Genomic DNA, 57,671 nt, shown 5'->3' with positions numbered 1-57,671 from the left:
GGCCTGCGCGGCCGCAGCGATCCCGGTGGCGCTCGCCTGCTCGTCCACGAAAAGAACGACGGCCCCGCTGTTGTCGAGCGTGAACGCCACCTCGCCGACACTCAGCCGGAAGTTGATCGGCACGGCGATAGCGCCGATCCGGTTGGCGGCGATCATGATCTCGATGTACTCGGCCTGGTTGCCCATCAGCAAAGCAACGCGGTCCCCGTGCGCCACGCCGCGCTCGGCGAGGGCGGCGGAGACGGAATCCACTCGCTGCTGAAGATCTGCCCAGGTAATCCGGCGGTCGCCGAAGACGACGGCCGTCTGTTCACCGCGCTCAAATGCATGCCGCGCAACCTGACTGACCCAGTGCTGCTGGCGGGCACGCGTCAGGTCGTCCATGTCCACGCTCGTATTCACCACTGCGCCTTGGGGAAACGGTCCGCAATCCACTCGCACATCACATCGGCAACGGCGGCGCGGGCCCCGGGCTCCTGGAAATAGTGATCACCGGGCAGGTCCTTGCGCGACTTGTCCTCGCTCGCGAGGGCATTGAACAGCGCGTCCGCGTCGCTCGGGAACACACCCGAGTCCCCGTCAGGGTTGATGACAAGCGAAGGCACCGTGATTTTCTCCATGTGCATTTCCGCACGGCACTGCGATTCTTCGAGACTCCACATGTGTAGCCAATTCCGCAGCGTGCTCCCGGCACCGATGCCGCGGTCCTCGCGGTTGGCCACCGAAGTCGGGCCGCGGTAGCACTCGCCTGCCGGCCGACTGCTGGGCTCGAGCGTCGCGTCCACCATCCGGGGGTCAGCCCACGTACGCGGGACTCCGAAGTGCCGGTCGTTGTAACCCGCGGCGGTAATCCGGGCCAGCTCTTCCTGCGCCCATGCGGTGATCCGGTGGTTGCGGGCAACCTGCGCGGCGCGGTACCGCTCGATGAACTCCGCGGAGTACGGCGGACCGTTCTCGGGGTTGAACAGATCAAGTTCGGGGTCGGTCAGAGTCGGGTCGTTTTCGTCGACGACTGCTGCGTCCAGCCACGCGGTCAGCACGTCGGGCCGACCGCCGTGCGCGGCGAGGGAGATGTAGGCAGCTCCGGGGATGAGGTCGTTGATTCCCACTGCGGGTTCCATGTCGCGGGCGGGACGGATGCACGGCGAGGTCGCTTGCGCCTGGTAGGCCGCCATCAGCGAGCCGCCTCCGGAATTGCCGAGCAGGATAACCTGATCCACACCTGCGTGCTCCTCGAGCCAGCGCACGCCCACCCCGATGTCGACCAAAGCCTGGTCGAGATTGAACAGTTCCTCGTAACCGCGGTAGCGAGTATTCCAACCCAGGAATCCAATACCTCGCGCAGCCATGAACTCGGCGATGTAGTGCTCCGAGAAATCGATCTGGTAATGCGTAGCGATCATTGCGATGCGCGGCTTCTTACCGGCCGGCGTGTAATAAATGCCCTGACACGGGTAGCCGCCGGCACCCGCGCGCTTAGCGCCTGGTGACTCGCTGCTGACAAATTCCTTGTGGACGGTCGGGCTGGTGGTGCCGGTCATGGTTAGACAACCTCGTATTCGTTGAGACTTGCGTATTTCTTCAGGTGCGTGAACATCAACTCGACCCGCTCGAGGACGATGGGATCCGTCAATCTGCCTTGCTCGTCAAAGTGATTGGGGGCAAAGCTGAGGAGAATCTCCGGCCCGGGCAACACTGGGGACCGGGAGAAGACGAAGGTGTGACGCAGTTCGAATTGGCTGCGCGCTGTGCCGAGGCGGCCAGGCGTCGCGCCCATCAGCGCCACCGGCTTACGCTCGAGCACCGAGCGTCCGAGTGGAAGTGAGAGCCAGTCGAGTGCGTTCTTCAGAACACCAGGGATGCCGCCGTTGTATTCGGGTGTCGCGATGAGCAGGGCATCAGCGGCTTCGACCTCGGCGCGCAGCGCATGGACGCTGTTCGCTTCGTTACCGAAATCGTCTTCGTTGAGCATCGGGATCTCGCCCAGCAGCTTCGTGATCCGCACCTCGACGTCGTCCGGCGCCATTGCCGCCGTCGCCTCGAGAAGTTTGCGATTCCACGAGTCTGCGCGGAGACTGCCTGCAATCGCGCAGATTACAAATTTTCCGTCTTTCATCATGCAGCTCCCAGATAGGCCGCGACGACAGCGTCGTCGCGGATAACGTCGGCGGGCTTGCCGAGGGCGATTCGTTGACCGAAGTTGAGAACACAGACGCGGTTCGAGATGCCCATGACCATCTTCATGTCGTGCTCGACGAGCAAAATGGCAACGCCGAGATCTCGGTTCACCTGCACAATGGTTTCCGTCATCTCGGCGGACTCGTCGTGATTCATGCCGGCGACGGGCTCGTCGAGCATGATCAGCCGCGGTTCCATCGCAAGTGCCCGCGCCAACTCGATGCGCTTCTGCGTGCCGTGCGGTAGTGATCCGACAGGGGTGTCTGCCAGGTGCTCGATGTTCATCAGCGCAGCGACCTCACGAACCTTTTCCACCGCGGCCTTCTCCTCCCGCGCTGCGCGGCCCAGCCACAGCATGTTCTCCAAGGCTCCCGCGCGCATCGCGTTGTGCCGCGAAAGCAAGAGGTTGTCCAGCACCGTCATCGCGGGAAAGACCTCCACGTTCTGGAAGGTCCGGGCGATGCCCTTTTTCGCGATCTTGTGAGCCTGCAAGCCCAGGATTTCGGCTCCCGCGAAGCGCACGGAACCGGACTGTGGTGCGTAGACACCGGAGATGCAGTTGAACAGCGAGGACTTGCCCGCACCGTTCGGGCCGATGACGGAGAACAGCTCGCCCTCGGCGATCGAAAAGCTTACGCCGTCAATGGCTTTTACCCCGGCGAAGCTCAGGGACAGATCGTTGATCTCCAACAGATCGGCACGCGGATCAGACATGCTGGATCACCCCTTCGGTATCGATTCCCGTGGCCTGTGCCGGCGGCTCAGCTGCGCCCACTGCCGAAGCACCCAGGTACAGCTCTGCGATTTCTGCGTCGCCGCGCAGGTCCTCCGCCTTGCCCTCCTTGACGACGCGGCCACCTTCGAGGACATATCCGTACTGCGCAATTGCCATCGCCATTGCCGCGTTCTGTTCCACCAACAGGATGGAGGTCCCTTCCTTGTTGATGTCGACGATCACGTCTCGGACATCAGCAACGATTTTCGGTGCCAGGCCGAGGCTCGGCTCGTCGAGCAGAAGCACCTTCGGCTGGGACATCATCGCCCGACCGATCGCGAGCATCTGCTGCTCTCCGCCCGAGAGGTAACCGGCTTTGCGCTGCATCAGGTCACCCAGACGCGGGAAGTGGTGCAGCACCCGCTCACGCGCTTCGAGTTCCTGGGCCTTGCGATAGCGACGGACGAAAGCGCCGCTCGCGAGATTCTCGGCAACGGTGAGTCCAGGGAACACCTGTCGACCCTCGAGGGCCTGCGCGAGGCCGAGTTTCACGCGCTTCGACGAGCGCTCGTTGGTGACGTCGTTGCCCAGCAGTTCGACCCTGCCCGAGGCAACGGTGCCGCCGTGCACGCCGAGCAGACCCGACACCGCCCGCATCAGCGTCGACTTGCCCGCACCGTTCGGCCCGAGGAGGCTGACGATCTGGCCTTGGGGAACCGTCAGGCTCACATCCTCGAGGGCCAGCGAGGCTGCGCCGTAGCGGACACTGAGGCTGTCGATGACCAGCGAGTTCATTTGCTACCTCCGGAGATTCGGGCTCGGATCCAGTCGATGGGCCGCTTGAAGAGCGCGAGCAATCCTTTGGGCTCGAAGATGAGGACCAGCACGATCACAAGGCCGTACAAGAACTGTGAGAGCAGAGGCGCGGTAACGCCGCCGTCGGCGCTCGCGTCCTTCGAGACAAACGGAAGGTACGGCGACAGCACATTCACCATCTCAGGCATCGCCTTGATGAAGAATGCGCCGAGGATCGCGCCCGCGACCGTGCCCATACCACCGATGACAACCATCGCGATGAAGTCGACGGAGACCATCATCGTCCACTGACTCGGCGTGAAGTAGCCCATGTAGGACACGAGCAGCGCACCGGAGACACCGGCGAACGCCGAAGAGATGACAAAGGCCACGACCTTGGTTCTGGTCACAGGTATGCCGGCAACGCCCGCCGCGATGTCCCGGTCACGGACCGCCATGAAGGCGCGACCTAGGCGCGAACGCTTGAGGTTCCACGTCAGCACAGTGACGATGAGCAGCACTGCCAGGGCGAAATACCACCACGCCTGGAACGAGGTCAGGATCTCCTCGCCTCCCGACGACCAGTAGCCGTCCAGCAGGTCCTGCCCGTTGATCTCCACCGCAGGGGCCGTCCGACCATTGACTCCGCCGCTCAGGCTGGTCCAGGTTTCCCAGACATAGGTGCCGATGAAAATCAGGGCCAACGTCGCAACCGCCAGGTAGAGCCCGCGGATTCGGACTGCCGCCGGAGCGACCACCCCACCGGCGAGTCCGGCAACTACAGCGGCTGCGGGCAACCACACCCAGACTGGGAGTCCCTCGTCGACTCCGAGCCAGGCCGAGGTGTAAGCGCCGATCGCCATGAATACCGCGTGGCCCATCGAGATCTGACCGGCAAATCCGGTGATGACCTGCATGCCGAGTGCGCCGACCGCCGCGATCAGCGCAAAGATTCCCACGCCCATCCAGAGATCGGACTGCACCACCCACGGCACAACGAGCATCGCCACGACCCACACGGCAACCCACACCCGCGTGCTTCGCTTCTTGGTCCGCACGACTTCGGCGGGAACACCTGCGGTGTCGTCGTCGATGGGTGCGGGTTCGAGAGTTGTTGTCATCGGTCAGACCCTTTCAATGCTTTTACTGCCGAAGAGTCCGTAGGGCCGGACCACCAGCACGGCAAACATGACGATGTAGGGCAAGACCTCATGGAGTCGGCCGCCCCCGATGTCCGACAGGTAGTAAGAACCCATCACCTGAATCAGTCCGACGATCAGGCCGCCGACAATCGCACCTACCAGCGAGTCCATGCCGCCGATCACGATCGCGGGAATAGCAAGCAGCGCAACGATACCCAATGCCGGAGACACAACCCGAGGGAACGACGCCAAGAAGACACCGGCCACCACGGCAAGGAACGCCGCAAGTCCCCACGAGAGTGCGAACATCCGTCGCACATCGATTCCCTGCGCCAGTGCCGCTTCCTGGTGACTGGCGGTCGCACGAAGCGCCAGACCGTACGGTGTCTTCTGGAAAAAATAGGCCAGCCCCGCGAGAACCACCACGGAGGTGCCGATTGTCGCAATGCCACTCCACGGCAGCACTACCGAGCCGACAGTCACCGTGCCTGAACCGACAGGACCGGCCGAGCCATGTGTGCCGACGCCCCAGATCATCAAGATCGCCTGGTGAAGCATGATCGAGATACCCAGCGTCGCGAGAACCACGGTGGTAACAGATTTTCCGACCATGCGGCGCAAGAAGACCGCCTCGATCAGGACCGCGAGAACCACCATGATGACGACCGCGAAGAGGAACGCCAGCCCCCAGGGCATGAAGGCCATCAAGGCCAGCACCGTGTAGGCGCCTAGCGCCACGATCTCTCCGTGGGCAAAGTTGAATGTGTGTGAGCCCTTGTACATGATCACGAACCCGAGGGCGATCAGTCCGTAGACCATTCCTAGGGCTATCCCCTGGAAGCCGAGCTGCAAGAAGAGCGCCATAGCCCCTTCTACTCCTTTAGTCGAACAATAATTGTCCTGATGCGCCGCCAAGGCGCCCGCCGCCGCCCTGTAACGGGCGCCGAAGTGCGTCGATCAGAAACCGTTTGCCTCGCCCCAGGCGCGAGCCTGATCGGTCTCGGCCCAGTCAGTGGTGGGGATCAGCAGACCATCGGCATTTACGGTGTTCATCCGGCTCTGGTAGCTGACGATCGAGTCGCCGGTACCGAGGTTGACTGTCGGCAGGATGCCACCGAAGTCGATGTCGAGATCCTGCATCGCGGCCAGAACACCTTCACGGGTGAGATCCTTGTTCGCGCAGGCCTTTTCCAGCACAGCCGCGGTGGCAGTGCCGCTCAACCAACCGGCAACCTGGAAGTTGCTCGGCTTCTCGTTCGGCGCGTACTGCGCCAGAGCGGCATTCATGTCCTTGATGCCCTGAACGTCATCGTTCAGCGCTCCGTAGCTCGCCGAAACGTAGAAGTTGTCGGTCAAGCCGGCCAGCGGCTTTGCCAGCGCGGCGTTCCAGGCGCCCGAGTAACCGATCCACTGCGGCGAATAACCGAGCTGGGCGGACTGTCCCACCAGCCCCGCGGTCTGGGCCATGGTGTTGGCCAGGATCACGACCGTGGCGCCGGAGTTCTTCAACTCGGTGGCCTGAGCGGTGAAGTCGTTGTCAGCGGGGCTGTACGTCGGGCTGGCGACGACCTCGACGCCGGGGATCTGTTCCGCGGCAAACTTGACGGAGTCTGCGTATCCCGTGCCGTACTCGTCCGCCGGTGCGACGACGGCGACCTTGAGCGGGTTGGTAGCGCTTGCACCCGCCTTCTGCGCGGCCCAGACCAGGCCGTTGATCAGCTCGACCTCGAAGGGCGGGGTGTAGATCGCGACATCCTCGAGCTTGAGCGCTGCTGTGTTGAGCGATGCCGAGAAGGTCGGCAGGTCATCTTTCGCGATGCTGTCCTTGACCGCCATCAGCGAGGACGTACCGATCAGCTGCGGGATCATCACAACCTTGTTCGCGATGGCGCGATACTGCTGAGTGGTGACCTGAGGGTCGTATTTGGTGTCCATCTTGTGCAGGACGAGTTGACGCCCGCAGATCCCGCCCGCGGCGTTGACCTGGTCCAGCTTGATTTCCAAGCCGATCGAACCCGAGGTTGCGGGCTGGGCAAGTGGCCCGGAGTAGTCGGTGAGGATCGCAAGATTGATCTCGCTGTCGCTGACGCCCTTTCCGGTCTTGACCCCATCCGCACTTGCGGAGTCTCCACTGGCCGACCCGCCGCAAGCAGTCAACGCGAGCATCGTGGCAATTGCGAGGGCTGGAGCAGCTTTCCTCAACATCTTCAGTACGTCCCTTCGGGGTTGTGACCTGACCCACATTGAAACTGTGGTCCTGAGCATTGAACAGGCATACATGGCGCCAAGTCAAGGGCAATCTATCGATCGCTAAGCTTAGAACGTAAATCTTTTAAGCAGCAGAAATAGAGTTTAATTTCTCTGTGCAGAGACTACTTCTGCCGAACAAGCAGATGAGGCACTCAGAATCCACGCGGCTGGATCAACGCCGAAGCCGAGCCGGTTCCAGCTACCCAGTCCGTGACACAGGCCATTTGCCGACCAGGATCAAAACAGGGTGCGCCAAGATCCAGCCCTGGCGGAATTGTACACAATCTTTCCCTATTGTTCGATATACCGCGCAATATGGCGCCCTTCTGCATACAAAAACTGTCGCTGCCTCAATGCGAGTAACAGCCTTGATCGAGGCTGCCCCTACATCGACGCCCCTCTGGCCAGTCGGTCGATACACAGTCAACTGCTGCCCGAATTCGAAACGCGCACCTCCCGGAGAGTGTTCCGCTCACGCTCGCCCGCGATCAGGTGAAGTCGGAAGCCTCCGATCACTCCCTCCGAAACCGGTTGTCATCGAGCATGATCGATGCCGCCACCCGCCAACGAGCGAGGCAGGCGACCTCCTTCCCATTCAGGGCCACGGATCGGAGCGCCGAATCGGGACTATCAACTTCCGGAGTTGAACTGATCTGCCGGATCTACGGCTATTGACTGTCCAGCCTCTTGTGACTTTGATATCGAGATTAGAAATAGACTTCACTGCAACATATTTCGATATCGCGTACCCCTCGAGAATTCAGTCGACAATTCGACGAACACAACCCAAGCTCGAAGCCAGGGCGGCGCGACTGGTCTGTTGCCGAACCACGACGACTCTGAGCGTGACGGCCCTACGTCGATGTCGGGGCAATAGGGGCTTTCGTGAGCATTCAGCCCATCCAAAGAAGCCCCCACCGGTGTGAACACCGGCGAGGGATCTTGGCGATTCTATTCGAGTCGGGACACCTCGTGGCGCCACGAGGCACCCAGATTGAGACTGGAGCCCAGGTTCGGCAGGTCGGCCAGGTCCTGCGCGCTGATCGGTTTCAACGTGCCGCCCGCCGAGACGATGGACAACGACAGTGACGCGATCGTGTCGACGGAGATTGCGCGAAGAACCGCCTCCTGCACCGAGGTGCCGGTGGACGTGAGTCCGTGTCCGCGCATGAGGACCACTGGCCGCTCGCCCAGGGAATCAGCGACATCGTCGCCAAGCGCAGAGTTGTGAATCAAAGCGGCCCTGGGGAATACAGGCACTCCCCCATGTGCCAGCACGGCCCCCGGGATGTCATAGGCGCCGACAATGGGCAGGATTGTCAGCCCGGCGAGATCGGCCGCCACTACGTTGGCGGGGTGCGCGTGCACCACCGACATGACATCGGGGCGACGCATGAGAACCCGGCTGTGAAGAGGCAGCTCGTACGGCACGGTATAGCCGTCGAGTTCGCCGGGAGCGCCTGGCTCACCGGTCAATTCGACCAACCGAATATCTTGTGGCGTCGTGTGCGCCAGCCCGCGCTCTTGGGCGCCGCGGCACCGAACCAGCAGCCTGGTCTCGTCGATCCGGTAGCTGATGTGCCCGAGAATGCCGGGCGCCAGTTGACGAGCCGCCAAAACTCGGCAGCCCTCCGCCACCAGATGCCGTAGTTCATCCAATTCCCCGGACATCATCGCTTCACCGCCGGAGTCGAAAGCTGCGCGTGCACCGCATCGGCGGGTCCGCCGGCAGCGATAGTCCGCCGCAGCTGGACCGACGCCTTGGGCCAGTTGACGGTAAAACCGCCGCTTGCCCGGCCCTCGGAGTCCTGCCAGATCGCTGCCAAACGCAGCGGGTCGGACTGTTCCACCACTAGCGGGTCTGCCGCAACGTCACGGGTTCCGAACAACTGAATCTTCCAGTCATACTGATCGCTCCACACATAGGCCACCGGGTCGTGCGCGAGCAGATCATCAGAGTGAACAATGTTGTGGGCCACCGTGTTTGCTTGCTCGACAGCGTTGGTCCAGTGTTCGACCCGCGCCGACGTGCCGAGCCGCGGTTGGTACCACTTCGAAATGTCACCGACAGCGTGGATGTTCGCAAAGTCGGGAGTGCGGCCGTATTCGTCACACACGACACCGTCGTCGAGCGTCAGGCCTGACGACTCCAACCACCCGAGTTCCAGAACCGCACCAATTCCCACCACGACAGCGTCGACGGGAAATTCTGAGCCGTCGGAAAGCGTCGCGCGCAGACTGTCGTCTACGCAGTCGAGTGCGCTGACGGTGGTGCCGAATTTGGCCTCCACACCATGCACCCGATGCAGGTCCGACAGGCGTTCTCCCAGTTCAGTGCCGACAATACGGGCCATCGGGACAGGCGCGGGATCGACAATCGTGACGTCGATGCCCTGCTTGCGCGCGAGTGACGCGACTTCCGCACCGATGAACCCGGCACCGACGATGAGGAGACGGTTCGCGCCGTGCAGACTCTCGCGCAGCGCGCGAGCGTCCGCAAGAGTGCGAAGTACATGGATACCAGGGCCGCTCCACGGCGAAGGCCGAGCCGCGGCACCGGTAGCGATCACCAGCTCGTCGTAGTCGAGAACTGTGCCGTCGGCGAGTGCCAGCTGGTTGGCCTGCGCCCGCACTTCGATTGCGACAGCGCCTAACCTGAGTTCGATGTCGAGCTCTCGTGCCTCCTCTGCGGTGAGCAGTGGCACGTGCGCGTCGCCGTCGAGCGGAACCTTCGACAGCGGCGGCTTGTCGTACGGCAAGTGCGGCTCGGCCTCGACGACTGTTACCGCCCCGGCGTAGCCCTCATTGCGCAACGCCCGGGCCGTACGGATACCGCCGACCGAGCCGCCGACGACAAGAACCCCGCCGCTCACTCTTCCTCCAGCCAGAGGGCGTTGGCGGGGCAGCTCTTCGCTGCGGTCTCGACGCGCTGGCGGTCGGACTCGTCCACCCGGGTTTTGAGCAGCACCACGAGGCCGTCGTCGTCCATGTCGTAGACGTCGTCCGCCGCGACCACGCAGTTTGCATAGCCCTGGCACAGTTCGAGGTTCGCTTTGAGGATTGCCATTTCCAAGTTCTTCTTTCGGTAGGTCGCGCGGTGCGACTCTTAAACTTTGATGCCCATGCCGCCATCCGAGTGGACGACGCGGCCGGAAATGCCGCGTGATCGGTCGGAGGCGAGGAAGACGTAGCTCCACGCGTGGTCGATGCCGGAGAGTGCGACTCCCAACGGGTTACGGCCGGCGAGTTCCTTCGCGCGGTCCGGACCGTCGAGTCGGTTCTCGGTCAGTCCCAGCGTCGTAAGCCCGCTCAGATCGGTCCCCAGGGTGCCGCCAGGGGCCACGCCGTTGACCCGGATGTCCGGTGCCAACTCGTACGCGAGGGTGGTGACCAATCCTCGTACGGCGAATTTGGAAGCGACATACAGGGTTCCGCCGCGGCCTGGGTAGTAGGCCGACGTCGACTCTGTGAGCACGATCGACCCACCCGACTCACGCAGCGCCGGCGTCGCGGCCTTGACGCTGTGCAGGTGCGACTTGACGTTGATCGCGAACATCTCGTCGAACGCCTGATCCAGCATGTCGGCGTCGATGCTCTCGAGCTTGCGGTAGAAGTCGAAGACGCCGACGCAGTTCACCAGAATATCCAGGCCGCCAAAGCGATCCACGACGGCAGCGACCGCAGTCTGGTTCGCGGCAGCCTTGGTGGCGTCGCCCTGCACAACTTCGACCTCGGGGTGCTCGGCCGCAAGTGCCTCACACTTGGCAGTGTCGAGTTCGAGGACGCCGACCTTGGCGCCCTCGGAGAGGAAGGCGTCGACCACACCGCGCCCGATGCCGGAGCCCGCCCCGACGACAAGCGCACGCTTACCGTCGAGCCAGCCGGTCACGAGGCGTCCTCGGTGCCGAGGAGCGACTGGAACGGTTTCCCGACCATCGCAGACAGCGTGGTTTCGTTCTGCCACGTCAGCGCTTCGAGCTCGAGAGCGTCGAGAGTGATCCACTGGCCGGACTTCGGCGATTCGATGAGCAGCCGAACGCCGTTGCGGGTGTGGACCTTCGAAATTCGCATGTCGGCGAACTCATTTGCGACGACGATGGTCTCACCGTCGCGCTGGTCCTGCAGCACACCGAGCCGGGAACTCGCCCGGGCTGCCGCTGCGGCGTCCTCGGCTTCACCCTCCCAGGCGAGCTTCACAGGAAGACCGCCAAGTTCTGCATGCGCAAAACCGACTCGTCGGCGGCGATGTGCCGACGGGCCAGGCGCCAGACGTCCTCCTCGAGACGCAGCAGGTCGACGCGACCAACCGAGAGCAGCGAGGGCTCCAGCACGTCACCGCGGCTGCGGAACAACAGGACTGCCGACTCGACGACGAGTTCGTTCTCGTTCTCCGTCGCGAAGGTGCGGACGTTGGACAGGTGGTGACGCAGTCGTGAGGGCGGATCCTCTGCCCACGCGTGGCCCGTGTCGAAACGCGCGACGCGACGGCTCAACGAGTACTTGTCCTCGTCGAAGTGCGCCATGTCCTTGGCCGTGTCATAGCCGGTTCCCAGCGCCGTGGTGACGCGGATCGGCATGAAGTAATGGATGTCCTCGGCGAGGATATCGAGCCAGGCGTCGTAGTCCTGTCGATCGAGAATGTAGGTCTCCTCCACGAGCCAGCGATTCGCGGTCAGGTGCCGCGGATCGTCGAATGCCAGTGAGGAGCCAACGGCGGTGGTCTTCGACGCGGCCTGACCCAGCGGGGAGCTGGCGGAGTCGATGGGGATGTAGGTGCTCATGAGTTATACCTCCGCCTTCTCGCTGCTGCACTGCGCTGCCGTGTCACTGCTGCACTCACCATCGACATTGGGAGCACCGACGTGAATGTTCTCCGTCACCGGCGCCGGCTTCTCCAGATAGTCGGCCCACTCGTTGAGAAGGTGCCGCTGGTTGTATTCGCCGTAGCCGACGTGCGCCACGCCGGGACCGCAGAACTCGTCCTCCGTCAATGGCTGCACTACCGGGCTGTCGTCGTGCAGCATGCCCATGCGGCCGTTGAGCAGCAGGCGGCGAGCCATCGACCCACCGGCAGTGTTGGTCAGAGAAACCCAGTTCTCGACGTCATCCTGCTCGAACATGCCGCTGGAGCCGAAGCACATCAGGTAGGCCTTGTAGGAGAGCTTCTTGAACTCCGCCGGGGCTTCCTTGTCTACGACGAACCAGGACAGGACCTCGGTCTCGTCGGCGCTGATCGGCTGCCACTGCCGGATGGAGATGAAGGGCAGGACGTCGTCGCCTTCAGCGACCTTCGGCCAGTTGTGAACCAGGCTGATGTTCGGGAAGACCGAAGCGGCCGAGATCATGAAACCGTCGCGTCCGATGACGTCGACCTGCTCCTGGGACCACTGCTCCTTCATGCGCTCGACCATTTCGTCGGGGTAGCCCACGTAGTTCATCTTCTCTTCGAAGGTTCCCGGGGGCAGCTTGTACGTGGTGCCGCCGCCTTTGCCCGCCCAGTATGTGTTGCCGTCCTTACGCTTTTCCGCCTTCGGCTCGCGAAACAGGCCGATCTCGACGACGCTCGTGTGGGTCTGCGGCGTGTGGTACATGTCGCCGGCGAAGTTCTCGGCACCGATCTTCCAGTTGGCCTTGACTCGCCAGCGCTGGGGTCCGCGAACCTCGACGCCGCTCGCGCTCTGCTTGGTGTAGTAGTCGAGGTAGAACTTGAAGTCGCCGAGGAAGTCCTCCAGCGGCTCGGCGTCCGGGTCCATCGACACGAAGATCAGCCCGTTGTAGATGCCCAGACTGGGCGCCGGCAGCAGTCGCTGTCCCTTACGCGCGAAGCCCTCCTCGCCGCCGTATGCCTCTTTGTGGAACGGCATACCGACGATGCGGCCGTCGTTCTTGTACGACCAGCCGTGGTAGGGGCAACGGAAGTGCGAGGCATTGCCCTGCTCGGCGCGGCATACCTGCATACCGCGGTGCAGGCACATGTTGAACATCGCGTGGATCTCGCCGGACTGGTCACGGCTGACGATGAACGAATTCTCCATGACGCGGCGCACAACGTAGTCGCCAACCTGCGGCAATTCCGACTCGTGCGCAACAAACATCCATGCACGGCTGAACAGCCGCTCCTTCTCAGCCTCGAAAACCTCTGCGTCGTTGTAGATGTGCGCAGGGAGCATGCCTCGTCGGACGTTCGCTATAACGCCATCCGCGTCACGCATGAGAAGCCTCATTTCGATAGTTTTTTCTGATGTACAGAAAGTTATTCTGCTTTCAGGAAGGAGCGATGTCAACCGTCGATTCACCGCACGGTTCGTTCAGCTTCGCGGACTCGAATCTCCGCAGAGAAGAATTATGGTCTGTTCACCAGAGGTATTGTGGTGCTCAAGCAGCACAAATGCACCGGCCAGGCCGGTTGAATGCGAAACCCGTCGCGTCACGTTGTGCAGGTGAGCCTGGACAACTTCAGCCGTGTCGGAAGTCGGAAACCGCGCCTGGCCCGGTCGGTCAATCCTGGATCGCGAGGGGAAGCTCGGCGTACACACGCCAGCTGCCGTCAGGGCGTCGACCGGTCTCGAGAGTTCCCTGCAGAACTGCGACGCGCTCACGCATTCCGACCAAGCCGTTGCCGGAACCACCTGTGAAAGCAGACGTCGCCATCCCCTTGTCGATGACTTCCACCAGGACTGCGGTGTCGGTGCGGCGCACGGTAACTCGCGCTTTCGGACTGTCACCACCGTGACGCAGCACGTTGGTCAGTGACTCCTGAACGATCCGGTGAATACCCAAACTCACGGACGGCGTGATGTCGTCGAGTTCGCCCGTCAACTCCAGTCGTACGTTCAAACCCGTCGCACGCATCATCTCCACAACCTTCGCGATGCCCGCAGAACCGTGTTGCGGCATCGCCTCGTTGTTGACTTCGGTGCGCAACAGCGAGACCGTGCGTCGTAGTTCTGCCAGCGCGTCTCGCCCTGTGCTCGAGATGTTGCCAAGCGCTTTCTTCGCTAGCGCCGGATTCGTGTCGACGGCATAGCTCGCCCCGTCGGCTTGGACGATCATCACGCTCACCGCGTGGGCAACGACGTCGTGCAATTCGCGCGCGATGCGGGTCCGCTCCGCGGCAACGGCTTCCTCGGCCCGGCGGTCGCGGTCGTATTCGGCCACCTCCAGACGTGCCGCCACTTCTTCGTCATACGCGCGTCTGGCACTGACAAATTCGGCGCTGATCCAAGCCAGGGCGAACAGCATTGCGGTAACGATGAGATCCAGGACGATGTCTGTTCGCACCACAAGTATCGCCAGAGTCGAGTCGATGAGGAGAAAGCCGAGGTAAATCGCGGCGGTGCGCCGGTCCACGTACACGACCAGCGTGTAGAGAGCTACGCCTAACGCCAGCAACCCGGGATGTTCGACTGATGCATTCCCGCTCATCCACATGAGAAAAGTACTGGTGAACGACATCAGGAGGATCGCCACCGCAGACACTCGCGGGTACTTACGACGCCAGAGGACGGGAAGGCAGATCAGGAATCCGAGCGCCAGCTGTTGCCAATGTTCCTCGCGCTCAGAGCCTATGTACGAGACGATCTCCAGGGCAAAGAACAGCAACGCCAACGCGCCGTCGGCGATCATCGGCTTGCCTCGCAGCCACAGGCTGAACCTCCTCATGCGATCAAGACTCCCACACCGTCACCGCATCACCGCTCACTCTGTGAGAGAGTCACCGCCGTGGATATTGCGGACTGGGGCCTGCTCATGACGGCGGCGACGGCGGCCGGATGGGTTGATGCCGTTGTCGGCGGCGGCGGGCTGATTCTGCTGCCGGCACTGTTCCTGGTTGCACCCCAGTTGACGCCGCAGGCCGCATTGGCTACCAACAAGCTCACCGCGTTCACCGGGACCAGCGCTGCGGTGTGGACGTTCTCACGCCGAATTCCGATGCAATGGCGACAGTTAATCCCGGCGGCGATCCTGGCCGCGATTACTGCAGCGTGTGGCGCGGCGGCAGTGTCGTTGATCGACAAAAAGTACTTCATTCCGATCGTGATGGTTGTCCTGGTGGCCGTCGCCGTGTTCGTCACGATGCGTCCGAGCCTGGGTACGACGCTCGCCACGCACCGCCCGACTCAACGCAAATCGGCTCTGGTGATCTTGCTGTCAGCGGGACTCATCGGGCTTTACGACGGTTTACTCGGCCCAGGCACGGGCACGTTCCTGATCATCAGCTTCGCGACGTTCCTCGGAACGGAGTTCGTCCGCAGCGCGGCGATGGCCAAGGTCATCAATCTCGGTTCCAATTTCGGCGCGTTGACGTACTTTGCCGTCACCGGCCATGTGTGGTGGAGCTTGGGATTGGCGATGGCCGTGTGCAATGTTCTCGGCGCGGTCGTCGGTTCGCGTATGGCACTGAGTAAAGGCTCCGGTTTTGTCCGGATCACACTGCTGGTTGTTGTGATTGCCATGGTGATTCGCCTGGGGTGGCAGCAGTTCGGCTAGCGTCATGACGGTGACCGTCACCCGAGATGTCGATGCAGATTTCCTCGCCCTCCCTCTGAAGGCAGTAGCGGACGCCGCGCTGTCCGCAGCGCGCGCCGCCGGAGCCGAGCACGCGGATGTACGTGTGCACCGGTTGCTCACTCAGTCGATCCGGTTGCGCGACGGCAAAGTTCAATCGGTTTCGGACAGCGACGAAGTGGGAGTGGCTGTCCGCGTGATCGTGGACGGAACCTGGGGGTTTGCCTCCCACGCCGAGGTGTCACCCGCTGTTGCGTCGTCGTTGGCACGACAAGCCGTCGAGGTGGCGAGGGCGTTGCGATCACTCAATCGCGATCCGGTGACTCTTGCCGACGAACCGATCTACGCCGACGCCACGTGGGTGTCTCCGTACGAGATAGATCCGTTCACCACTCCGACGTCCGACAAGGTCGATCTTCTCCTGGACTACTCGGGCCGACTTCAGGCGTCCGACGGCGTCGACCACGTCACCGCTGGGGTTCTCCAGGTCAAGGAGCAGACGTTCTACGCCGATATGGCGGGCTCGTCGATTACCCAGCAACGGGTGCGACTGCATCCCGAAATCGAGGCAACAGCCGTCGACAAATCAGCGGGCAGCTTCGAGTCGATGCGTACTTTGGCGCCGCCGGTCGCGCGGGGTTGGGAGTATCTCGGCACCGGTAGCACGTGGGACTGGGCTGAGGAGCTGGCGCAGATCCCGCAGTGGCTCACCGAGAAGGTCAAGGCGCCGTCGGTCACACCTGGCCCGACAGACCTGGTGATCGACCCGACCAACCTGTGGCTCACCATTCACGAATCCATCGGGCATGCAACCGAATACGATCGGGCAATCGGATACGAAGCCGCCTATGCCGGCACCTCCTTCGCGACCCCCGACAAGCTCGGCACACTGAAGTACGGCACCGACATCATGCACGTCACGGCTGACCGCAACGTCGCACACGGACTGGCCAGCGTCGGTTATGACGACGACGGCGTCGCCGCCCAGCGCTGGGACCTGGTCGCAGACGGCACGCTGGTCGGATATCAACTCGACCGCGCGTTTGCCCCGCGTCTGGGCCTTGAGCGCTCCAACGGGTGCTCGTACGCCGATTCGCCGCACCACGTTCCCATCCAGCGCATGGCCAACGTTTCCCTCTCCGCCGATCCGGAGACCGACACGTCGACGGCCGACTTGATCTCGAGAGTCGAGGACGGCATCTACATCGTCGGAGACAAGTCGTGGTCAATCGACATGCAGCGCTACAACTTCCAGTTCACGGGTCAGCGGTTCTTCAAAATCCGGGACGGCAAACTCGACGGCCAGGTCCGCGACGTCGCTTACCAGGCCACCACCACCGACTTCTGGGGCTCGATGGAAGCTGTCGGCGGAGCGTCGACGTGGAAACTCGGCGGCGCATTCAATTGCGGTAAAGCCCAACCTGGACAGGTCGCCGCCGTCAGTCACGGATGCCCGTCCGCTTTGTTCCGCGGTATCAATATCCTCAACACCCGTTCGGAGGCCCAGCAGTGATCACGGCGCAGCAGGTAGTGGAACGCGCGTTGGCTGCGCGCACTGTCGACGAGTCGATCGTCATCGTCACCGACGCCAGCGAAGCGTCGTTGCGGTGGGCCAACAACTCCATGACCACGAACGGTGTCTCACTGTCACGGACCTGGACCGTCATCTCGATCGTTCGGGACGGTGACGTCGCCCGTGTCGGGACGGTGAGTTCCAGCAGCGTCGATCCCGCGCAGATCGAGACCGTCGTGAAAGCAAGCGAGGACGCCGCCCGAAGTGCAACACCCGCCGACGACGCCTCCGACCTTGTACCGGCAGGTCCAGCAGATTCCGAATGGGAATCCGGCCCTGCGCTGACCGACATCGCTGTCTTCAGCCGCCTTGCTGCCGACCTCTCCGCCGGTTTCGACGGACAAGATCAACTGTTCGGCTTTGCGCATCATCAACTGCACACCACGTGGCTCGGAACCTCTACCGGCCTTCGCCGCCGCACCGTTCAGCCCACCGGCTCAGTCGAGATCAACGGCAAACGCGGCGACGCCAGCGCCTGGGTCGGATCCGGGACGGTCGACTTCAGCGACATCTCCATACCCGATCTCTTGTCCCAGTTGACTACTCGTCTCGATTGGGCAAAAAACTCGGTCGCGTTGCCGGCTGGACGGTACGAAACAATTCTTCCGCCGTCCGCGGTTGCAGACCTCATGATCTACCTGATGTGGACCATGGAAGGCCGCGGAGCCGAGGAGGGCCACACCGCACTGTCGAGGACAGGTGGCACGCGAATCGGCGAAACCCTCGGAACACTGGGATTGACACTGACCTCGAACCCGGACGCCGACGGCTTGAAATCCGCGCCGTTTGTGGTCACCACGTCGTCGAGTGAATCCATCTCGCTCTTCGACAACGGTATGGACATCGATCGTGTCGACTGGATCAAAGACGGCACGATCTCAGCCCTCGCGTATCCGCGTCATGCTGCCCGCGAATTCGACCGACCCGTTGCCGTGCCAGGTGACAACCTGATCCTCACCGGCGGCAATGACACCGGCATCGAGGACATGATCGCGAAAACCGAACGCGGTCTCCTCCTCACCACACTTTGGTACATCCGCGAGGTAGATCCGACAACGCTGCTGCTCACCGGGTTGACCCGCGACGGTGTGTACCTCATCGAGAACGGCACGATCGTCGGCGCGGTCAACAATTTCCGCTTCAACGAGAGCCCGCTGGATCTCCTGCGCCGTGTCACCGAAGCCGGACGCACCGAGATCACGCTCCCCCGCGAATGGAAAGACTGGTTCACCCGCACCGCCATGCCACCGTTGCGCATTCCCGACTTCCACATGTCGTCGGTCAGCGCGGCGCAATAGAAACGTTTCCCTCCCACCCACTCTGGGTAGGCCCTCGATAGGACTACACGAAGAAGTTTTGCAATGGAGAAGTACAAGATCACCCTCCCGGAAGGCACCTCGACAGTTGGGGAATTCGAATCCGACCGGGACGCTATTGCCCACGCAGTGAAGTTGAATCACGGTTGCAGCGACAGTGTTTCGGTATCGAGGATCGACAACACCGGAAAACTGATACCGACCATGCTGCATTGCGATTCCTCCCCTCAGGCAGAGAATCATCGAAGGTCATCGAATTCCGCGCAGCACGCGTGAGATTGCCTGATACTGGGTGCCGAGACGCCGGTTACAGATGCACGGCTGTGCGCTTGCCGATAGCGGTGCAGAGTGCGTCGAGGTCGGCGGGCTGTGTTTAGCCGCCGACTCGGATTACTCCAGTGATCGTCCCTTGAAGGTAGTCAGCACTCGAATTGATCAGCGCGGACATCTGCAAGGTGTCGTTGACGATGGTCCCGGGCAGATCGCGCGACGCAAGCACCTCCCCGGTGTTCGGATCGATCACCGTGAACGCAAAGCCGTCGAGTGGGGTGGTGCTGTCGGATGAAAGCGGAAGCCCTTGACGAACGACGGTGTACAAATTTCCGTCGGCAGTCGACAGATGCGGCACGGCAGAACTACGAGCGTCGTTGTCCCACACTGTGTGGCATCCGGTTCCAGCATTATCGACATCGACTCGCGTCATGCCGCCGACAAACGGTGCACTCGCGGGTACCGCGGGCCCGGCGCCTTCGGGCACCGTCGGGTAGGGGTAGCCGTAAGTGCCGGCCACGAACACCGAGTTGCCGATACCAATCGGCGAGTTCTCGCTGCCTGGCCCTGCGGTACTGAGAACCTTTTGACTGCAGACCATTTCACCGGTCGCAGCTCGGTAGACCAAGAGATGCACCTGAGTGTCGGCATTGTCGACGATCGTCACGTAGTCGTCTCCGTTTGGGCCGAAATAGGTTGGCGTGGAACCGGTTCCCCAGCTGAGTTGACCTGGCTTGCGGGCACTGCCACGGTCGTACGGTGCACGCCAATCTATTGTCGGGGTGCCGTCCTGCGCGGCGCTGAGCTGGTACAGCGCGTGAGTAGTCGCGACGGCGGTGCCGAACGCCGAGGTGGAGATGCTGTTCTGCACTTCCTCGCCGGCCGGCAATTGCAGTGTGCGGGCGACTCCTCCCCCGTCGACGCTACCGACGCGACCGGCACCAGTCGCAAACCACACGTTGCCTTGCCAGTCCGGTGCGAGGCCGGTGACATTGTCGCCGTCGGGAATTGACGAGGTCAGATCAACTGATTGGTCGACGAAGAGTCGCCAACCGCCGTTTGGCTTCTGTTCGTGCTGCACCCGCACCAGCGTGCGGTTACCATCCACCGCAACAAGCCGGTTGTCGTTGTCCAGGTACGCATAGACACCGCCGAGCAAGCTGCCTTTCGCAAGTTCAAGTTGCGCAACGGAAGCAGCAGGTGAGAATGATCCGACTGACGATGATCCGACTGACGAACCCGCCGATCCGGTGCCGAGCGCCGACGTGTCGATCAGGTGCACCGTCGGAGTCTGGCCGAGGATGCTGGTACACAGCGCAAGAACCAATCCATCGGATCCCTCGAGCAGTGTCGGGCATGCTGCAGCCAAGGGAAGCGGATCAACGGCTAATTTTCCGGTGCCCGGACCGCTGAGCGGTGTCGCATCGGAGGAACCGGCGTCACCGTGCATCGTCGAGGTACCCGCGGGTCCGAGGAACGGGTTGGGAGCGGCGAGTGGACCCCAGGATGTGGGCTGAGCGGATGCGTTGCCACCGCCTGCTGCAATCAGTACCGCGGTCAGAGCTGTCAGAACCAGTCGGCCCCTCGTCCCGCTCGGCACCTTCTGCATCGCATCTCCATTCCCCGTGGGAGTGTTTTTCGCGGACGACAGACAGAGACCCGCGCTATGTGCGGTTCGAGTCGACCACACATTTGTTTGCGGCCAGGCCTATTCCCGAAAAATTGCGACAATTACCCCAAAAGGGTGACGTTACGCATATCCGCCCCAACTGGGGGCTTGAGCGATCAGCGATTTCGAGGTCAACGGCCGTGGTTCGCTGCCGTCTGGGTTCATGACCCAGATACCCACCAGGGTGCGAGGTTCAGCTACCCCGTGCGTGTAGACGATTTTCGAGCCGTCTGGCGAATACACGGCTCCGACATCATGTTCCGTCGTAAGTGCGCGAATGTCCTTACCGTCGGCTGTCATCACATATGTCTCGGATTGATTCTTCCCGCCACGGTTGCTCGAGAAGACGATCGTCGACCCATCCGGCGAATAGGCGGGATCGGAGTTCCAGTACTGGTCACGCAGCACCTGGAACCATCCGGTGCCGTCAGCCGAAAACCCTGCAATGTAGCCATTTTCGTTGAAGATGATCTTCGTTCCGTCCGGGGAGAACGAAGGAAAAGACCTACTCGGGATGCTGCGATCGTCATTCACCTCCGGTGAGAGTTGTTGCCGATCGGAACCGTCAGCATTGATCAGGCAAATCCCGCCGACGCAGCCGAATACGATTTTCGAACCATCCGGCGAGAAATTGGGGGAACCGCCGCGGTCGGTCACGGTCGTCTGCTCGGTTCCGTCGACGTTCATCACCGCGATCCCAGATCCGCGGGTGTAAGCAATCTTGCTTCCATCCGGAGCGACAGCAGGGTCGGACGCGTATTCAGAGTAGTTGTCGTCAGTGATGGTGGTGGTGAGCTGGCGAAGGCCGCTCCCGTCCGGCTTCATCGTGTAAATCGAACCGTCGCCATCTGCAAAGGCAATGATTTCTGTCGCCACGTCATGTTCGGGTTCAGGGCTGCTACAAGCCGCGACGAAGAACATGGTAAGAGCCGCAACAACGAGGACTCTTGATTTGCTCGATCGAAGCCAACCGTAATTTCTGCGAACTCTCATCATCGACCTCAGCTCCCTAACCGTGAGGACCAGGAACCTGGCCAACTATTACTGCGAGTGTGCCAGGGCCGACGGGCCGTCAAGTCCCAGACCGCAATGACAACCCGACGATTTCTTGCCGCAGTCACGACGCGCGCAGGGCCAACTGCTCTAATCAACCAATGACGATCACGGGATTGATAGAGGTCGAGCACCACACGTTTCTCATCTCGGCGGCCGACGCCGATCCCACCGACACCTACACCACCGGCCAGGTTTTCGACGCCGGCAACCACCTCATCTCCGTTCACACCGGAATCGCCTACGGTCCCGTCAATGTCACACTTGAACTGTTGTCCGGTGAAGACCACATTTTCGAAAACGGTGGACCTTATATCGATCTCGACGCATGGGACAACATCGAAGAAGTCACCGTCGTGTGCCGCGAACCCATGCTTTTCATCACCTTGGCAAACGAGATCGTCGAAGAATTCGGGAAGCTCACCTCCCACCGAGGTGCTCGGCACTTCCGCATCGCCACCCGTGGACGAGCATCGCACTGGGACCTCGACGTCGACACCCCCACCGAGGACTACCTCATCCAGACCTGGCCCACAGGCGGACCTTCGATGATCCGCGAGATCAAAGCCACCGATGGCGTCTGGAAAGAATGAGCGCATGCAGATTCGATCGCGGTTCGGCTTGCGCGAACTGAGACCGCTCTATGTTGTTCCGTCGCTGTACACGTCGGACCTCAAACGCAGCACCCAGACCGCTCGCCCTACCGGCGACAGTTCGGAATCGAGCTGCTTCTTCTCTCTGCTCTGAGTGAGGCGTATACCCCCCATAGTGGGTTGTGACGTCGCCGAGTTCGCTCGCCGATTATGCACACGCGCGGATGATCCCGCCTGCGCGTGCACAATTGCCACGCGGCGGTCGACCGGGTGATCTGTACTTTCGAATCGCGCCGGAAAGCTGTATCCAACGGTGACGGCCTGGATGCTGGACTCGGACCCGGCGCTGCGCCGGTGTCGGTGCCGACAAGATATCCCGTAGTCGACCGGATAGACGGCGTGGGGAATACGCGGATGGGCATCGCTATCGTCTGGACTGAGGGCCGACAACGAGGTCAACGAGCTTCTCGATATCACACGCCGGTTCACTGTGTTGCGAAACTGCTGCAAGGCGAATTGGGGATACCAAGGCTGCAAGGACAGTGTCCGCCACCAGAGAGTTCCACCTACGCGAGATCGCCCCGGCTACCTATCTACTGACCTATCCACTCCAGCAAGACACCAAGCTCACACGCAGGGCAACTATTTGGCAACGGCGCGAACGTGATTGGACGGTCCTCTATCACCACGGAACTCTCGTCTCCGACCCAACACTGAACGTGGTGATTCATCACCCTCAGGTGGATCAATAGCTAGGCTCACGTTATGACACGACAAGTAAGTGCATGGGGTGGCGCGCTCTGGCTGAGTCCGCAACATCGCGAGGCAGCACTCGACGCAGCTCGCGAACTCGACGAGTTGGGTTACACGCGGTTGTGGACGTCAGGCGGTTTCGGAGAAGGCCTGCCTGCCGTGTACGGCGAAGTGCTATCTGCGACAACGCGAATCGGTGTCGCCAGCGGCATTGCCAGCATCTGGCATGCTGACCCCACCGAAACCGCCCAAGCCGTCAGCAACCTCGAGCGCGACTACCCTGGCCGCTTTCTCCTGGGAGTAGGAACCAGCCACGCACCGATCGTCGATGCGAAGGCGCAGCACACCTACACCAAGCCTTACACGCACATGGTCCAGTACCTGGACGCTTTGGACGCCGCACCGGAACCGGTCCCCGCCAGTCGCCGAGTCCTTGCAGCCCTCGGCCCTCGCATGCTCAAGCTGTCGGCTGCCAGATCGGCCGGAGCACACCCCTACTTTGTCCCGCCAGAACACACAGCGCTGGCCCGCGAGATTCTCGGAGCCGAGCCACTGCTCGCACCTGAAGTTGCCGTGGTCCTCGAAGAGGACGAAACCATTGCCCGTGGGATCGCCCGCGAATACATGCGCGGCTACCTGTCGTTGCCGAACTACTCGGACAACCTCCGCCGTCTGGGGTACACCGACAAGGATTTGTTGGACGGAGGTAGCGACGCTCTGATGGACACGCTGATTCCGTGGGGTGACCTCGAACGTGTCTGTGCCGGCATCGAAGCGCACTACGAAGCGGGCGCCGACGAAGTAGCAATCCAAGTGCTCACTGCAGACCCGACTTCCTTCCCAGCGGCAGAATATCGGGATCTTGCCACGGCACTGATCGCCTGACAGGCACCTAGAACACTTGCACGAACGTGTACCAATCACCGTCGAATTCCTGGTAGCCGATGTCGCCGTCATGTCTGGGAACGCCGAGATACGGCGCCCCGCCCGGCAGGTACGCCAGACCGATCGAATTGATCAGCCCGCCTTCGATGAAGAACAGACACCCGTGCTCAACTGACTCGATCCGCCTGACCTGATACACACCTATTCGACGGTCAGTCGCCGACGTCGAGCATTCCTGGGCCTCGGCAGCCAGTGAGTCCTTCGACGCCATGAACGCAATTCGCGACGGCACCGACAGCGCTACAAGTGCACATGTGAGGAGAACGAGCGCCGGTGCAATCAAACTCCAGCGCCAGGCTCGAAATTTGAACCACCCAATCAGGCTGAGTATCAACCACACTGCACCCAGGGCAGCGAGCACGGCCATGGCGAGCGCGAAGTACACATACGAAGCGAGTGGCACAGCACTCCACAGGGCAACACCACAAGCGCCGGCAACGAGCAGCGCTGTGATCCCGACGAGCACAGTCCACCAAGCCTCAGGGCCCACCGCTTCGCTCATCTGGCGACTCTGGCATACGACGATGCGCACGGTGCCGAAACAGGACACACCACTCGAGCGCCAGCGGTGTAAAAAGCAATTCCTCGTCACTAACGTGGAACTCGGAGCGATCACGGCTCGCTCCCCCAGCAGACGCAAAAGGAGGACCACGTGAGCACCATCGAAAGTCGACCCCACGCCACCCAACGACTGTCTGTCACCGACATAGACCCCGAGGCGTACAAAGGCATGCTGGCCATCGAGAAATATGTCCACGCCGGCGACCTCGAATCGAAAACACTCCATCTCCTGAAAATCCGTGCCTCGCAGATCAACGGCTGCGCCTACTGTCTGGACATGCACACAACCGAATCCCGAAAAGACGGCGAGGATCAACGCCGGCTGGACGTATTAGCGGCCTGGAGAGAAGCGTCGTCGTGGTTCAGCGAGGCCGAGCAGGCCGTGTTGGAATTGACGGAAGAAGTGACGCTCATCGGGAAAGGTGGCGTCTCGGATGAAGTCTGGGCGCGAGTGAAGGCGTCGTACTCCGAGAATCAGATCATTCGCCTGTTGATGGCAATCTCAGCGATCAACACTTGGAATCGGCTCGCCATCTCAACCCATCAGGAGCTCGCCCCGCTTTAACACTATGCGGACAAGGAATAGAACGGGACTGTATTCCGGGATGCAGATAATTTGATGAATAAATAGATTTCGTATTCAATCAGAGTCGAATACATGGTCGGCGCTGCACGCTCCGCAAACGACAGTTGGTGCTGCGTACGCACCCTAATAGGGCGTACGCAGCACCTTTCGTCACTTACATTATTCCACGGTCTCCGGCGAGTCCGATGAGAATGAATCCACGAATGCGATCAACTTTTGCAGCACTGCCGAGATATCGAAATCTTCCAAACTACCCATTTCAATCTTCCCTTCCGTGGTGAGGTTGAATCAATCCTTACAACACCGAATGTAGATCATGTTTTGTCATCGCGCACAGCATCTCCACCGAAGAGTCGAAAATACGACAATCAGCAAGACATGGGTTAATTTCGCGTATACAGCCTGCTCAACCGACTGTAATGCGCATATTAATCCCACCTGAAATGCTGGTGAAAAAATTCAAGCTAATCTTCGGAAAAGTTATCGGAACCCGCGTGGCGAAATACTTTGCAGACCAACACGCGATGGGCAAGCTGCGCATCGCCACTCTCTCCGGAATATCCGATACCGTGAAGGGAACCGCATTGCCGAAGGGAGCGAGATTGGTAATCCACGCAGGCACTTCTGCGTTCGACGCGAGCGAAGCCCTCCCTACCTCGATCCATTCGCCCAGATCGCCAGCGCTACTGCCATGACGATCTGGCGGGCAGATGAAACTCTTCGGGCGTCGATCGTCATCGACGGCAAGGTCTTGCGAGCCGTCTTGTTCGACATGGACGGTGTGGTCACCGACACCGCGAAAGTTCATCTCGCGGCCTGGCGGCGACTTTTCCACTACCTGACCGAGCGAGGCGAGGTCGGCGATGTGGAACTCAGCGACAACGACTACCGGCGATATATCGACGGCAAAGCACGAGCTCAAGGCCTGCAGTCGTACCTCACGTCGCGCGATGTGGTTCTCCCGCTGGGAAATTCGGAGGGCTCCCCGAATGCGGTTACCATCACCGACCTTCTCGGGCGCAAGAATACGTACTTCCTCGAAGAGCTTGGTCGACACCGTGTCGAAGTGATTGTTCCCACGGTCCGGTGGATTCAGCAGTTGCGCTCGGCCGGCGTCCACACAGCGATTGTCTCGGCAAGCAGAAACGCGAAGTTCGTACTCGACAGCGCCCACTTGGCAAACCTCTTCGATATCCGCTGTGATGGCATCGACGCCGCAAAGCGCGGCCTTGCAGGGAAACCGAACCCCGACACCTATCTGGAAGCTGCAGCGCGCCTGTCAGTCCCGCCATCTGAGTGTGTTGTCATCGAGGACGCGACCGCCGGAATCCGCGCTGCCAATTCCGGCGGCTTCGGCCTCAGTATCGGACTGGGCCCGGCGGAGAACGTTGCAGACCTGATCGGCAGCGGAGCCGACTTCGTGGTGTCCGACGTCAGCGAAATCGATTACCACTTCGTCACCTCTGCCTCGGCAGAGGGCGACAACGACGATGCTGCGTGCGAACTGTGTACCGACGGCGCCGACCCGTCCTGGTCCCTCGAATACCGCGGCCTCAGCCCCGACACCGCTGGGCTGCGGGAAACACTGTTGACACAGGGGAACGGCTATTTCGCCACCCGCGGAGCGCTCCCGGAATCACATGACGACGGCGTGCACTACCCCGGCACATACATCGCCGGGTGCTACAACAGATTGACTTCGGAGGCAGCGGGTAGGTCTCGCGACGACGAAAGTGCCGTCAATATTCCGGATTGGACGGTATTCACCGTGGCCGGACCCGACGGCCAGTGGCTTGGGAGCGGGTCCCATCTGATCGATCATCACCATGAAGAATTCGATCTACGCTGCGGGACGGTTCGGCGTGAGACGACTTTCCGCGACATCACCGGCCGAGTGACCAGAATTCGTCAACAACGATTCGTATCGATGGACGATCCTCACCTCGCAGCAATCTGCACGACGATCATCCCCGAGAACTGGGACGGCACTGTCCATGTGCGCTCAGGAATCAATGCAGCCGTGTCCAACAACAACGTCCCGGACTATTCCTTACTGGCGAATCACCACCTCACCGTCATTTCCGCAGAAGCGGTTGATCACGAACGTGTTTCGACGACAGTCGAAACGTCGACCTCACATATCCGTGTGTCGCAATGTGAACGGTTGAGAGTCCGGTTCGATGACGGGTCGACGCCGCAACACACACGGCGCGTGGACGTCAGCGAAAATTCCGTCGCACAGTTGGTCTCATACACGGCAACATCGGGTCAGCCCGTAGTTTTCGAAAAAACCATGTCGCTCTTCACATCTCGTGACCATGCAATAGCGGAACCCGAACATGCTGCACGGGAACACGCAATCGATGCGGCCGATCACCGCGAATTGTTCCGCCGGCATTGCATCGCGTGGGAGCTTCTGTGGCACAAATTTGCCATCACTCTGGGCTCCGATGTCACAACATCTTTGGCCGCCAACGTCCAGCTCGTTCACGCACTGCAGACCCTGTCCGCGCACACCATCGATCTCGACGTGGGCGTTCCGGCGCGAGGACTACACGGCGAGGCCTATCGCGGGCACGTGTTCTGGGACGAATTGTTTGTCACGCCAATCCTGACTCTGCGCCTACCCGAATTGACACGATCATTGCTGCTGTATCGAAGTCGCCGACTTCGACAGGCAAAGAGCAATGCCGGAAAGATAGGACACGTCGGCGCGCTGTTCCCCTGGCAGAGCGGTAGCGATGGGCGCGAGGAAACGCCGACTGCACTGTTCAATCCGCGATCCAAGCGCTGGATGCCCGACAATTCCCGACGTCAGCATCACGTGAACCTCGCCGTCGCATACAACGTGTGGCACTACTGGCAAACAACCACCGACCTCGAATTTCTCAGGAATCACGCGGTCGAACTTCTAGTCGAAAATGCGCGCTTTTGGATCAGCCGGGCTGACTACGACGCCACCGATGACCGCTACGACATCCGTGGCGTCATGGGCCCGGACGAATTTCATGACGGCTATCCAGGTCGCCCTGGCGAAGGCATCGACAACAATACGTACGTCAACATCATGACGGAGTGGTCACTGATGCGAGCGCTCGACGCCGTCGAGATTCTCGGCCGCACAAGCCGATCCATCACCGAAGACCTCGAGGTCACAGAATACGAGTTGGCGGCCTGGGACAAAATGAGTCGTCGTCTGCGCCTCACCTTCCTTCCGAATGGCCTGCTCGCGCAATTCGAGGGTTTCGATACCCTCAAAGAACTGGATTGGGCAGACTACCGATCCCGGTACCTCGATATCGGTCGGCTCGATCTCATTCTCGAAGCTGAAGGCGACTCGACCGTCCACTACAAGGCATCCAAGCAAGCAGACTTACTCATGCTGCTGTATGTATTTTCCGCGGAGGAACTGACAGATCTGATCGCACGGTTGGGTTACCACTTCGATCCGTCGTCGATTCCGTCCATGATCGATTACTATCTGTCCCGCACCACGCACGGATCGACTCTCAGCCGAATCGCGCACACCTGGGTGCTCGTCCGCGGTAATCGTTCGCAATCATGGGACATGCTTCGCAGCGCGCTCGCGTCGGATCTCTCGGACTCCCAGCATGGCCGTACGCGAGAGGGCATTCACCTCGCTGCGATGGCGGGCGCGATCGATATTCTCGAACGCTGTTACACCGGCCTCGACTTCCGCGACGATGTTGTGTGGTTGCATCCGCAATTGCCGATCGAACTGAGCGAACTTGCCTTCACGATCTACTACCGTGGCCATCGATTGCAGATCCAGTGCACACATTCTTCAGTGACCGTATCGTCGGAGACGAAAGATGCTGCACCGATCGAACTTTCGATCGACGGCAGCAGTCACATAGTATTACCAGGATCGTCCGTAACCGTTTCCGCCCAGTAACTGGAGATCCAACATGCCTCACACCAACCCGGACGATCCAAATTCCGCGTCGACGGGATACAACAACTCGTCCTCTACCGCCGGCCAAGTCGCCCAGAACAGCATCTTCGAGCGTATTGCCCGAGCAGGCTTCGTCGGGAGCGGCATCGTTCACCTGATCATCGGCTACATCGCCATCCGCCTCGCTCTCGGGGGCGGCGGCGGAACCGCAGACCAGTCCGGGGCGATGACAGAACTGGCGAACAAGCCGGGTGGCGGCTTGGCGCTCTGGATCGGCGTCGTCGTATTTGCAGCTATGGGCCTGTGGCGGGTGGTTGAAGGTGTACTCGGCAGTTCGTCCAGGCCCGATGCCAATAAGAAATTGTCGCGAATATTCGATCGAATCAAGGCGTTCTCCCTGGCCGCGGTCTACTTTGCATTTGCGTTCACCTCGTGGGGTTTTGCACGCGGAATCGGCAAATCCAGCAGCAGCCAGAGCACCGGGATCACCGCGCGTCTGATGCAATCCGGTGTCGGCTCGGTCGCACTCGTTGTCGGCGCTCTCGTCATTGTCGCGATCGGCGGTTACCACGTGTACAAGGGAGCCAGCCAGAACTTCCTCGACGACCTCGATGGGCCCACCAGTGATCTGGTTCGACGCCTCGGCACGGTTGGGTATATCGCCAAGGGATTGGCCATTGCGGCAGTGGGTGTGCTTGTGATCGTTGCGGTGATCCAATCGGCCCCCGATAAGTCCTCCGGCCTCGACGGTGCCCTGAAAACCCTCGGCGCCCAACCTTACGGAGTCGCACTCCTGGTGGCCGCGGGACTTGGCATCATCACCTACGGTCTCTACTCCTTCGCTATGGCCCGATCGGCCAAGATGTGATCAACCCACGTTGATGACACCGTCATTCCTGCGTTCTGCGTAGAGCGCTTTGATCGTGTCGGCATACTTACTCGCGATCGGTGTGCGCCGCAACTTCATCGTCGGCGTCAGTTCATCACCGCCTGGAACCCACGCCGATGGAATAATCGAAAAGCGTTTCACCTGTTCAACTCTGGATAGTTTTGCGTTTCCAGCCCTGACTGCCAGTGTTGCCTCTTCCACGATCTTCGGGTGTGCTGCCAAATCCGCGAGTTGCGCTCCGGACACCCCTAGGGCCTCTGCTCGCAGATCAGTGACGTCCGGATCCAGCGTCACCAGCGCGGTGACGTAGCTCTGGTTGTTACCGATCGCGACAACTTGGGCGATCAACGACGAGGATGCCTTGACAGCATTCTCGATATTGTTGGGCGCCAAGTTCTTTCCCGACGAATTGACGATGAGTTCTTTCTTGCGGTCGACGATGGTCAGGTTGCCGTTGTCATCGCACTTTCCGATATCGCCAGTCGCCATCCAGCCGTCCGAATCGATTGTTTCAGCGGTCTTCTCGGGCTGATTGCGGTATCCGCGCATCACGATCGGTCCTCGTACCAGAACTTCACCGTCCGCTGCGAGTCTGATTTCTACGCCCGTGACGGGTTTACCCACTGTCCCGATCTTCAGATTGTCGGCCGTGGTCATCGCACCGAGGCCGATAGTTTCCGACATCCCCCAGATCTCGAGCAACGGGATACCCAAGCCGGTGAAGTACTCGAGGATCTCGACAGGAATAGCCGCTGCGCCTGTGAAAGCCAACCTGAGCTGATCGAACCCCAACGCGGTCCGCACCTTCGAAAACACCAAGGTGTCGGCGACCCGGTATTGCAGTTGCAACGCCCGCCCCCGTGGTGTCCCGTTCAGAGTCGCTCTCGCCGCTCGCGCACCCACAGCGAAAGACCACGCCGCCAACTTGGACGTGATCGGGTTTGTTTCCGCTGCCAGCTTTGCCTCAATTCCGGCCTTGATCTTCATCCAGACCCGTGGGACACCGACGAACATGGTCGGCCGGACATCGGACAGCGCGGACATCAAGTCGCGCAGATCTCCGACCGCCGTGATTTGCACACCAAAGATCTGGTTGGCGCCGTGCGTGGAAATCCGATCCGCAATGTGGGCCGACGGCAGGTACGAGATAGCCCGGTCCTCGAACCCGAGGTCGAAGCCGGCTATCGCCCTGGCGGCAGCGATTGCGTTGCGCTGCGTGACCTCCACACCTTTAGGGGGACCGGTGGTGCCCGAGGTGTAGACAAGGGTCACCAAATCGTCCGGTCTCACCGCTCGCCACGACGCCTCGAAATCGAAGTTCGCGGCCGGATTCGATTCAATCTCCGCCAACTCGAGCGCTCCATCCGCCGGGCCGTCCACGGTGACGATGTGCTCGAATGTCACGCGAGATGCTGCGATCGGCGACAGGAACACCTGCTCGGTGACGACCACCTTGTTGCCCGCATCGGTAAACAGAAATTGGAGTTGTTCTGGCGCGCTGGTGTTGTACACCGAAAACGGAATAGCTCCTAGATGCGTGATTGCAGTATCAACGAGATTGAATTCCGGCCGGTTGGTGAGCATGAGCCCGACGGTGTCGCCGCGCCGAACGCCTAGTTCGGCCAGTCCACCGGCGATGGCCTCGACACGCCGCGCGTATTCACGCCAGGTCACCTCCTGATGTCCGCCAGGAGTCCGCAACGCGACTTTGTCGGGGTGCATCCGCGCGGTGTGCTGGAACGCCTCTACTGCGGTACGCACTTCGTTTCCCGACGGATGGACAAGAACTATGTCATCGGTGCCATCGATCATCACTTCTCCTGCGGACATCGAAATCGATTGCCGAAGTCGAGGATTCAGAACAGTCTGCGCATGATCTTCACGGAACGCGCGGAATACGGAGGGTAGACGAACTTCAGATCAGGCTTGAATGGCTTGACCAGCACAGACTTACGATGACTGAACGCGTCAAAGCCCCACTTTCCGTGGTAGGCGCCCATCCCGCTGTCACCGACACCACCGAACGGCAATTGCGGCACCATCGCGTGCACGGTCACATGATTCACCACTGCCCCACCAGAACTGATCGCATTGACCAGCTTTGTCGCCACGGTTCGCGAACTCGTGAAGTAATACGCAGCAAGTGGTTTGGGTCGCGCGTTGACGAACGTGATCGCCTCGTCGATCGAATCCACGGCGAGCACAGGAAGAATCGGCCCGAAGATCTCCTCCTGCATCACTGCGTCGTCAGGATCGGGGTCGGTGATCACCGTCGGTTCTATCGTGAGGGCATCACGATTCGATCCACCCCCGAACACGATCCGCCCGGAAGTGTCGGCCAGGCTTGCGGCGAGCCTGTCGAACTGCCGCTCGTTGACGATCTGCAATCCCTGGCCCTGCTGATCGGCGCGAAACTGCGTGAGAGTGTCGATGATGCGACGCACCAATTGTTCGTGGATCGACCGTTCCGCGAGCACGTAGTCGGGCGCAAGGCATGTCTGTCCCGAGTTGAACAACTTCGCCCACGCAACGCGTCTGGCTACGACATCCATTTCGGCGTCGGCAGCGACGACGACCGGGCTCTTGCCACCAAGTTCGAGCAGTACCGGCGTCAAGTCCGGCGCCACTCTTGCCAGGATCTTGCGCCCGATCTCGGTACCGCCCGTGAACAACACCTTGTCAGGGCCTTTGGACAATAGTTCCTGCGTCACCTGTGCATCGCCTTCGACAACCACAACGGCCTCTGGATCGACGTACCGCGGCAGCCAATGAGCCAGCAGTGCGGACGTCGCAGGAGCCCCTTCCGACGGTTTGACGACGACTACGTTGCCCGCAGCAAGTGCTGCAACAAGGGGGACGAGAGTGAGATAGACGGGATAGTTCCAGGCTCCGATCACCAGCACGACACCGCGCGGCTCGTACTGGACCCAGCCGACTGCCGGCAGTTGGTTCAGCGGGAGCGGTTGTGGTCGCCGACGCATCCACCAGCGCAGACGTTTTCGCGCGTAGGTCGCCTCTGCCTTGACGAGTGCGACGTCAGCGAGCCACGCCTCCATCTCACTGCGTCCGAGATCTGCCGCAAGAGCCGCCGCTATCTCCTGCTCGCGTTCGTCGAGAAATCGTTCGATTCCCTCGATCTGGCCTTTGCGCCAGTCTGCTTTACGGGTCCGGCCACCTGCATACACTTCCCGAAGCTGAGCCACGACAGGCGCGACATCAGATTCTGCGGACGAACCCTTGGAATGTGATTGATTGGTGAGTGTCATGGGAAACTCCGTCAGATCGAAGATCTGGACATGCCGATGAGGGAGAGCACCCATTGTGATGGTGCGTCTGTGCTGGTGCGTCGCACACACCGACATGTCCAGCGTATCGACCCGAGCCACACCATTCGATGGCTAGGAATGGATCTCCACATTCGCTACACTGCGGCACGTTAGCCGTCAGCTCGATTGATCAGTTCATCCAATCATGTTGTCCACAAACACTATTCATCGAATAGACACCCGACTATGTTTCGGAAATCGCGATTCCGACAGTTCCGGTCTTGCCGCGACGGAGGAGACTGCCCTTCATGGTGAGCCAGCCGATGATTCCGTAGCGACGAGCAATCGCATCGCGGGCATGATCGGTTCCAGGCCCGTCGAGGATTTCTGCCTTCGCGGCGACCGGGTCACCCTTGGGGTTTCCGCGAGCATCGCACACTGCAACGGTCACGGACGGGTTCCGCCTGATCCGCTTCACCTTGTAGGAATCGGTCACCGTCCACACCAGCAACCGCTCACCGTCGAGGGCAGCCCATAGCGGCGTTGCGACGGGTGTGCCGTCTTTACGGAATGTGGTGAGCAGGACGTACTTGGATTCTGTCACTCGCTTGAAGTCTGGGGTCACCTGTCGAGGATAGGTGCGAATCGTGGTTATCACGCGGCCGGCATTTCAGACACCGTTCCGCGATCAATCAATATGTCCGGATTGCCGCACTTTAGGGGCTCCAAGCTATGCATGATCCCCAACCGAATTCTCACTCGAGCTATTCTGTCGTTACCTATGTCTTCGAGGTATCGGGAGTTGAGCTTTTCATCATGCAGCGTCGAAGTTTCTTGAAGGCGGCCGGTGTTGGCGCAGCGGTTGCCGCCACGACAACGGTGACGTCCACTGCCGTGAGCCACGCGACGCCGCGGCACACCCTCCCGATGGGCATGGACCACTACCGCAACCTCGTTCCCGAACTATTTGACCCCTCACCAGTCCCCCAGCAGCATTCGGAAGCCATTGTCATCGGCTCCGGATTCGGTGCCAGTGCCACCGCGCTTCGACTCGCGCAGAGCGGGACTCAAGTCACGGTATTGGAACGGGGACTTCGATGGCCTCATGATCCGTATCGCGAAATCCATACCTCGGACCTGCTCGCTGACGGCCGAGGCGTGTTTCGCCGGACGTCGTTCACCAACCTCACCGGGATTCCCGTTGCGTGCGATTACTTCAGTGGAGTTCTCGACGCCACCGATTACGAAAACATGTCGGTATGGCGCGGAGCCGCAGTCGGCGGCGGGTCCGTCATCTTTACCGGCGTGATGATCGCACCCGAACGTAGATTCTTCGACGCCGTGTTCGGCAACTCGTTGAACTACGACGAGATGTCCGCTACCTGGTACCCCAAGGTCCGCCAGATGTTGCGCCTGAGCCCGCTGCCCGAGGATCTCTACCGAACGGCGAACTTCGGGCATTCGCGTCGGTGGGATCAGGATGCCCGCCGTGCCGGCTTCGATCCGCATCGCATCGACGGCATCTGGAACTGGGACGTCGTTCGCTCCGAACTGAGCGGCGGCTCCCGCCCGTCCGCAACCGTCGGCGACACCAACATGGGCAATTCCAACGGCGCAAAATTCGATCTCACTCAGAACTACATTCCTGCCGCTGAAGCCACGGGCAAGACCACGGTGTGCTTCGGGCATCAGGTGTTGAGCATCGGCCGCGAAAAGGACGGACGTTACGTTGTCGACGTCGAATCGAGTGATCCCACCGGCGCCGTGCTGACCAGGCGCACCATTACGTGCGATCGTCTTTTTCTCGGCGCTGGGTCGATCGGAACGTCCGAACTGCTTGTCCGCGCTCAGGCGACCGGCGCCCTGCCGAAGCTCAACGAACACATCGGTAAAGGGTGGGGCACCAACGGCGACGGCGCGATGGTGCGATCCTTAGGGTTCAGCGACGGCTCAGCGCAGGCAGCACCTTCCGCATCGCGCATCGTCGACGAAACGGGACTGCCTCTGTCTCTCGAGAACTGGCATGCGGCAGGAGTTCCGGTGAACATCGGCATGCTTGCCAGCCTGGGTATGACCCTCGATCCGCAGCGCGCCGATTTCAGCTTCGACACGCGCGCAGACCGTGTTGTTCTCAACTGGCCGCAAAATGGCAGCGCGGCCACGATCGAGGCCTTGCGAGCTGTGCAGAACAAAATGGCCTTTGCAGGTTCGACGCTGCCGTCGGCATTGCCGTTTGCGCAGGACGTCAACTGCTCGTTCACCGCGCATCCACTCGGCGGCGCAGTCTTGGGCAAAGCCACCGACGGTTACGGCCGGGTCAAGGGGTACGACGGTCTGTACGTCATGGACGGAGCGGCGATCCCCGGAAGCACAGGCACGGTCAATCCGTCGTTGACCATCACAGCTCTGGCCGAGCGAAACATCGCGGAGATCATCAACTCGAAGCGCTGAGGCGATCTACCTGCTGAACGGATGGTCCCGGACCCCGATCAGCACACGGCAATCAGGTGAGACCAGCCAGAAATTGTTGTCAGCCTGGATTTCGAACAGCCCTTCATCGATGCTGACCAGCGTCCGTGGGTCCCATTGCGCGAGGGACTGCCGAATTGTGGTGTCGACGTCGGAAGTCAGCGCATGGATACGCGCAAACGCCTGACGGACCCGCACCGTCAGATGCACGGAAGCCGGGTCGAAGGTGTTGGCAAAGTCCTCCGCCAACACCGGCGGACCGATTTCCGGGCGTGGCACTCCCGGACCGCCATGACTACGACCCGAGAAACGCGACTTGACCCCGCTCTTGACCTGCTCCCACGTCCGCTCACGGTGGATCGTCGAATATCCCGTAATCGTGCCTCGATCGGGCGAGAGCACGACGTCGAAACCGTTGCGCGAGAGCCGCAGGTAACCGCCACTCGACGGTCTGCGGGCAGACTTCAGCAGGAAATCCTCAAGCATGTTGCGCAGTTGAAACTCCGCTGCCCGCTCGTCTCCGCCGTGGTGGTAGCGAAAGCTGTCCGTGGCGCGCACCGTAACCCGCACGTCGTGGACATCCTCGACCGAGATGTCGCCGACCGGCAAGTCTCGAGACATGCGGATGTGTTTGGCCGTGCCGTGTGGAACACCGACCGATTCAGGCGCGCCAGACTGCTCGGCCCGCAGAAATCCGTCACACTCGTCCGCGCGGCACCAACCGTCGACGTACTCGGTCTGGTTGGTGCAGCGGACGCCGTCCCGTCGGAAACGTGTGCAAACTGACATTCCGCCATTATGGGTCGAAGGACCGACAAACTCGGGTAACTACTCCCCTTCGAGCTCACCTTCAGTTTCGAGATACACCTGACGCAACCCGTCGAGCGTCTTCTGCTCCGGGTGCTCCCACATCTTGCGCTCAGCAGCTTCGAGAAGTCGTTCGGCGATACCGTGCAATGCCCACGGGTTGGACTGCGTCATGAACTTCTGGTTCTGCTCGTCCAGGACGTAGGTTTCGGCCAGCTTCTCGTACATCCAGTCCGCAACAACATTGGTGGTGGCGTCGTATCCGAAGAGGTAGTCGACGGTGGCTGCCATTTCGAACGCACCCTTGTAACCGTGACGGCGCATCGCGTCGAGCCACCGCGGATTGACAACGCGAGCGCGGAACACGCGCGCCGTTTCCTCCGAAAGTGTCCGTGTGCGAACCGATTCCGGGCGGGTGCTGTCGCCGATGTATGCCTCGGGCGACTTTCCGGTCAGCGCACGCACGGTTGCGACCATGCCGCCGTGGTACTGGAAATAGTCGTCGGAATCCGCGATGTCATGCTCACGCGTGTCAGTGTTCTTGGCCGCCACGTTGATTCGACGGTACGCGCTGCGCATGTCGTCGGCGGCGGGGATCCCGTCGAGGCCGCGGCCGTACGCAAAGCCGCCCCACGTGGTGTACACATCGGCCAGGTCGTCGTCGCCGCGCCACGTCTTGGAGTCGATCAGTTGCAGCAGACCAGCGCCGTAGGTTCCGGGCTTGGAGCCGAAAATACGCGTGGTTGCACGTCGCGCGTCTCCGTGTTCGGCGAGGTCTGCCTGGGCGTGGGCGCGGATGTAGTTCTGTTCATCCGTTTCGTCCAGCGCTGCGACCAACTGGACAGCGTCGTCGAGGAGCGCCAGGACGTGCGGGAACGCGTCGCGGAAGAAGCCGGAGATGCGGACTGTGACATCGATGCGCGGGCGGCCGAGTTCTTCGAGGTCGATGACCTCGAGGTTGACGACGCGTCGGCTGGCCTCGTCCCAGACGGGGCGAACACCGAGGAGTGCAAACACTTCTGCGATGTCGTCGCCTGAGGTACGCATGGCGGCGGTACCCCACACGGACAGCCCCACCGAGCGCGGGTACTCGCCGTGATCGGCCAGGTAGCGCGCGGCGAGAGACTCCGCCATTGCCTGGCCGGTCTCCCACGCCAGTCGCGAGGGAACTGCTTTGGGATCGACCGAGTAGAAGTTGCGACCAGTGGGGAGCACGTTGATCAATCCGCGCAGCGGTGAGCCACTCGGACCGGCCGCGATGAAACCGCCGTCGAGCGCGTGCAGGACCTGCTTGATCTCGTTGTTCGTCTGTCGCAGCCGCGGAACCACTTCTGTGGCGGCGAACTGAAGGATCTTCACGACGGTGGGGTCGTCGCTGAGTCCTTCTGCGGCAGCTGGATTCCACTCGGCGTCCGACATCGCGCGGACCAGAGCGTGCGCCTTTTCTTCGATGTCGTCGACGCGATTACGTGATTCGTCGCCGTCTTCGCTGAGTCCGAGAGCCTCGCGCAGACCTGGGACGCTCTGCTCGCCGCCCCACATCTGTCGTGCCCTCAGCATTGCGAGGACCAGTTCGATCTCGGCGTCGCCCTCGGGTGCGCGGCCGAGAATGTGCAGACCGTCGCGGATCTGGACGTCCTTGATCTCGCACAGCCAGCCGTCGACGTGCAGGAGCATGTCGTCGAACACGTCTTCTTCCGGACGCTCGGCAAGTCCGAGGTCGTGGTCCATCTTGGCGGCCCGCATCAGGGTCCAGATCTGCTGGCGGATGGCCGGCAGCTTGGACGGGTCCAGCGCGGAGATGTTGGAGTGCTCGTCGAGTAGTTGTTCGAGGCGGGAAATGTCGCCGTAGCTTTCGGCGCGGGCCATCGGTGGGATCAGGTGATCGACGAGCGTCGCGTGGGCACGACGCTTTGCCTGTGTTCCTTCACCCGGGTCGTTGACCAGGAAGGGGTAGATGAGGGGCAGGTCACCGAGAGCGGCGTCGGTGCCGCAGTTGCTGGACATGCCGAGCGTCTTGCCTGGCAGCCATTCGAGGTTTCCGTGCTTGCCCAGGTGAACAACCGCGTCGGCACCAAATCCGCCGTTGTCCGGGGTTGCAGCGATCCAGCGGTACGCGGCGAGGTAGTGGTGGCTCGGTGGCAGATCGGGATCGTGGTAGATCGCGACGGGCTTTTCACCGAATCCCCGTGGCGGCTGGACCATGAGCACGATGTTGTTGAATCGCAGTGCCGCGATGACGATTTCGCCGTCCGGGTCCTGCGACCGATCGACGTACAGCTCGCCGGGCGCTTCGCCCCAGTGTTCTTCGACGCCGCTGCGCAGATCTTCGGGCAGGGTGGCGAACCACTCGCGGTATCGCGCCGCCGAAATGCGGATCGGGTTGCCCTCGAGCTGCTCGGCCGTGAGCCAGTCGGGATCCTGCCCGCCTGCGGCGATCAACGCGTGAATCAGCGCGTCGCCATCCTTGGCGGCCAATCCGGGAACCGAGTCCGGTCCGTCGGTGGGTCCGAGATCGTAACCAGCGCTACGCATTTCGGTGAGCAGGTCGATTGCGCTGGCAGGTGTATCGAGGCCAACGGCATTGCCGATGCGAGCGTGCTTGGTGGGGTAGGCCGACAGCATCAAGGCAACACGGCGCTCCGGCGTCGGAATATGACGCAACTTGCCGTGACGCACCGCGATGCCGGCCACGCGGGCTGCGCGCTCCGGATCAGGCATGTACGTGGACAGTCCGTCGGAATCGATTTCCTTGAACGAGAACGGCACCGTGATGATGCGTCCGTCGAATTCGGGGACCGCAACCTGCGTCGCGACATCGAGCGGCGACAATCCGTCGTCGTTGGCATCCCAGGTGGCGCGGCTGCTGGTCAGGCACAGTCCCTGCAAGATCGGAACGTCCAATGCGGCGAGTGCTGCCACGTCCCACGCTTCGTCGTCGCCGCCCGCGGATGCGGTGGCCGGCTTGGTTCCGCCGGCCGCGAGAACCGTCACGACCATGGCGTCGGCCCGGCGAAGTGTGGTCAGCAATTCGGCTTCGGCGCTGCGCAGCGAGGCGCAGTAGATCGGGAGCGCGGTGCCGCCGGCATCGGCAATCGCGTCGCAGAGCGCCTGGACGTAGCGGGTATTCCCGGCGAGGTGCTGGGCGCGGTAGTAGAGAACCGCGATGACGGGACCACTGTTGTCGCTGATGTCGGGGGCAAATTCAGCGATTCCCCACGACGGCAGCCGCGTCGGGGCCTCGAAGCCGTGACCGGTGAGCAGCACTGTGTCGGACAGGAAGTGGTGCAGCTGCGCCAGGTTGTCTGCGCCGCCCTCGGCCAGGTAATTGTGCGCTTCAGCCGCAACGCCCGGCGAGACAGTCGAGCACTCCATGAGGTCGGCATCAGGCGCGTGTTCGCCGCCGAGCACCACGACGGGCAGGCCACTGGCCAGGACCATGTCCAGACCGTCTTCCCAGCTCCGACGGCTGCCGAGGATGCGCACGATCACAAGATCGACGCCGTCGAGCAAGCCGGGTAGATCCTCGGAAACCAGCAGCCTGGAGGGGTTTGCCCAGCGATACGAAACGCCGTCTCCGTTGTCCTGGCTTGCGCGAGCGCTCAGCAGATCGGTGTCGGACGTCGAGAGCAGAAGAATCACAGGTGAAACCTTCCTGGGGTTTCGCGCCCCGTGAAAAAGATCTTTCATGGACAGCAGTTGAGGGTCTGACTCGTGTTTACGAACGGAAACACTTCCGCTTGTACACACTCACAGTGGCGCGACCGCACCGGAATCTCACCGGTTTCCTCACCTGCTGTCACTGGTTGACCGTGATGCTACCGGTCGCGGGTCCGTGCTCTGCACGGTCGTACCCTTGAACCATGTCCACAGACCGTTCTCAGCCAGACGCGTGCCCTGGAGCGCTGCAGGTCCACCAGGCCGCAGACGGCCCGTTGGCGCGCGTGCGCCTACCCGGCGGCGCTTTGGCTCCACACCAATTGCAAACGCTGGCCGAGGCTGCCCGCGACGTGGGCAACGGTCAGATGGAACTCACCTCACGTGGGAATATTCAGCTCCGAGCCGTCAAGGACCCCCGCGTATTCGCCGACCGGATCGCGTCCGCTGGTTTGCTCCCCTCGGCAACGCATGAGCGGGTTCGCAACATTCTGGCGTCGCCGCTGTCCGGCCGAATCGGGGGTGTCGCCGATGTGCGTGAGCTGGTTCGCACTCTTGACGCGGCGGTGCAGTCGGACCCCGCGTTGGCGCAGCTACCAGGACGAACACTGTTCACACTCGACGACGGCCGCGGCGACATCAGCGGTCTGCACGGCGATTTCGGACTGCACGCCCACAGCGAATCCGAGCACTCACTCGTCCTCGCGGGGCATCGCACGAACCACCTTGTCCATGTCGACGACGCTGTGCCGTTGCTCCTCGAGGCCGCGCACGCGTTCCTGAATCTTCGGGACAAGCACTGGCGACTGGCCGAAGTGCCAGACGGAATCGCTCGAACGATCGATCATCTGGGCCTTTCAGCGGAATTTGCCGGTGCCGTCGACCTCGCCCCGGATGCGGGGCCGTCGATCGGATGGCTCGAACAACGCGACGGAACCGTCGCATTAGGCGGCGGACTCCGCTTCGGACTCCTGGATGCACGACTCGCCGAATTCCTCGCCGCCATCGAAAAACCCGTGGTCGTGACGCCGTGGCGCTCGATCATGATCTTCGATCTCGACGAAGGCGCAGCCGAGCAGGTGGTGCGAGTTCTCGCTCCGATGGGCTTGATCTTCGACGAGAATTCGCCGTGGCTCGACGTCACAGCCTGCACCGGAAGCCCTGGATGCGAGAAGTCGCTCGCCGATGTCCGGGCGGACGCCATCGAAGCCGTCGAGCAGGGCTCACTACCGATCGAAGGCCGGCAGCACTGGGCGGGCTGTGACCGTTCCTGCGGGCGCCCCCGCGCGAAAGTAGCCGACGTGATTGCGACGACCGACGGTTACCGGGTGAATCAGACCGATCAGTGATACCTCTATCCTGTGCCCCATGATCGAGTACATCCGTGACGGCGCAGAAATTTATCGCCAGTCCTTTGCCACAATTCGGGCCGAAGCCGACCTGAGCCGTTTTCCGGCGGATGTCTCGCAAGCTGTTGTGCGGATGATCCATGCGAGTGGTCAGGTCGACCTGGTCGACGACATCGCGTTCACACCCAACGTCGTCACCGTCGCGAGGGCTGCCCTGCGAGCGGGTGCGCCGATCTTCTGTGATGCGAACATGGTCGCCGCCGGCATTACCCGTAAGCGTCTGCCCGCCGACAACGACGTGATCTGCACACTGCGCGATCCGCAGGTTCCCTTGCTGGCGAACACAATCGACAACACACGCTCTGCGGCGGCTATCGAACTGTGGGGCCCGAAACTCGAAGGCGCCGTGGTCGCGATCGGCAATGCGCCGACCGCGCTGTTCCATCTCCTCAACCTGATCGAGGCGGGCGGACCGCGGCCTGCTGCTATCGTCGGCGGACCCGTGGGATTCATCGGATCCGCAGAATCCAAAGAAGCGCTGATCGGACACCCCAGCGGCATAGACCATTTGATACTGAGAGGCCGACGCGGCGGCAGTGCCGTCACCGCGGCTGTCGTCAATGCGATTGCGAGCGAACAAGAATGAGCGAAGGCAAGTTGTGGGGAGTCGGCATCGGACCCGGCGATCCGGAGTTGGTGACCGTCAAAGCTGCCCGAGTGATCGGCGAGGCCGACGTCATCGCATTCCATTCCGCGCGGCACGGTAAGAGCATTTCCCGCGGGGTTGCTGCTCCGTACATGCGCGAGGGCCAGATCGAGGAACACCTCGTGTATCCCGTCACGACCGAAACCATCGACCATCCGGGTGGGTACCAGGGTGCGATGGACGAATTCTACGAAGCCGCAGCCGAAAGGTTGGCCGTCCACTTGACCGCCGGACGCACTGTGGCACTACTCGCCGCGGGCGACCCGCTGTTCTACAGCTCGTACATGCACATGCACAAACGCCTGGCGGATCGTTTCGAGGCCGAGGTCATCCCCGGTGTCACCTCCGTCAGTGCCGCGTCGGCCGCACTCGGAAAACCCCTGGTCGAAGGTGACGAAATCCTCACCATCCTGCCCGGGACCTTGCCGCAAGCGGAGCTCACGCGACGCTTGAAGGAAACAGACGCCGCAGCGATCCTCAAGTTGGGCCGCACCTTCCCACCGGTTCTGCGCTCACTCGAGGACGCCGGCCGACTCGGCGAAGCGCACTATGTCGAGCGAGCCAGCACACCTCGCCAGCGCGTCGACGCTGCCGCCGACGTCGATCCAGCGGGCGTGCCGTACTTCTCCATCGCCATAGTTCCCAGCCCGTCGAACAATGCAGCGACGCGCGAAAACACCGCAGGTGAAGTGGTTGTCGTCGGCCTCGGACCCGGCGACACGGCATGGACCACACCTGAAGTGGCGCATGAACTTTCACTGGCCACAGACCTTGTGGGATACGGCCCGTACGTCGACCGCGTGCCAACCCGCCCCGGACAGCGCCGCCATTCCAGCGACAATCGCGTCGAATCGGAGCGGGCAGCGATGGCCCTCGACCTCGCCAAGAACGGCGCCCGCGTGGCCGTCGTCTCGTCCGGCGATCCCGGTGTATTTGCCATGGCTGCAGCGGTACTCGAGGTGGCAGCCGAAGATCAGTGGAGCGGCGTTCCCGTCCGAATCCTGCCCGGCATGACAGCGGCAAATGCCGTGGCCAGTCGCGTCGGAGCCCCGCTCGGTCACGATTACGCTGTGCTGTCCCTGTCGGATCGGCTCAAGCCCTGGGAAGTGGTGTCGCGTCGCATCTCAGCGGTCGCCGCGGCAGATATGGCTTTTGCCGTCTACAACCCGGCGTCAAAATCCCGAACGTGGCAGGTCCAGGCCATGAAGGATTTGGTACTCGAGCACCGCTCCCCCGAAACTCCGGTCATCATCGGCCGAGATGTTGCCGGTGCGGAGGAATCGGTGCGCATCGTCACGCTCGGCGATCTCGAACCGTCCGAAATCGATATGCGCACGTTGCTGATTGTCGGATCGTCCATGACAAAGGTTGTGGATACCGGTTCCGGCCGACAGGTGTTCACGCCGCGTCGCTACCCCTAACCTGATTGTGAAGGATTTTGTTCGCTCAGCGAGCAAAATCCCTCACAACCACTGCGCGGATGTAGCGCCGGGTCACCCACGCCTGCACCAGACGCCCGATCGGCGCACCCAACCGCACCCACCAGGTACCGGGCTTGGAGAATGCCGTTATCTCGAGGCGAACCTGATTGCCGAGTTCGTCGAAATGGACAATGAACGACTCTTCACCGCACTCGGGATGACCACGGCGCGTGCCGTACGCAAATCCGGCCCGGTTCGGCTCGTCGACCACGTAAACAACGCGGACGGGCACCAATATCGGTCCGAAACCGAAAGTTGCGTCTTCGCCGGTCCTGGCGGTGTCACCGGCAGCTTTTACCGTCAATCCAGCGCCGCGATGCATCCCCCACGTCATGACAGCGTTGGCCGCTGCCTCGAAATCGGCGCGGGTAGTACCGACCACCGCACGCTCGCGCACGTGGTGATAGCCAACGGGCAGTAGGCCACCTGTTGCTCCGATTTCGGAGTAGGTCAGCGGTTCCTGGTCCACGTCAGCAGTGTGGCACAGCTAGGCGGCAGCGGGTTCCCATCGCGCCTTCACGAGTCGGTCGATGTCACCAACGGCCGGCCCGGACACGATTCCCGGTAGGAGCAACTGCCACATCTCGTCGACACGTTCGGTGAGATCAGTGCGCCGGGTGATCACGTTGGACACCAGTTGAACTCCGGTGAACGCAGCCGGAATGAATCGCCCCAAAGCGGCGACGTCCACCGACGGCTTGATCTGGCCGCTGTCCTTCGCTTGCTGCACGAGTTCGGTGCATGCATTGATCCAGTCTGCGTACGGCTCGACGGGACCTTCGAATGTGCTCAGTTCCAAGGTCAATCGAATTCCGGCTCGGACGATGGGCTCTTCGACGATCTGCCGTGCCATCTCATGGGTGAGCATGACCGTTTTTTCGAGTGGCGTCGCCGACGTTGCGGATATCGCCTCGACCGACTCGATGGACATGCGGTGCTGTTCTGCGATGACAAACTGTGCCAGTTCGTCTTTCGATGCAAAGTGGAAGTACAGGGCGCCCTTCGTGGTGCCGGCGCCCTCCACGATGTCACTCATGCTTGTGCTGCCGTACCCGGTCTTTTCGAATTGTGCTGCCGCGCCGGCGACGATCTGCTGCCGCGTCAGCTCGGCGCGTGCTTGCTTGACCACGAGAACTCCTCTCTCACTCGAGGGTCCCCCGCAAACCCTCTTCCGGTTTGCACCCCAATCGGGCTATACCCAGAATGATCTCAACTCCCCCAACTAACCAGCAGTGAATTGTCAGAAAATATTTCGCAAATACATAACTCCAGGTGAGGGATGAATCACAGGTGAGATTCGATTCGTCCGGAGGCGCTTTCGTCAACCCGGGCACGGTCGACAAGCTCGCCGACCATGGCAGTCAATTCCATCATCTGATGTGTAATCTCGTCTCGCAGTAGTGCTGTCTCGGCTTCCGACACAGTTCCGGAGGCGGTGTCGATCGACATCAACAGTTCGATATTCGTTCGCAATGCCGTCAGGGGTGCCAGCAAATCCTGTCCGGCATCAGTGATCAATCTACGCTGACGCGCCCGTGATTCCGACAGGGTGCCCAGCATTCGGTTGAAACTGACAGTCAGCGAGGCCAACTCGTCGTCACCCGTGACCGGTATCGGTGTGAGATCGTCCGTTGCGGCAACACGTTGTGTCGCCGCGGTCAATCGTGCGATCGGCCGTAATCCTGTGCGCGCCACAGCATCTCCTGCGGCATAGGCCAACGCGATACCCGCGGCACCGAGCGCAGCCAGCACTACCGCAAGTCGCTTCAAGACGGAATTTGTCGGCCCGAGCGATTGCGCGACGATCAAAGTCTGACCCGCGACCGACGGCGTAACCAACACCCGATACGAATCCAAGGTCGCAATGGTGGACCCGGAAGCTTTGTGGGCCAGGGATTTGATTGCCTCACCGCTGGTACTGAATGGTGGCAATCCCGGTGTTGCCGTCACCAATGCTCCATCGGTCGTCACCAATCCCACAGCCTGGATCACTGCGGTATCGGCGCCGGCTGTCAGTCCCAAAACCGGTGTGACACCACCGAAGTTGACGGTATCGGCAATTGCGTCGGCTGTTCGCTCCAATTGACGATCGACGTTGCCTTGAAGGTAGGCGTTGAATACGAAATACACCGAAGCGGCAGACGCGATCACAGCAATCGCCACCAAGCCCGCAGTGAGTACTTTCACGCGGGCGTGGAGAGTCCGGACACGAATTGTCGAACGCTTCCGACGCCCGAGTGCGGGGACGGACACCCTCATAGGCACCCTCGGCGTGTTGGACGCGTTCCTGACATAGGTCCAGTATGTTCCGCGAACCTTAGACGAACCTGAACCGCGTGCCCCCGAACTTTCACGTTGCTGTCGATTCGAGCCACGCTGCGGCGGCAGAAGGCGAGTTGAAGCTTTCCACGCCCTCCGGAGCCGGTGGGCGCTCCACCACGATCACCGGCAAGCCCAGTTGCCGAGCGGCAACAATCTTGGCGTACGTCTGGTCACCCCCGCTGCTCTTGGTCACTACAACGTCGATACCGCGGCGGCGCATGAGTTCGCGCTCCGATTCGACGTCGAACGGCCCGCGCGCCAGGATCAGTTCGTGGGGCGCAGGCATGGCGCCCGTCGGTGGATCAATGGACCGCACGAGAAAACTCACGCCGCTGACCTCGGCAAACGCAGAAACTCCCTGCCTACCAATGGTCAAGAACGCTCTAGTGCCCAACACAGGGACCAATTCCGCAGCATGGCTGAGATCGCGAGCCGGAAACCATCGGTCCTGTGGGTGCTGCGCCCACGACGGCCGCTGGCAGACAGCAAACGGAATCTCGCAGGTGCGAGCCGCCAGATGAGCATTAGCCGTGATGCGGGACGCAAATGGGTGCGTCGCGTCGAGCACGGCACGAATATCGTTTTCCGCTAACCACCCCGCGAGGCCCTCGGCGCCACCGAAGCCCCCGACGCGAACCTCGCCCTCAGGCCAGCGCGGGTCGCGGACTCGGCCGGCGAGCGACGTGACCACCTCGAGGTCCACCGAATCCGCGAGGCGGGCGGCAATCTCGCGTCCCTCGCCGGTTCCTCCGAGCACAAGAACGCGGGGGCGGGCGTTGTGCACGGTCAGTGTGTGACCCGCTCACGTGCGGCCGAGTACAGGTAACTATCCGGGAACCCCTCGGCTGTGAGCACGCGTCCGACGATGACTACGGCAGTCTTTGTGATGCCGGCCTCGTGAACCTGACGCACTATCGAACTCAACGTTCCACGCACCACGATCTCGTCGGGGCGCGACGCAAATGCGACCACCGCGACCGGGCAGTCGACCCCGTAGTTCTCGGCAAGCTCGTCGGCGATCTGCTCGATGCGGTGCGCGCCGAGATGAATCACCATGGTCGAACCACTGCGTCCGAGTGACCGGAGATCCTCACCTTCGGGCATCGCTGTCGACAGCGTCGACACTCGGGTCAGCACGATGGTCTGCGATACGCCCGGAACCGTCAATTCACGGCCCAGTGCGGCCGCTGCCGCGGTAAATGCCGGAACACCCGGCACCATGTCGTATCGGACTCCGGCAGCGTCCAGCCGTCGCGCCTGCTCGGCCACGGCACTGAAGATCGACGGGTCACCGGAATGCAACCGTGCTACGTCGTGTCCCGCCGAATCCGCTGCGACGAGCAGCGCGGTGATTTCGTCGAGGCTCAATCGAGCGGTATCGACCACCTGCGCGCCGGCCGGGCAGTATTCGAGTAGTTCCGCGGGGACGAGGCTGCCCGCGTACAAGCACACCGAACTTGCTGAGATGATGCGCTGCGCGCGCACTGTGATCAAGTCGGCAGCACCGGGACCAGCACCGATGAAATGAACGGTCATTGAGCGTTTCCCTCTGTGTGATCGGCATCTGCACCGGCAGTTGCCTCTGTTTTTGTGACCGACCACTGCACGACGGGCAGTTGGGGTCGCCACACGTTGAATGTTCCCAAAGGCTCGGCCCGCTGGATCTGCAACCGACGCAGCGTGCCGCCGAATCGGGTGAACCACTCCAGGAGCAACGCTTCCGATTCTGCGGTAACGGCGTTGGCTACCAGTCTGCCGCCGGCCTCGAGGTGGTCCCAGCAGGCGTCGAGCATTCCGGGTTGCGTCACACCTCCGCCGACAAAGATGGCATCGGGTGTGCGGGTCACCTCGGCAAACGATTCGGGCGCGCGCCCGAGGACATCGAGGCTCGGCACACCCAAGGCCCGCGCGTTACCCACGATTTGGGAGATCCGCGATGCCGTCTGCTCGAATGATGTTGCGGTGCAACGTGGGTGGGTGCGCATCCATTCGATCGCGACGGTGCCAGACCCGCCGCCGACATCCCACAAGTATTCACCGGGAGCCGGGGCCAGCGCGCAGATCGTCAGCGCGCGGATCTCCTGCTTCGTCATCTGACCGTCACCACTGTATGCCGCGTCGGGCAATCCGGGAACGCGCGTCAGACGGTGCGGTGCGCCCGACACAACACATTCCACGGCAAGAACATTCAACGGGTCGACATCTGCGGCGTCGACATCCCACTGGTCAGCCCTGGCAACGGTGCGTGATTCGTGCGCTCCACCCAACTGTCCGAGGACAGTGATCATGGACCGACCGAAACCGGTGGAGGTCAGTATTTCTGCCACCTCACCGGGTGTGGCCCTGCCGTTACTCAGCACCAACAACCGCGCACCGTTGGTGACGGACGGCAAGACGGTGGTGGCATCGCGGTTGACCAGGCTCACCAACTCCGCATCGGCCGACGCCCATCCCATGCGAGCACTCGCCAGAGCAATCGACGACGGGTGCGAGATCACCCGAAGTTTGTCAGCACCCAGCACACGCACGAGTGTGGCGCCGATCCCGTGGAACATCGGATCGCCGCTGGCCAGCACACATATCCGAGAGCCCGCGTGAGCGTCGAACAGTCCGGGGAGCGCGGGGAGCATCGGTGTGGGCCAGGCGATCCGATCGGCCGAGGAGCCGTCTACCAATGGGATCAGGTCCAGTTGACGCGAGGAACCCATCAACACCTGAGCGCCGAGCACAGCGCTCTTCGCCGAGTCCGACAAGCCCTCCCAACCGTCAGCGCCGAGACCGACGACAACAACGGGTTCGTCGGCGGTCATCGCGGCATCCGCCGCCAGATCGATTGTGGGAGAAGTCGCATCATGAAGAAAACTGGTTGGAGGATTCGCGGAACCCACACCCGCGTTGCGCCGGACTGCATTCCCCGAACTACCGCGTCGGCGACCTGCGCCGGTGTGCTCGACATCGGCGCCGGCTTCATGCCCTCGGTCATCGAGCCGATCACAAAACCAGGCCGGACAAGCAGTAGTTGAATTCCGCTGCCGTGCAACGCATCTCCGAGGCCGCTGGCAAAGCCGTCCAGGCCGGCCTTTGCAGAACCGTAGACGTAATTTGCGCGGCGCACCCGGACACCGGCCACGGACGAGAAGACAGCGATCTTGCCGCGGCCTTGTCGTTTCATCAAGTCCGCGAGAAGAGTCAGGATGCTGACCTGCGCCACGTAATCGGTGTGAACAATTGCAACGGCATGAGCGGCGTCGGTTTCCGCGCGGGCCTGATCACCCAGGATTCCGAACGCCAGCACCGCGACGTCGATCCGGCCGTGCGCTCGGGCAACCTGTGCGAGGAAGTCTGCATGAGTGTCGGTTGCATCGGCATCGAATTCGACGGCTGTCACGGCTAGGGCGCCCGCGTCCGTCAGCATCGTGCGTTGCTGTTCGAGGTCGCTGCTGCGCCGCGCCGCCAGCACGATTCTTCTGCCGGGGGCCAACCGGACGGCAATCTCCAGACCGATTTCGCTTCGCCCTCCCAGCAGGAGGACCGTCTCGGCATCTTCAGTGTTCGCACCCGCAGTCACTGCACCAGTGTCCTCGATTACCGTCGTGGCATGACCATCACCCCCTCCGCACCCGCCGCGCTCTCCGACGACGGTCTGGCGTTCGTGCGCGAATACCATCTCGCCACCCTGACAACTCTGCGCCCGAACGGCACACCGCACGTCGTGGCCGTGGGATTCACGTGGGATCAGGAAGCAGGAAAAGTACGTGTCATCACCAGCGGCGGATCACAGAAAGCCGTCAACGCCGCCCGGGGTGGTTACGGCGCCATCAGTTCTGTCGACGGTGGACGCTGGCTCACCCTCGAAGGTCCGGCGCGCGTGCTCGACGACCCTGAATCCGTGGCCGACGCCGTGCAGCGCTACGCCGAGCGGTACCGCCAGCCACGGATCAATCCGGCGCGGGTGGTCATCGAAATCGACGTCACCCGCATTCTGGGAACGGCCGCATTCAAACCCGCGGCCGAAGAGCTGACCAGCTAAAGGATCGTCAAACCGTGCGGACGGTTGTTGAACGACTCGCAACCGTCCGCGGTGACAACAACGATGTCCTCGATCCGGGCACCCCAGTTGCCCCGGAAATAGATTCCCGGTTCGATGCTGAAGGCCATACCCTCGGCCAGTTCGATGCTGTTGCCCTCCACGATGTACGGCTCCTCGTGGACCGACAAGCCGATCCCGTGGCCTGTGCGGTGAACGAACACGTCGGCCAACCCTTGTGCAGCGAGCACGTCGCGCGCAGCGGCATCTACGAATTCCGCCGACACGCCGGGGCGAACAGAGTCCACAGCCGCCTGCTGAGCCGCTTCGAGCACGGCAAACTGGGCAGCAACCTCGATTGACGGCTTCCCCATGCTGTACGTGCGAGTGGAATCGGAGTTGTATCCGGGCTCCACCGGCCCGCCGATGTCGATCACCACAATGTCGCCGCTCTCGATCACCCGATCGGACACCTCGTGATGCGGATCGGCGCCGTGCGGACCCGACCCCACGATGACAAATGCCGCCTCGGTGTGACCTTCCTCGAGAATCGCTGCTGAAATCGCCTCGCCGACTTCGGCTTCCGTCCGTCCCACAACGAGAAACTCGGCCATCCGTGCATGCACACGGTCGATGGCCTGACCGGCGCGACGGAGCGCGTCGACCTCCGCGGCGTCCTTGACCATCCGCAGCTCACGCAGCACGCCCGTAGCCAGAATCGGCAACGAACCCACAGCATCCGCCAACGGAATCAAATGCAGCGCAGGCATCGCATCCGTGACCGCGACCTTCGCGCCCGTCGGCAATTGACCAGCGACAATGGCATACGGATCAACACCGTCCACCCAGTCCAGCACGTCGAGACCAAGATCCCCGACCGCCGATTCCTTCAACGACGCCAGTTCCAGCCGAGGAAGCACCACCGACGCCCTTGCTCCGTCGGCAGCGATCACCAGGGCCGTCAACCGTTCGAACGAATCCGCTCGGGAGCCCGTCAGATAGCGCAAATCCGGCCCCGGCGTGACCACAAGACCGTCCAGACCAGCCGCGCTCGCCAACTCTGCGGCGCGGGCAATACGAGATTCGTAGACGGCTGAGGGGAAACGTGAACCATATTCGGCGGGAGAGGTCATGGCTTCCAGATTAGTGCCGACTGGCAGGATGGTGACCATGAGTGGGCCTTTGCTTCTCCTTGACGGTGCCAGCCTGTGGTTTCGTGCGTTCCACGCACTACCCGAGTCCTTTGTCGGCGATGACGGCAGACCCGTCAACGCTGTCCGCGGATTCACCGACATGGTCGCGTCGCTGATCACCAAGCACCAACCGAGTCGCCTCGCCGTCTGCCTGGATCTGGATTGGCGGCCGCAGTTCCGCGTCGACGCCATCCCCACCTACAAAGCTCACCGCGTTGCCGAGGGATCCGACGGCTCGTCCGAGGAAGTGCCGGACACCCTCACCCCGCAGGTCGACATGATCATGGATGTTCTTGCGGCAGCGGGAATCGCCACCGCCGGCGCGGTCGGTCTCGAAGCCGACGACGTCCTGGGCACGCTTGCCGCCACCGAGCGTGACGATCTCACCGTCGTCGTAAGCGGAGATCGCGACCTGTTGCAGGTTGTCACCGACGACTACGTTCCCGTTCGCGTCCTGTACGTCGGCCGCGGCTTGGCTAAAGCCGAACTTTTCGGGCCGGCCGAGGTAGCCGAGAAATACGGTGTGCCCGCCGACCGCGCCGGCGACGCCTACGCGGAACTGGCTGCGTTGCGCGGAGATTCATCCGACGGACTTCCTGGCATCAAGGGGGTCGGCGAAAAGACCGCGTCGACGCTCATGCTCAGGTATGGATCGCTCGACGGAATCCGCACGGCTGCCGAAGATCCGGAATCCGATATGGCGAAAGGTCTGCGAGCGAAACTGACGTCACCCGAGGCGAAGGCATACCTCGACGCCGCATTACCCGTTGTGCGTGTCGTGCGTGACGCAGATGTGCAGTTCTCGAGGTCCGACGTGCTTCCCGACGCACCGATCGATCAAGCCCGCTTCGACGAACTGGCTGAAACCTTGAGAATCGAGCGATCGGCCGGTCGGCTTGCCGCGGCACTCAAAGCTGCGGCAAGCCGACCGGCTGACAACTGACAACTCAGCTGGGGCGCGAGACTTCGTAGGTTCCGGTGTCGTCGACAAACGTCAGCGTCACCGACTTCTTCTCACCCGAGACGGAGAGGGTGCACGTGAACTTTGCACCGGACTTGATTTCCTGACCCGACGGGCAGGAAACGTCGCTGACGTTCTTGGCGCCGTACGACTCGGTGACGATTTTCTCGACACCCTTGGCCGCAGCATTTGCGTCCAGCGTGTCCTTCGACGTGAATACGAAGAGGCCGATGACGACGGCTGCCAGAACGACCAGTACACCGATCGCACCGAAGATCAGCGGCTTCTTGGACTTTGCACCCTGCGGCGGTCCCTGATTCCACTGAACCGGCGCGCCGGGCTGCGCGCCCCACGCCTGTTGCGGCTGCTGGGCCGTTGGCTGCCCCCAGACCTGAGTCTGGTCGCCGCCTGGCTGTTGACCCCACTGCTGCTGACCCGGCTGACCCGGCTGACCGGGCTGTTGAGGCTGACCCCACGGCTGCTGACCGTATCCGGGCTGACCGGGCTGGCCTTGTGGCTGGCCTGGCTGGCCGTATCCGGGTTGCCCGTACGCGGGCTGGCCTTGGGGCTGGCCGTATCCGGGTTGCCCGTACGCGGGCTGGCCCTGTGGCTGACCGTAACCCGGCTGACCCTGGGGCTGACCCGGCTGCCCGTATCCAGGCTGTCCCCACGGCTGCTGCGGTGGTTGTTCACCCTGGCCCCACTGCCCATTCGGATCATTCGGTCCGTAAGGCCCGCTCATCTTCGCCTCCACTCGAAACACCAGTCTTCAGTTACCGCGTACGTCACGCATGCCAGATGCCGCGTGCACACGCAACTCCTGGGAATCCAACCACACAGTCCGCGCTCAAGCTGCGTCGAGAGCGACCACTCCGCGACGAATCGACCCCACAGCCTTCGCCGCGACCTTCGCGACGACGGGATCCGTAGCCGTCAGCCGCACCTGATCGAGGAGATCGATTACCTGTCGGCACCAGCGGACAAAATCGCCCGCCGACAATGCGCGCCCCTGCACACCGGCAGCCAACAACGCTTCGACCAGCGAATTGTCGCTCGCCCAGTGATAGACCGCCGTGACAAAACCCAGATCAGGCTCACGCGTCGGCGGCAATTTGTGGCGAATTTCGTCCGCTCGCAATTCGCTCCACAGGCGCTGAGTGTCCGTGAGCGCATGACGGATTGCCTGCGTCGGCACTCGACTCGTCGTGTCGCCGTCCCTACGCGATTCGTACACAACCGAGGACACGACCGCCGCAAGCTCGGGCGGAGTCAGACCCTGCCACGCACCGGTACGTAGGCACTCGGCCACCAGCAAGTCGCTCTCGCTGTAGATCCGGCTCAGACGTTGCCCGGCTTCTGTCACTTGGGGCACGGACTCGGCGCTCATGTAACCGCGCTCCTTGAGCAACGTCACGATGCGGTCGAACGTACGCGCCAAGGAATTGGTGGTGGCTGCCGCTTTTTGTCGCAGTGCCTGTGTTTCCCGAGCCAGTCGGTTGTACTTCTCCCCGATACGACCGAGATGGTCACGATCGGGCCAACTGTGGCACGGGTGCGACCGAATCGCGCGACGCAACGACGCCACCTCGGCGTCCTCGGACGCGCCGCCCTTGTGCCGCTTCTTCCGACGCGGCGCGGTGAATCCGGTGCTGCGCAACGCCGACGCCAGATCGCGCCGCGACCGTCCGGTGTGGTGATCGACGAACTTCGGCAACCGCATCACACCGAGCGTTTCGGTAGCTTCGGGGAAATCCGCGGCGGACAGTTTGCCGGCCCACTGATCTTCGGCGAGAACCAACGGCCGTGGATCCTTCGGATCGTTGTCCGGCACAAGCACAACGGCGGTACCCGAATGCCGTCCGATCGGAATCGCGATGACGTCACCGCGTCGCAGCGTCCGCAGCGACGCGACGGCCTGATCGCGGCGATCCTCACGACTTTCTCGTTCGAGTTTGCGTTCCCGATCGCTCAGTCGATCACGCAACGACGCGTACTCGTAGTACTCACCGTCTGGACCACCGAGCTTGTCCTGCAACGCTTTCAGCGCGGTCTCGTTGCGTTCGATGCTCCGCACCACGCCTACTACGGAGCGGTCCGCCTGGAATTGGGCGAACGAACGCTCGAGCAGCGTGCGGGATTCCTTGACGCCCATGCGATCCACCAGATTGATCGACATGTTGTATGACGGCCGAAAAGAGCTGCGCAGCGGGAATGTTCGGGTGGACGCCAAGCCGGCGACGTCGGTCGGTTCGACACCTGGCTGCCACAGGACGACTGCATGCCCCTCGATATCGATGCCGCGTCGGCCTGCTCTTCCGGTGAGCTGTGTGTACTCACCCGGCGTCAGCTCGGCGTGAGTTTCGCCGTTGTACTTGACCAGCCGTTCGAGAACCACGGTGCGGGCCGGCATGTTGATGCCCAGTGCCAGAGTTTCAGTGGCGAATACAGCGCGGACGAGGCCCTTGACGAACAACTCCTCGACCGTCTGCCGGAAAGCGGGCAGCATCCCGGCGTGATGGGCTGCCAGACCGCGCTGCAACGCCTTACGCCATTCCCAGTAACCGAGCACCTCCAAGTCCTCTTTGGGGAGGCCGCCGATGTGTTTGTCGATGATCGTGTCGATCTCGCGCACCTGCTCGGGAGTCGTCAGATCCAGCCTCGAGCGAACGCATTGAGTCAGCGCGGCATCGCACCCGGCGCGCGAGAAGATGAAGGTGATTGCCGGTAGCAAACCTTCCTTGTCCAGTTGTGCGATCACGTCCGGCCTGGGAAGTGGCCGGAAATCGTTGGCACTCTGGTAGCGACTGCGGCCGCGGCCGCGCGGCTGCCAGCTTTCCACCCGGTCGAGGGCCTGACGTTGTTTGACATGCCGAACCAGATCCTGGTTGACAACAAACTTCGAGGGTCCGGCCGAAGGATTGCTACGGCTGTCGAAGAGATCGAAGATCCGGCGCCCCACCATGATGTGCTGCCACAACGGAATCGGCCGCGTCTCGTCGACCACAACGGTGGTGTCACCGCGGACAGTCTCCATCCAGGCGCCGAATTCCTCGGCATTGCTCACGGTGGCGGACAAACTCACCAACCGCACGTCCTCGGACAGGTGCAGGATCACTTCTTCCCACACTGCGCCGCGGAACCGGTCGGCCAGGTAGTGAACCTCGTCCATGACAACGTGTGACAGACCGCGCAACGCCTCCGAATTGGCGTACAGCATGTTGCGAAGCACTTCGGTGGTCATGACAACAACAGGAGCGTCGGAGTTGATGCTGGTGTCTCCGGTGAGCAAACCGACTTCACTGGGGCCGTATCGCTCGCTCAGTTCGGCGTACTTCTGATTGCTCAATGCTTTGATGGGCGTGGTGTAGAAGCACTTTCGCCCAGCAGCCAACGCCAGGTGGACGGCGAATTCGCCGACCACAGTCTTTCCCGCACCTGTCGGCGCGCACACCAGCACACCGTGACCCTCTTCGAGGGCGCGGCAGGCGTTGATCTGGAACGGATCGAGGTCGAACTTCAGCCCCGAAGCAAATTTGCTGAGCTCAACATCAGAACTCGTTTCACTACTACTCATAACCACCTCGTCAGCGTGTCACACGCCGGCGACACGGGAACCCCAGCACCCTGGAGACACGCCTCACAAGGTACCGGGGAACGCCTCACAGGGTGTCGGTAAAGTCCTGGCCCGACGTGTTGCCGGCAGCACCGGAACCGGCTTCGGTCGCGGCAGTTGCCTTCGCCTTCGACTTCCGGCCGAACAATCCGCGTGACTCCGCCTTCGGCTTCGCGGGTTCGTCCAAAGCTTCGTTCAAGTCGGTCGGCGCCGAGATCGACGACGCTTCCTCGTCCGACAGTGCGCCCCAGTCTTCGCCGGACTTCCTGGCCTTGCGCTTGTCGTTGATGCGCGCAATCTGTACCGCGAACTCGAACAGCAGAGTGAGCGAGAGAGCAAGCGCGAGCATCGAGAACGGGTCCGAACCCGGAGTCGCGATGGCCGCGAACACGAACAAGCCGAAGATCAAGCCGCGACGCCACGCCTTGAGCCGCTCGTAGGTAAGGATTCCCGCAAAGTTCAGTACGACGACCAGTAGCGGAATCTCGAAACTGACGCCGAAAATCAGCAGCAGGTTGATGATGAATCCGAAGTACTCGGAACCACTGAGCGCGGTGATCTGAACGTTGTCACCGATGGTGAGAAGGAAGTGCAAAGCCTTCGACACGACCAGGTACGCAAGAACGGCACCGAGGATGAAGAGGCCGGCACCCGCGGTGACAAACGCCACGGCGTAGCGGCGTTCCTTCGAATACAGGCCCGGAGTGATGAATGCCCACAACTGGTACAACCAGATCGGACTGGCAAGCACGATCCCCGCGGTGAGGGCCACCTTGAATCGCAGCATGAACTGCTCGAACGGCCCGGTTGCCAGCAAACGACACGCATCGTCGACGCTGAGGTTTGCGCGGCTTTCGACCGGAAGCTCACAGTACGGTCCGCGCAAGAGGTCGCCGAGGCTTTCGATCCCGAAAATCGACGCGGAATACCAGAAGAATCCGAAGGCGGTGGTGATGATGACACCGAGGAACGCGAACAGCAGTCGAGTTCGTAATTCGTACAGGTGGTCGATCAACGACATGGTGCCGTCGGGGTTGACCTTCCGCTGGCGGTTACGCGGGTCTAACGGAATTCGCACTGGTACATCCTGCTCTTGGCAAACTGGTTTTGGTCAGCACACAACCGGGGTGAATACAGATTTCACCCCGGTTGGACAGCGGCATGTAGCTAGAGCGGCTTGACTTCGGTCGGCTGCGCGATCGGAGCAGCAGCGCCGGTAGCGGTCACCTGTGCGGTCGGCAGCTGAGCCGGGGCCTGAGCAACGACGGGCGCAGCAGGAGCCGCGTCGTCATTCTGCATTTCCTTGACTTCACTCTTGAAGATGCGCAGTGAACGGCCGAGTCCTCGAGCTGCGTCGGGCAGTTTCTTCGACCCGAACAGAATGACAACGACAACAGCAACAATCAGCCAATGCATCGGCTGCATTGCACCCATAATGACCTCCCATGATCAGATTCCTCGATGCTACCGGACACAACCGGCGTAAGGAGGCTTCCAAGTCCTTACTTCAGCTACCGTTTACCTGTTTGTTTCATGCGCGATTACTGTGAAGCCCGCTCACGATCCGATCGTGTCGTAGGCGTCCAACGCCGTCACCGCCCGATTATGCACTTCGGCAACCAGTTCCGGCGGTGCAAGCACCCGAACACCCTCACCGAACCCGAGAACCAACCGTGCCATCCACTCGAGTGTCCCGAAACTCATTGTTGCCTCGACGGAACCGTCGTCGTTCACCTTCTGGACGTCCATCGGGTAGTAGTCGAGCATCCAGACACAGTTCTGAGCTACGAACAATCGTGCTTCGGGCAGTGATCCGTCGCCACTGAACAATTCCAGACTGGAATCCTCGTCGAGCGCGTGCGGTGGCGGAGTGGACGGCTCGTCGAGTTCGATTGCCGCATCGATCCGATCGAATCGGAACAACCGCACACCCTCGGCCTGGCGGCACCAGCCCTGTAGATAGCTGAAATTGTCGACCAACACGATTCGCACCGGATCGACCACCCGCTCGGACACCGCGTCCCGCGAAGCCGAGTAGTAGGTCAGCTTCAGTGCGCGCCGATCAGCCAGCGCCGACCGGACCGTCGCCGTTACCGGATCTTCGGCGA

Annotated in this window: 53 protein-coding genes and 1 riboswitch (2 of these 54 running past the window's edge); of the genes, 16 read left to right on the top strand and 37 right to left on the bottom strand. The window is 61.8% G+C overall.

Going from position 1 to position 57,671, the window contains the following annotated elements:
- The 16 genes from EEB13_RS14975 to EEB13_RS14900 all read right to left on the bottom strand — a co-directional run.
- Positions 1 to 384, bottom strand: partial view of a long-chain-fatty-acid--CoA ligase gene (locus EEB13_RS14975; protein WP_141486173.1) — the 5' portion only. It extends 1,182 nt beyond the left edge of the window; 384 of the gene's 1,566 nt are visible here — the first part of the coding sequence; its start codon is at positions 382 to 384; its stop codon lies beyond the left edge, outside the window.
- Positions 385 to 398: 14 nt separating this feature from the next.
- A complete protein-coding gene (locus EEB13_RS14970) occupies positions 399 to 1,541 on the bottom strand; it encodes a hypothetical protein (protein ID WP_033231999.1) in 1,143 nt (380 codons plus the stop codon).
- 2 nt (positions 1,542 to 1,543) lie between these two features.
- Positions 1,544 to 2,116: an NADPH-dependent FMN reductase gene (locus EEB13_RS14965; RefSeq protein ID WP_172935546.1), complete on the bottom strand. Its 573-nt coding sequence runs from the start codon at positions 2,114 to 2,116 to the stop codon at positions 1,544 to 1,546.
- Complete coding sequence (locus tag EEB13_RS14960; protein WP_045067795.1) at positions 2,116 to 2,892, bottom strand: ABC transporter ATP-binding protein; 777 nt, start codon at positions 2,890 to 2,892, stop codon at positions 2,116 to 2,118. The genes EEB13_RS14965 and EEB13_RS14960 overlap by 1 nt, the downstream gene beginning before the upstream one ends.
- Positions 2,885 to 3,688 (bottom strand): ABC transporter ATP-binding protein, encoded by an 804-nt coding sequence (locus EEB13_RS14955; protein ID WP_045067796.1) that lies wholly within the window; start codon positions 3,686 to 3,688, stop codon positions 2,885 to 2,887. Before EEB13_RS14955 ends, EEB13_RS14960 begins: the two co-directional genes overlap by 8 nt.
- Positions 3,685 to 4,809, bottom strand: coding sequence for a branched-chain amino acid ABC transporter permease (locus EEB13_RS14950; protein ID WP_052683551.1), 1,125 nt, complete (start codon positions 4,807 to 4,809; stop codon positions 3,685 to 3,687). Before EEB13_RS14950 ends, EEB13_RS14955 begins: the two co-directional genes overlap by 4 nt.
- A gap of 3 nt (positions 4,810 to 4,812) precedes the next feature.
- Complete coding sequence (locus EEB13_RS14945) at positions 4,813 to 5,694, bottom strand: branched-chain amino acid ABC transporter permease (protein ID WP_033231997.1); 882 nt, start codon at positions 5,692 to 5,694, stop codon at positions 4,813 to 4,815.
- Positions 5,695 to 5,787: 93 nt separating this feature from the next.
- The gene (locus EEB13_RS14940; RefSeq protein ID WP_187328563.1) at positions 5,788 to 7,035 is read right to left on the bottom strand and encodes an ABC transporter substrate-binding protein; all 1,248 of its coding nucleotides are present in this window, start codon (positions 7,033 to 7,035) and stop codon (positions 5,788 to 5,790) included.
- 996 nt (positions 7,036 to 8,031) lie between these two features.
- Complete coding sequence (locus EEB13_RS14935) at positions 8,032 to 8,751, bottom strand: class II aldolase/adducin family protein (protein ID WP_219112810.1); 720 nt, start codon at positions 8,749 to 8,751, stop codon at positions 8,032 to 8,034.
- Positions 8,751 to 9,953 carry an NAD(P)/FAD-dependent oxidoreductase gene (locus tag EEB13_RS14930; RefSeq protein ID WP_141485664.1) on the bottom strand — a complete coding sequence of 401 codons (1,203 nt, stop codon included), beginning with the start codon at positions 9,951 to 9,953 and terminating at the stop codon, positions 8,751 to 8,753. The genes EEB13_RS14935 and EEB13_RS14930 overlap by 1 nt, the downstream gene beginning before the upstream one ends.
- Positions 9,950 to 10,147 carry a ferredoxin gene (locus EEB13_RS14925; protein ID WP_033231992.1) on the bottom strand — a complete coding sequence of 66 codons (198 nt, stop codon included), beginning with the start codon at positions 10,145 to 10,147 and terminating at the stop codon, positions 9,950 to 9,952. Before EEB13_RS14925 ends, EEB13_RS14930 begins: the two co-directional genes overlap by 4 nt.
- Positions 10,148 to 10,186: 39 nt before the next feature.
- Entirely contained in the window at positions 10,187 to 10,969 is a 783-nt protein-coding gene (gene hcaB, locus EEB13_RS14920; protein WP_045067801.1) for a 3-(cis-5,6-dihydroxycyclohexa-1,3-dien-1-yl)propanoate dehydrogenase, read from the bottom strand.
- The gene (locus EEB13_RS14915; protein ID WP_033231990.1) at positions 10,966 to 11,277 is read right to left on the bottom strand and encodes a hypothetical protein; all 312 of its coding nucleotides are present in this window, start codon (positions 11,275 to 11,277) and stop codon (positions 10,966 to 10,968) included. Before EEB13_RS14915 ends, hcaB begins: the two co-directional genes overlap by 4 nt.
- The gene (locus tag EEB13_RS14910; protein WP_141485663.1) at positions 11,274 to 11,861 is read right to left on the bottom strand and encodes a 3-phenylpropionate/cinnamic acid dioxygenase subunit beta; all 588 of its coding nucleotides are present in this window, start codon (positions 11,859 to 11,861) and stop codon (positions 11,274 to 11,276) included. The genes EEB13_RS14915 and EEB13_RS14910 overlap by 4 nt, the downstream gene beginning before the upstream one ends.
- Before the next feature lie 3 nt (positions 11,862 to 11,864).
- Positions 11,865 to 13,292 (bottom strand): aromatic ring-hydroxylating oxygenase subunit alpha, encoded by a 1,428-nt coding sequence (locus tag EEB13_RS14905; RefSeq protein ID WP_141485662.1) that lies wholly within the window; start codon positions 13,290 to 13,292, stop codon positions 11,865 to 11,867.
- A gap of 286 nt (positions 13,293 to 13,578) precedes the next feature.
- Entirely contained in the window at positions 13,579 to 14,742 is a 1,164-nt protein-coding gene (locus EEB13_RS14900; protein WP_179300727.1) for a sensor histidine kinase, read from the bottom strand.
- 87 nt (positions 14,743 to 14,829) lie between these two features.
- Between EEB13_RS14900 and EEB13_RS14895 the strand changes: the two genes are divergently transcribed.
- The 3 genes from EEB13_RS14895 to EEB13_RS14885 are packed head-to-tail and all read left to right on the top strand — an operon-like array spanning position 14,830 to position 18,459.
- Positions 14,830 to 15,570, top strand: a complete 741-nt coding sequence (locus EEB13_RS14895) for a TSUP family transporter (RefSeq protein ID WP_267951586.1) — start codon at positions 14,830 to 14,832, stop codon at positions 15,568 to 15,570.
- A 4-nt stretch (positions 15,571 to 15,574) separates the two neighbouring features.
- Entirely contained in the window at positions 15,575 to 17,101 is a 1,527-nt protein-coding gene (locus EEB13_RS14890; RefSeq protein ID WP_141485661.1) for a TldD/PmbA family protein, read from the top strand.
- Entirely contained in the window at positions 17,098 to 18,459 is a 1,362-nt protein-coding gene (locus EEB13_RS14885) for a metallopeptidase TldD-related protein (RefSeq protein WP_141485660.1), read from the top strand. Before EEB13_RS14890 ends, EEB13_RS14885 begins: the two co-directional genes overlap by 4 nt.
- Positions 18,460 to 18,850: 391 nt before the next feature.
- Here EEB13_RS14885 and EEB13_RS14875 read toward each other — a convergent pair whose 3' ends face one another.
- A complete protein-coding gene (locus tag EEB13_RS14875; protein ID WP_141485659.1) occupies positions 18,851 to 20,356 on the bottom strand; it encodes a hypothetical protein in 1,506 nt (501 codons plus the stop codon).
- A 141-nt stretch (positions 20,357 to 20,497) separates the two neighbouring features.
- Positions 20,498 to 21,292: a PD40 domain-containing protein gene (locus EEB13_RS14870; RefSeq protein WP_172935554.1), complete on the bottom strand. Its 795-nt coding sequence runs from the start codon at positions 21,290 to 21,292 to the stop codon at positions 20,498 to 20,500.
- A gap of 278 nt (positions 21,293 to 21,570) precedes the next feature.
- Here EEB13_RS14870 and EEB13_RS14865 point away from each other — a divergent pair, with 278 nt between their 5' ends.
- From EEB13_RS14865 to EEB13_RS14855, 4 genes are all read left to right on the top strand, one after another.
- Positions 21,571 to 22,062, top strand: coding sequence for a hypothetical protein (locus tag EEB13_RS14865; RefSeq protein WP_095886341.1), 492 nt, complete (start codon positions 21,571 to 21,573; stop codon positions 22,060 to 22,062).
- A 4-nt stretch (positions 22,063 to 22,066) separates the two neighbouring features.
- A complete protein-coding gene (locus EEB13_RS31520) occupies positions 22,067 to 22,216 on the top strand; it encodes a hypothetical protein (protein ID WP_187328562.1) in 150 nt (49 codons plus the stop codon).
- Between the two features lie 388 nt (positions 22,217 to 22,604).
- Entirely contained in the window at positions 22,605 to 22,814 is a 210-nt protein-coding gene (locus EEB13_RS14860; protein ID WP_141485658.1) for a hypothetical protein, read from the top strand.
- Between the two features lie 13 nt (positions 22,815 to 22,827).
- Positions 22,828 to 23,700 (top strand): TIGR03620 family F420-dependent LLM class oxidoreductase, encoded by an 873-nt coding sequence (locus EEB13_RS14855; RefSeq protein WP_141485657.1) that lies wholly within the window; start codon positions 22,828 to 22,830, stop codon positions 23,698 to 23,700.
- Positions 23,701 to 23,707: 7 nt separating this feature from the next.
- Here EEB13_RS14855 and EEB13_RS14850 read toward each other — a convergent pair whose 3' ends face one another.
- On the bottom strand, positions 23,708 to 24,262 hold the full coding sequence (locus EEB13_RS14850) for a hypothetical protein (RefSeq protein ID WP_033231979.1): 555 nt from the start codon (positions 24,260 to 24,262) through the stop codon (positions 23,708 to 23,710).
- A 150-nt stretch (positions 24,263 to 24,412) separates the two neighbouring features.
- On the opposite strand from EEB13_RS14850, the gene EEB13_RS14845 reads away from it, so the two are divergent.
- The 3 genes from EEB13_RS14845 (at position 24,413) to EEB13_RS14835 (ending at position 29,691) form a co-directional block, all read left to right on the top strand.
- Entirely contained in the window at positions 24,413 to 24,886 is a 474-nt protein-coding gene (locus EEB13_RS14845) for a carboxymuconolactone decarboxylase family protein (protein ID WP_230590025.1), read from the top strand.
- Positions 24,887 to 25,598: 712 nt separating this feature from the next.
- Positions 25,599 to 28,823: an HAD-IA family hydrolase gene (locus EEB13_RS14840; RefSeq protein ID WP_141485656.1), complete on the top strand. Its 3,225-nt coding sequence runs from the start codon at positions 25,599 to 25,601 to the stop codon at positions 28,821 to 28,823.
- Positions 28,824 to 28,836: 13 nt separating this feature from the next.
- Positions 28,837 to 29,691 carry a DUF1206 domain-containing protein gene (locus tag EEB13_RS14835; RefSeq protein WP_116103364.1) on the top strand — a complete coding sequence of 285 codons (855 nt, stop codon included), beginning with the start codon at positions 28,837 to 28,839 and terminating at the stop codon, positions 29,689 to 29,691.
- On the opposite strand, the gene EEB13_RS14830 is transcribed toward EEB13_RS14835, so the two are convergent.
- The 3 genes from EEB13_RS14830 to EEB13_RS14820 form a co-directional block, all read right to left on the bottom strand.
- A complete protein-coding gene (locus EEB13_RS14830) occupies positions 29,692 to 31,521 on the bottom strand; it encodes an AMP-dependent synthetase/ligase (protein ID WP_410055770.1) in 1,830 nt (609 codons plus the stop codon).
- Positions 31,522 to 31,568: 47 nt separating this feature from the next.
- Complete coding sequence (locus tag EEB13_RS14825) at positions 31,569 to 32,978, bottom strand: aldehyde dehydrogenase family protein (protein WP_141485654.1); 1,410 nt, start codon at positions 32,976 to 32,978, stop codon at positions 31,569 to 31,571.
- 244 nt (positions 32,979 to 33,222) lie between these two features.
- Positions 33,223 to 33,603, bottom strand: coding sequence for a PPOX class F420-dependent oxidoreductase (locus EEB13_RS14820; protein ID WP_092807777.1), 381 nt, complete (start codon positions 33,601 to 33,603; stop codon positions 33,223 to 33,225).
- Positions 33,604 to 33,794: 191 nt separating this feature from the next.
- Here EEB13_RS14820 and EEB13_RS14815 point away from each other — a divergent pair, with 191 nt between their 5' ends.
- Positions 33,795 to 35,429, top strand: a complete 1,635-nt coding sequence (locus EEB13_RS14815; protein ID WP_141485653.1) for a GMC oxidoreductase — start codon at positions 33,795 to 33,797, stop codon at positions 35,427 to 35,429.
- 6 nt (positions 35,430 to 35,435) lie between these two features.
- On the opposite strand, the gene EEB13_RS14810 is transcribed toward EEB13_RS14815, so the two are convergent.
- A complete protein-coding gene (locus tag EEB13_RS14810; RefSeq protein WP_141485652.1) occupies positions 35,436 to 36,236 on the bottom strand; it encodes a hypothetical protein in 801 nt (266 codons plus the stop codon).
- A gap of 39 nt (positions 36,237 to 36,275) precedes the next feature.
- Complete coding sequence (gene cobN, locus EEB13_RS14805) at positions 36,276 to 39,896, bottom strand: cobaltochelatase subunit CobN (protein ID WP_141485651.1); 3,621 nt, start codon at positions 39,894 to 39,896, stop codon at positions 36,276 to 36,278.
- Positions 39,897 to 39,959: 63 nt separating this feature from the next.
- Positions 39,960 to 40,043: riboswitch (cobalamin riboswitch) on the bottom strand.
- A gap of 74 nt (positions 40,044 to 40,117) precedes the next feature.
- Here cobN and cobG point away from each other — a divergent pair.
- From cobG to cobJ, 3 genes are read left to right on the top strand one after another with little or no spacing between them, the layout of a single operon-like run.
- On the top strand, positions 40,118 to 41,260 hold the full coding sequence (gene cobG, locus EEB13_RS14800) for a precorrin-3B synthase (protein ID WP_141485650.1): 1,143 nt from the start codon (positions 40,118 to 40,120) through the stop codon (positions 41,258 to 41,260).
- Positions 41,261 to 41,279: 19 nt separating this feature from the next.
- Positions 41,280 to 41,906, top strand: a complete 627-nt coding sequence (locus EEB13_RS14795; protein ID WP_116103373.1) for a precorrin-8X methylmutase — start codon at positions 41,280 to 41,282, stop codon at positions 41,904 to 41,906.
- Positions 41,903 to 43,387 (top strand): precorrin-3B C(17)-methyltransferase, encoded by a 1,485-nt coding sequence (gene cobJ / locus EEB13_RS14790; protein ID WP_141485649.1) that lies wholly within the window; start codon positions 41,903 to 41,905, stop codon positions 43,385 to 43,387. Before EEB13_RS14795 ends, cobJ begins: the two co-directional genes overlap by 4 nt.
- A 25-nt stretch (positions 43,388 to 43,412) precedes the next feature.
- On the opposite strand, the gene EEB13_RS14785 is transcribed toward cobJ, so the two are convergent.
- The 7 genes from EEB13_RS14785 to EEB13_RS14755 form a co-directional block, all read right to left on the bottom strand.
- Positions 43,413 to 43,916, bottom strand: coding sequence for a DUF1990 domain-containing protein (locus tag EEB13_RS14785; RefSeq protein ID WP_261984556.1), 504 nt, complete (start codon positions 43,914 to 43,916; stop codon positions 43,413 to 43,415).
- 18 nt (positions 43,917 to 43,934) lie between these two features.
- Positions 43,935 to 44,576, bottom strand: a complete 642-nt coding sequence (locus tag EEB13_RS14780; protein ID WP_033231970.1) for a ScbR family autoregulator-binding transcription factor — start codon at positions 44,574 to 44,576, stop codon at positions 43,935 to 43,937.
- 155 nt (positions 44,577 to 44,731) lie between these two features.
- Positions 44,732 to 45,634, bottom strand: a complete 903-nt coding sequence (locus tag EEB13_RS14775) for a HAMP domain-containing protein (RefSeq protein WP_257013015.1) — start codon at positions 45,632 to 45,634, stop codon at positions 44,732 to 44,734.
- Positions 45,635 to 45,797: 163 nt separating this feature from the next.
- On the bottom strand, positions 45,798 to 46,553 hold the full coding sequence (locus EEB13_RS14770) for a cobalt-precorrin-6A reductase (RefSeq protein ID WP_141485647.1): 756 nt from the start codon (positions 46,551 to 46,553) through the stop codon (positions 45,798 to 45,800).
- A gap of 2 nt (positions 46,554 to 46,555) precedes the next feature.
- Positions 46,556 to 47,305 (bottom strand): precorrin-4 C(11)-methyltransferase, encoded by a 750-nt coding sequence (cobM, locus tag EEB13_RS14765; RefSeq protein WP_141485646.1) that lies wholly within the window; start codon positions 47,303 to 47,305, stop codon positions 46,556 to 46,558.
- A complete protein-coding gene (gene cbiE / locus EEB13_RS14760) occupies positions 47,302 to 48,579 on the bottom strand; it encodes a precorrin-6y C5,15-methyltransferase (decarboxylating) subunit CbiE (RefSeq protein ID WP_141485645.1) in 1,278 nt (425 codons plus the stop codon). Before cbiE ends, cobM begins: the two co-directional genes overlap by 4 nt.
- A complete protein-coding gene (locus tag EEB13_RS14755) occupies positions 48,576 to 49,337 on the bottom strand; it encodes an SDR family NAD(P)-dependent oxidoreductase (protein WP_261984555.1) in 762 nt (253 codons plus the stop codon). Before EEB13_RS14755 ends, cbiE begins: the two co-directional genes overlap by 4 nt.
- 30 nt (positions 49,338 to 49,367) lie before the next feature.
- Here EEB13_RS14755 and EEB13_RS14750 point away from each other — a divergent pair, with 30 nt between their 5' ends.
- Entirely contained in the window at positions 49,368 to 49,799 is a 432-nt protein-coding gene (locus tag EEB13_RS14750; RefSeq protein ID WP_141485643.1) for a PPOX class F420-dependent oxidoreductase, read from the top strand.
- On the opposite strand, the gene EEB13_RS14745 is transcribed toward EEB13_RS14750, so the two are convergent.
- On the bottom strand, positions 49,796 to 50,929 hold the full coding sequence (locus EEB13_RS14745) for a M24 family metallopeptidase (protein WP_141485642.1): 1,134 nt from the start codon (positions 50,927 to 50,929) through the stop codon (positions 49,796 to 49,798). The genes EEB13_RS14750 and EEB13_RS14745 overlap by 4 nt on opposite strands.
- Before the next feature lie 37 nt (positions 50,930 to 50,966).
- Between EEB13_RS14745 and EEB13_RS14740 the strand changes: the two genes are divergently transcribed.
- Positions 50,967 to 51,932, top strand: coding sequence for a 5'-3' exonuclease (locus tag EEB13_RS14740; RefSeq protein WP_033231964.1), 966 nt, complete (start codon positions 50,967 to 50,969; stop codon positions 51,930 to 51,932).
- A 4-nt stretch (positions 51,933 to 51,936) separates the two neighbouring features.
- On the opposite strand, the gene EEB13_RS14735 is transcribed toward EEB13_RS14740, so the two are convergent.
- The 5 genes from EEB13_RS14735 to EEB13_RS14715 form a co-directional block, all read right to left on the bottom strand.
- Entirely contained in the window at positions 51,937 to 52,692 is a 756-nt protein-coding gene (locus tag EEB13_RS14735) for a DUF4333 domain-containing protein (protein ID WP_141485641.1), read from the bottom strand.
- Between the two features lie 105 nt (positions 52,693 to 52,797).
- Positions 52,798 to 55,524 (bottom strand): DEAD/DEAH box helicase, encoded by a 2,727-nt coding sequence (locus tag EEB13_RS14730; RefSeq protein ID WP_141485640.1) that lies wholly within the window; start codon positions 55,522 to 55,524, stop codon positions 52,798 to 52,800.
- Between the two features lie 85 nt (positions 55,525 to 55,609).
- Positions 55,610 to 56,641 carry a twin-arginine translocase subunit TatC gene (tatC, locus tag EEB13_RS14725; protein ID WP_033231962.1) on the bottom strand — a complete coding sequence of 344 codons (1,032 nt, stop codon included), beginning with the start codon at positions 56,639 to 56,641 and terminating at the stop codon, positions 55,610 to 55,612.
- Between the two features lie 89 nt (positions 56,642 to 56,730).
- On the bottom strand, positions 56,731 to 56,997 hold the full coding sequence (tatA, locus tag EEB13_RS14720) for a Sec-independent protein translocase subunit TatA (protein WP_033231961.1): 267 nt from the start codon (positions 56,995 to 56,997) through the stop codon (positions 56,731 to 56,733).
- Positions 56,998 to 57,120: 123 nt separating this feature from the next.
- Positions 57,121 to 57,671 carry the 3' portion of a helix-turn-helix transcriptional regulator gene (locus tag EEB13_RS14715; protein ID WP_045067826.1) on the bottom strand. 427 nt of this gene lie beyond the right edge of the window, so the window shows 551 of its 978 coding nt (coding positions 428–978); its start codon lies beyond the right edge, outside the window; its stop codon occupies positions 57,121 to 57,123.

This window comes from Rhodococcus sp. WS3, assembly GCF_003797085.1.
Classification (GTDB): domain Bacteria; phylum Actinomycetota; class Actinomycetes; order Mycobacteriales; family Mycobacteriaceae; genus Rhodococcus_F; species Rhodococcus_F globerula.
The sequence above is the reverse complement of the archived record's forward strand: the minus strand, read 5'-3'. Positions and strand labels throughout refer to the sequence as shown.

Coding starts and splice junctions, on each gene's coding strand:
- EEB13_RS14970 (WP_033231999.1), bottom strand. CDS start 1,541: ATGACCGGCACCACCAGCCCGACCGTCCACAAGGAATTTGTCAGCAGC.
- EEB13_RS14965 (WP_172935546.1), bottom strand. CDS start 2,116: ATGAAAGACGGAAAATTTGTAATCTGCGCGATTGCAGGCAGTCTCCGC.
- EEB13_RS14960 (WP_045067795.1), bottom strand. CDS start 2,892: ATGTCTGATCCGCGTGCCGATCTGTTGGAGATCAACGATCTGTCCCTG.
- EEB13_RS14955 (WP_045067796.1), bottom strand. CDS start 3,688: ATGAACTCGCTGGTCATCGACAGCCTCAGTGTCCGCTACGGCGCAGCC.
- EEB13_RS14950 (WP_052683551.1), bottom strand. CDS start 4,809: ATGACAACAACTCTCGAACCCGCACCCATCGACGACGACACCGCAGGT.
- EEB13_RS14945 (WP_033231997.1), bottom strand. CDS start 5,694: ATGGCGCTCTTCTTGCAGCTCGGCTTCCAGGGGATAGCCCTAGGAATG.
- EEB13_RS14940 (WP_187328563.1), bottom strand. CDS start 7,035: ATGTTGAGGAAAGCTGCTCCAGCCCTCGCAATTGCCACGATGCTCGCG.
- EEB13_RS14935 (WP_219112810.1), bottom strand. CDS start 8,751: ATGTCCGGGGAATTGGATGAACTACGGCATCTGGTGGCGGAGGGCTGC.
- EEB13_RS14925 (WP_033231992.1), bottom strand. CDS start 10,147: ATGGCAATCCTCAAAGCGAACCTCGAACTGTGCCAGGGCTATGCAAAC.
- EEB13_RS14910 (WP_141485663.1), bottom strand. CDS start 11,861: ATGAGCACCTACATCCCCATCGACTCCGCCAGCTCCCCGCTGGGTCAG.
- EEB13_RS14905 (WP_141485662.1), bottom strand. CDS start 13,292: ATGCGTGACGCGGATGGCGTTATAGCGAACGTCCGACGAGGCATGCTC.
- EEB13_RS14900 (WP_179300727.1), bottom strand. CDS start 14,742: ATGAGGAGGTTCAGCCTGTGGCTGCGAGGCAAGCCGATGATCGCCGAC.
- EEB13_RS14895 (WP_267951586.1), top strand. CDS start 14,830: ATGACGGCGGCGACGGCGGCCGGATGGGTTGATGCCGTTGTCGGCGGC.
- EEB13_RS14890 (WP_141485661.1), top strand. CDS start 15,575: ATGACGGTGACCGTCACCCGAGATGTCGATGCAGATTTCCTCGCCCTC.
- EEB13_RS14875 (WP_141485659.1), bottom strand. CDS start 20,356: ATGCAGAAGGTGCCGAGCGGGACGAGGGGCCGACTGGTTCTGACAGCT.
- EEB13_RS14865 (WP_095886341.1), top strand. CDS start 21,571: ATGACGATCACGGGATTGATAGAGGTCGAGCACCACACGTTTCTCATC.
- EEB13_RS31520 (WP_187328562.1), top strand. CDS start 22,067: ATGCAGATTCGATCGCGGTTCGGCTTGCGCGAACTGAGACCGCTCTAT.
- EEB13_RS14855 (WP_141485657.1), top strand. CDS start 22,828: ATGACACGACAAGTAAGTGCATGGGGTGGCGCGCTCTGGCTGAGTCCG.
- EEB13_RS14850 (WP_033231979.1), bottom strand. CDS start 24,262: ATGAGCGAAGCGGTGGGCCCTGAGGCTTGGTGGACTGTGCTCGTCGGG.
- EEB13_RS14840 (WP_141485656.1), top strand. CDS start 25,599: ATGACGATCTGGCGGGCAGATGAAACTCTTCGGGCGTCGATCGTCATC.
- EEB13_RS14835 (WP_116103364.1), top strand. CDS start 28,837: ATGCCTCACACCAACCCGGACGATCCAAATTCCGCGTCGACGGGATAC.
- EEB13_RS14825 (WP_141485654.1), bottom strand. CDS start 32,978: ATGACACTCACCAATCAATCACATTCCAAGGGTTCGTCCGCAGAATCT.
- EEB13_RS14815 (WP_141485653.1), top strand. CDS start 33,795: ATGCAGCGTCGAAGTTTCTTGAAGGCGGCCGGTGTTGGCGCAGCGGTT.
- EEB13_RS14810 (WP_141485652.1), bottom strand. CDS start 36,236: ATGTCAGTTTGCACACGTTTCCGACGGGACGGCGTCCGCTGCACCAAC.
- cobG (WP_141485650.1), top strand. CDS start 40,118: ATGTCCACAGACCGTTCTCAGCCAGACGCGTGCCCTGGAGCGCTGCAG.
- EEB13_RS14795 (WP_116103373.1), top strand. CDS start 41,280: ATGATCGAGTACATCCGTGACGGCGCAGAAATTTATCGCCAGTCCTTT.
- cobJ (WP_141485649.1), top strand. CDS start 41,903: ATGAGCGAAGGCAAGTTGTGGGGAGTCGGCATCGGACCCGGCGATCCG.
- cobM (WP_141485646.1), bottom strand. CDS start 47,305: ATGACCGTTCATTTCATCGGTGCTGGTCCCGGTGCTGCCGACTTGATC.
- cbiE (WP_141485645.1), bottom strand. CDS start 48,579: ATGACCGCCGACGAACCCGTTGTTGTCGTCGGTCTCGGCGCTGACGGT.
- EEB13_RS14750 (WP_141485643.1), top strand. CDS start 49,368: ATGACCATCACCCCCTCCGCACCCGCCGCGCTCTCCGACGACGGTCTG.
- EEB13_RS14745 (WP_141485642.1), bottom strand. CDS start 50,929: ATGACCTCTCCCGCCGAATATGGTTCACGTTTCCCCTCAGCCGTCTAC.
- EEB13_RS14740 (WP_033231964.1), top strand. CDS start 50,967: ATGAGTGGGCCTTTGCTTCTCCTTGACGGTGCCAGCCTGTGGTTTCGT.
- EEB13_RS14735 (WP_141485641.1), bottom strand. CDS start 52,692: ATGAGCGGGCCTTACGGACCGAATGATCCGAATGGGCAGTGGGGCCAG.
- EEB13_RS14730 (WP_141485640.1), bottom strand. CDS start 55,524: ATGAGTAGTAGTGAAACGAGTTCTGATGTTGAGCTCAGCAAATTTGCT.
- tatA (WP_033231961.1), bottom strand. CDS start 56,997: ATGGGTGCAATGCAGCCGATGCATTGGCTGATTGTTGCTGTTGTCGTT.